Here is a 57,671-nt window from a genome sequence, read left to right as displayed (position 1 = left end):
TGTATTGTCACCTAATTGAAGGGAATCAGGTTCTATTGGGATACTGAATGTTTTCCAGTCTGTAAGCCAATCTTGATCCATCATGTATAGAATCTCATCACCCATTGTTACAGCATTTTTGAAATAGGTGTTCAAGCCATTTACCTCATATGCAAAATAGGCAACTCGATCAAGAGAATGATAGATTCCATCCACTTGTTCTTTTCCATCGATGTACATGTTCACATCATCCGGTGAATCTGCTTGTGATGTTCCTTTAAGGATAACCTCTCCATTTACGATTTCGTCATCTTCCACATTTAAACGTAGGCTTGATTGATCGAGATCATTCGTAATTGAAATTTCGAATGTTTCACTTTTTACTTCATTCACTCCATCTGTTACGACAAAATAATACGTTAATTGTTCATTCCCTATGATTTCAGGAGAATAGATTGTATGATGATAGAACCCATCATTTTCATCTTGTTGTAACACGACATTATTGTACTCATTTTGCTTATTTGTCTTATAAAACAAGCGAACACTTCGTACTTCATTATTGTCCGTTACATCTGCAGCGATATGAATATCACTCTGTTCATCCGCTTCGGTAACCTCTGTTATATTTTCGACTGTTGGATCAACTGTATCATTTTCAACCTGAACGGCCTGCTCTGGAACTTGGAATGATTCAACTGCACCTGGAGTAGCATCTTCCAAGCCAGCACTTACCTTCATAGATTCAAGGGAACCGTCCTCTGGATATTTATAAATAATACCCTTATTTGGCAATGTGTCATCAACACCTGCTTCATCATTATAGTAGGAAACGGTTATTTCTTTTCCTGCATTGGTCTTGACGACAAGTCCGCGTCCACCGCTATTTGCCATGCCGCCACTATAAATTTTTACAATATCTTCCTCTTCTACTAAGTCTGTACCGTAATGTGCATTAAAATCCGCAGTGGTTGCATTTCCATTCTTTGCATTAATGATCCAGAATACTAGCGTTTCCCCAGCAGGGATGACGACATCTTCTGGTACTGATGGCCAAACCACATCTCTAGATGGATCTTTATCATATCTGTAGTTCAATTTATAGTCTTTAAAGTTCATTGCTTGATCACTATTGTTATAGATTTCAATAAACTCATATCCATCTGCCCCGTCAATATTTGATGTATCAGGCACGACCTCTGTTACAAGAAACGGAGGAATCGCTGCAAAATCAACATTGACTTTTTCGACAGCAATGGTATATTCCTCTGTTTGTTCGCTAGTTATACCATCTGTTGCTTCGATATAGTAGACAATATCTGTTACAACATGCTTGCTTGGAATTTCTGCAGCATAGATTGATGGCTCTTCTGCATTCGCATGCATGGATAAGGATGTAAAGTTATCAGCACCTGCTTCTTTATAATAAAGGGTTGCAAGTGGAACCGCCGCATTATCCGTTATCGTTGCTTCGACTTGTATTGGTGAAAAAGAACTACTTTCCGTTATTGGCGTATGATCAATGATTGGTGCTTCTTCATCCTCTACTACATCTGGTAATGTTACAGGTGTTGCAGGAACTTGATTTGCCTCAATCGTACCAGGAGTAGGAATCGCTGCTCCTTGTTGTTTGACCATTTCTGTACTAGCTATTGGATATGTATAGTGAATATCTGCACCTGTGTTATCATTATCTTCTCCAAGATAACTTGCAGAAACAATTTCATTTCCTTCATTATCCTTAATAACAATGGCACGGTTTCCGCCATTAGCGAACCCAGGGAATACAGATGTAAACTCAACAACCTGTTCACTTCCTAAATCAACGCCAAAATTTGCATTAAAATCAGCTAACGTATTCCCACCATTATTAAACCAAAGCACCATTGTTTCTTGCGGCTCGATGGTAACAGCTGGAACTTGGAATATTGTTTCATTCCCTGTATCTGTATAACGGTATGTAAATGAGTAATTTGTTAATGCTAAAGGTTGATTCGTATTATTATAGACTTCAAAAAACTCGTAGTAATCTGTTCCCCCACCTTGCGAGTTTGGAGAAATCTCAGTAATTAATAATTGTGGATTAGCATCGAAATCTTCTTCCGTGTTTGGTGCTGTTGATACGGGATCAACCAAGTCTGTCTCATTGTCATTTTGTTCTTCTTCACTTAATTCCGTTGCTTTCGTCTCCATACTATCCGATTCTTCAGCAAAGACAAGATCACTTGGTAGAACCATCGCAAAATCGAGAAGCAATACGGTTAAGATTAATAGAATCGATAACGTCCTATTCACCAGTTTTCTCATATATTTCATAGAATTCCCCTTTGTAATTTTTTATTATACAATTGTAATCATAATGATAAATTATTAATTAACTGTTAAAATAGGATGTAGTTTTGTAAAATATTGCAAAAATCTGCAAATACAGACTTTTATTTCACTAATTTGGTGGGACAGAGGGACAGGTCCCATGAAATTAATTTTGCATGGTGACATTTAAAAACAAGAAAAGCTGTTAGATCAAATTGTGATATAAATACACATGATCTAACAGCTCCACTAATCCTATTAATTTAAAAATCTCACTTTTGGGGTCACCTCATTCCTGTTCCCATGCCCCCCCTACACACTATGCTTATAGCCTGTATTTGCTTTCACCTTCACCTCTGCATATCTCTTCATATCCGATTTTCCTTTAGATAAAACGGTTCCTAGGTAACCACCAAGGAAACCTAAGGGTACGGATATGATTGCTGGATTAGTAAATGGAAATAGTGGTTCTCCCACAAATAACGCTGCACCTTCAACAGGCGAGAAAACACTTGGGCTTATGGATACAAGAATTAATGCTGAAAATAATCCAGTTAGCATCGCTGTAACTGCTCCAGCAGTGTTGAATCGCTTCCAATAGACGGTATAAAGGATAACTGGTAAATTGGCGCTTGCAGCAATACAGAAAGCCAGTGAAACAAGGAAGGCTACATTCAGATACTGGGCAAATAATGCTAGTACAATAGCTAGCACCGATACTCCCAGGGAAGCATAACGTGCTGCCAGCATTTGTTGCTTATCGGTAGCCTTTCCCTTTTTAATAATCTGACCGTACAAGTCATGAGCAAATGCGGATGCACCTGATAAAACAAGTCCCGCAACAACGGCTAATATCGTGGCAAATGCAACTGCTGATATAAAGGCAAATAGGAAATCTCCTCCTATTGCTTGTGCTAATAACGGCGCAGCCATATTTCCACCTGGATTTGCGGCAATAATGGTATCATACCCAACAAATGCTGCGGCACCGAAACCAAGAAACAATGTAAGAATATAGAAAATACCGATTATCCATGTCGCTGTGATAACAGAGCTTCTTGCTGTTTTAGCATCCTTCACAGTGAAAAATCGCATGAGAATATGTGGTAATCCAGCGGTTCCTAGTACTAATGCAAGCATTAGCGAGAGTGTCCCGATTGGTTGTGTATACTGTAATCCTGGTTTCAAGTAATCAGCACCATGGCTTGTAGCTGATTTCACTTCCAGGAACATCTGTCCAATGTTAAAGTCAAATTTTAATAATACAAGAAAGGACATAATGATCATCCCAATCATAAGGAGGACAGCTTTTACAATTTGTACCCAGCTCGTAGCAATCATTCCGCCAAATAATACGTAAATGGTCATCATGACACCAACAATTAGCACTGCCAGCCAATAGTCCATCCCGAATAATAACTGGATAAGTGCACCCGCACCTACAAGTTGTGCGATCATATAAAACGTCACAATTGTAATTGTACTAAGTGCAGCTGCTCCCCTAACTTTCTTCGCATCGAAACGAGAATTAATCATATCAGCAAGCGTATATTTGCCGAGATTCCGTAATGGTTCAGCAACTAAATATAGAACGACTAAATAAGCTATTAAAAATCCAATACTATAAAAGAACCCATCAAATCCAAAAAGTGCGATGGCACCAGCGATTCCAAGAAACGAAGCTGCAGACAAATAGTCACCTGCTATTGCTATTCCATTTTGAACACCTGTTAATCCCCCGCCAGCAGTGTAAAAATCACCGGTTGTTTGGGTCTGCTTAGCTGCGAAATACGTTATGACAAGTGTTAGAAGAACAATAGCTAGAAAAAGGATAATTACAGTTGAACTCATTTGCTGTCACCTCCTTTTTCTATTTCGGCAATAATTTGCTCTGCCTGTCTATCAAAGGAAGCTGCTTTTTTAACATAAATGGTACATAATATCCATGTCATTGCAAATTGTGAAAAAGCAAAAAGCCATACCCATGATATTTCTCCAATTGCCGGTGTATTAAGAAAGGTCGTGTAAGACGTTAAAATAGGCAGTAGGAAATAAAACACCAGGAAAAAAATCGTTAATGGAACAATAAATCTCTTTCGATCATGCATGAGCTTTTTAAAGGCGTTACTATTTACTACCTTCACATAATCAACCTCTATCTCTTCACTCCGTTCACGTTTATACTCGTTCTCTACAGCCATATACATCCTCCTCGATTTTTCACTCTAGGATTTCCAATCATCCAGCGGTTACTAGTATCTATTCTTCCATCGTCGATAAATCACCCGTCGGAAGTCCAAGATCCCACGCTTTCAATACACGGCGCATGATTTTTCCACTTCTTGTTTTTGGTAAAGCGTCACGGATTTCAATTTCCCGTGGTGCCACATGTGCTGAAAGACCATCCTTTACAAATAAGCGGAGTTCTTCTAGTAATTCATCCGTTTTCACATAGCCATCCCTCAGGGAAACAAATGCTTTTATAATTTCACCACGTACAGGATCTGGCTTTCCAATAACAGCTGCTTCAGCAACTGCCGGATGTTCCACCAGTTTACTTTCCACTTCAAATGGTCCGACGCGTTCACCAGATGTTTGGATAACATCATCATCCCGCCCTTCGAACCAGAAGTAACCATCTTCATCCTTCGAAGCTAAGTCCCCTGATTCAAACCAGCCATCAAAAGGAAAATAGGTATCGAATCTCTTCTCATTTTTCCAAACGGTCCGCAGCATGGATGGCCAACCAGCTTTTACACATAATTTCCCCATTTTGCCTGGAGGAAGTTCATTCCCTTGTTCATCTAAGATGGCTGCTTCAATACCTGGAAATGGTCTCCCCATCGAACCGGGTTTCATTTTCATGGATGGATAATTGGCAATAATAATACCACCCGTTTCTGTCATCCACCAATGATCATGAATACGTAATTGATATACTTTCATTCCCCAATGAACCACTTCCGCATTCAAAGGCTCTCCGACACTTAATATATGGCGTAAAGAACGTAGATCATATTCTGTTGTAACATGATCGCCAACAGCCATTAGCCTACGAAAGGCCGTTGGTGCACTTAACCATACATTCACACCGTACTTTTCAATCGTTTGATACCAATCTTCTGGACTGAAGCGACCACCACGAACCAGATTAGATGCTCCATTCAGCCATGGACCGAATATCCCATAGGATGTACCTGTCACCCATCCGGGATCAGCAGTACACCAATAAATATCGTCTTCTTGCAAATCCAATACCCATTTAGCAGTTTGATAATGTTGAATCATCGCATTGTGAACATGCAGGATTCCTTTTGGTTTCCCTGTTGAACCAGATGTATAATGAAGAATCATACCATCTTCACGATCAACCCATTCTATTTCAAGGTCACGTGAAGCCTTTTTCATTTCTTCTTCATAGTTGTAAAAGGTAACATCCGCCGTATCCATATCTTTATCTGGCCCATCCCCAACTAAAATAATCTGATTTAAATGAGGAAGTTCTTTATAGGGTACACGTGGCAACAGTTCCTTTGTTGTAATTAACGTAGACGCTTCACTATTTTCCAAACGGTCACGAACCGCTTGCTCCATAAATGCTTCAAATAACGGCCCAGCAATCGACCCATTTTTTAATATCCCAAGCAAGCTTATATATAGTTCAGGTGATCTTGGCAGGAATAAAAAAACACGTTCCCCTTTTTCAATTCCCATGGTGCGTAATACATTCCCAAATTGATTGGATAAAAACTTCAGATCCTGAAACGTATACTTTTCATCCCGTTCTTGGTCACTGTAATAGAGCGCTACTTTGTTCTTTCTCCATGTGTCTGCATGACGATCAATTGCTTCATATGCCATATTTACGTTGCCGGTCTCGTCCCATGAAAAGCTTTTTTCTACATCTTCCCACTTAAAATTAGCATATGCCTGATCATAATCAGCCATATTTGCCCGTTCCTTTACTGGCAAAATCGTTTCACTCATGTGTCATTTCCTCCCCTAAAATATATTATTGCCCTATATTGAAAGCGCTTACTAATTAGTATATAGTTTTATAATTTATAAGTGGGGAAATTCGTTTCAATGGTTACTATCCGCGCTTGAATGGTCTTTATTAAAACACTAGTGGTTAATTTTCAAATAAATCAAGAAGATGTTTTCTTGCTGCTCGACTTACAGGTATTGTAGTCTGTTTCTTATCTTTAAGTGTCACATTACTTGTCCCATTGAACCACGGCGTAATCTCCTGAACATGATTTAAATTAACGAGATAGCTGCGATGTGTTCGAAAGAAGGAAAATCCTTGGACTTTCTTTTCCAACTCCTGTAATGTCATTCGACTAACGATTACCTTGTCTTCTGTATGAATTTCCAACATCCGCTTAAATGGCACAGCATAATAAATCGAATCTGGAGACAGGACAACCATTCGATCATTGTCATCAATAAGTAATTTTGAGGTAGTAGGAAATCCTTGATTTGGTATACTGCTCTCTCCTTTTACTTCCAGTTGCAGCAATCGTTTGCGAACTCGATCCATTGCTGTTTGAAAACGTACCAAATCATAAGGTTTTAACATATAATCAATTGCTTCTATTTCAAATGCCTCCACCGCATAATCATCATATGCTGTCGTGAAGATGAATAATGGCGGTTGTATGTATGCAAGCTCGGTTATTTTTTTCGCAGCCTCCACGCCATGCATGCCTGGCATATGAACATCAAGGAAGATCACATCTGGTTCCTGCTCTATGTATAAATCGATTAGTTGCTCCCCTGTCTCTGCACTTGAACAGAGGACGACATCCTTTTCCTTTTCCAGTAAATAGATTAACTCTTCACGTGCTAATTGTTCATCCTCTGCAATCATCGTATGGATTTTCATATAAAAACCAACCTCTCTCATTGATCCACAGATGGGATCTGAAAATATACTTCACTTCCACGATTAGGTAAATTACGAACATGCAAACCTGCCCCTTCACCAAGTAAATTAATTAAACGTTGATTGACATTATATAGCCCTGTTCCTCCATTTTGATTTCCTGCCAACAAAACATGACCAGCCTGTTTTAAAATATCCTCCGGAAAACCCCGACCATTATCACGAACACTTACCCTAACATGATCAGCAAATCTTTCAATACGTACTTCCACCCTTCCACTTTCTGTAACATTCTCTAGACCATGCTGGACGCTATTTTCAACGAGTGGTTGAATCGATGAGGGCGGAATTAGCAGAAGTCCGAGTTCCTCTGTATATGAAAAATCTATTTGTAAACGACTCGTAAATCGTGTCTGAATAATATCGATATATGCCTGTACATGCTCACATTCCTTTTCTAATGGAACAAGCTGCATCGAGACCAATTTAATATTAAATCGCATAAAATGCGCTAATTGTACTGTAATATGCCGTGCCTTTTCAGGATCTTTTCGAAATAACGCTGCAATCATGTGAAGTGTATTAAAAAGGAAGTGAGGGTTGATTTGTGCCTGAAGGTTTCGCAGTTCTACATCACGACTATGCAGTTCCAGCCTTTCCCCTTTAATTGTTTTTAGCTGGTTGGATATTAATGTCCCTAACCCTTCCGCTAGCATACGTTCCACCGGACGGATATGCTGTGCTTTTCGAAAATATAATTTAATCAGTCCAATTGCTTGATCTGCTTCCAAAATCGGAATGATAATGACGGCTTCTAATGGACATTTCTTATTTTCACATTGGATTTCTGCTTGCGACGAACCAACAAGCATCTGCCTGCTGGCAATTGCCCGCTTTGATAGAGAAGTAGTAATATGATTACCTACTAGATGATGATCAGCCCCTAACCCTTTATGCGCCATTATCTCCTTTTCACTTGTCACCGTTACAGCTGCTAATTTCAAACGATCATAAAGCAGATTTACAATCCCTTCCGCACAATCCTTAAACGAATCTTTCTTCAAAAAGGGAAGTGCTTCTTCTGCAATGGTCAATGCCTGCTTTGCTGCTAATGCGGCCTCATTTTCCTGCTCACTAAGGACAATTGCGATCATTGCCGTAAAAATCGCGATCGCAATACTATTTGATAATACAATTGGCAAACCAACTGTATTCACCATCGAGATCATTTCACTATTTTGCGAATCAAAGATAAGCAATAAATAGATGAGTAAAATTGGCGGGAAGATCCCGATGAACAATGCCTTGATGGGAGATATAACCCGCTCTTGTGAAAAAAAGCGGGCAGTAAATCCTGCTAATAAGCCTGTAATTGGATTAACGAGACTATTTGCAAGAAAGCCTACACCCCCGAGAAAAAATAAATGTATCCCAGCGATTAATCCCGCACCAAACCCAACCATTGGCCCACCTAATAGCCCAGCAATTACAATTGCAACAAGACTAGAGCTAACGATCAGTTGATCATCCTGAACAGACCATACAAAATCATGAATAACTGTGAAATCATTCTCGATAATAACACCTGTTATCGTCCCAGCAATCCCAAATAAACCAAACACACATGCATGGATCACGGACATTTTAAAACTAAATTCACGATAAAGTATGGATCTGAATCCAGGGATGCGTGTAAGCACGAAGGCAATTACCAACAATAAACCTAAGCGTTCAAATAAAGTAATTGTCAAATCCGTCACGAGACATCTCTCCTCGTATCTATCCCAGTCTGAGCTCGAATATAGAATGCATGAAACTCCGCGCTGCTTTCCTGTCTTTTTCCCGACATGATGGTTCCAAGATAAGCACCTAAAAAGCCGATAGGAATGGCAATTATTCCAGGATTATAGAGCGGGATCAGGGCTTCCCTGGCAATCCACCCTCCATCAGGATTCATAATATGAGGTCCAATGAATAAAAGCACTAAGGAAGCTGTCAACCCAGAGACCATTCCAGTGAGTGCACCTGCTTGATTAAAACGTTTCCAATAAATCGTCAATAACAGAACTGGTAGATTACTAGAAGCAGCAACGATGAATGTTAACGAGACGAGGAACGTCACATTCATATTTTTTAACCCAAGCGCAAACAAGGTGGAAATAAGTCCAATGACAAATGCTGTCCATTTTGCCACACGCACCTGTTTCCTTTCTGTGGTGTTTCCCTTTTTGATCATATGATAATAAATATCATGTGAGAAGGCAGTTGTAGCCGAGATTACTAATCCAGCAACGACAGCGACAATGGTTGTAAATGCGATTGCAGAAATGAATGCCATTAGAAAGTCACCACCCAATTCCTCTGCTAATAATGGGGCAGCTAAATTTCCTGTTGGATCGATCGTCACTAATTCCTGATAACCAACAAGCGCAACTGTACCAAGGCCTAGAATTAATGCGATCATATAAAACAAACCAATAATCCAGCTAGCGGTTAACACAGATTTCCGCACTTCTACCACGTTACGAACGGTAAAAAAGCGAATCAGGATATGTGGTAAACCAGCTGTACCAAGTATTAATGCAAGCTGAAGAGATATTGTTTCCAGAGGATTATTAAATAAATTACCAGGCAGGGAAAATTGATCTCCTAAAGGTGTACCAAGTTTAACCTGTTCGAGTAAATTGGTTATACTCCAATTGAAGCGGGAAAAGACAATGAGTGAGAGAAGGAATGTGCCAGAGATAAGTAACACTGTTTTGACAATTTGTACCCAAGATGTAGCAAACATTCCACCAAACACCACATAAATGGTCATTAAGCTTCCAATAATAAGCACAGATATGGAGTAATCAATATTCAGCAATAAACGAATTAAAAGACCCGCAGCAACTAATTGTGGGATCATATAAAGAATGGAAATGACCAATGTACTAATAGCCATTAGACCACGCATTTTATAGCTTGGAAAGCGTGAGCAAATAACATCCCCTAGTGAATACGTACCTAAATGATGAACAGGCTCAGCTATAAAAAACAAAACAATTATATAGGAAACTAAAAAACCAACAGCATACAAAAAACCATCAAATCCATTGATCGCAATGGTACCGATTATCCCTAAAAATGAAGCAGCACTAATATAGTCCCCAGCGATTGCCATTCCATTTTGGATACCTGTTAAACTACCAGCTGCAATATAAAATTGATTCGTTGTTTTACTTTGTCTTGCAGCCCAATATGTAATAATTAACGTACAAACGATAATACACAGAAAAAACAGGAAATAGGTAATATTCATGAATTCACCTTCCACTGGATATAAGGACAGGTTTCCTGTCTCAGGAATCAATAAGTGTATGATATAAAATTCAATATTTTCTTTCTATTATTAAATAGTAAACGAAGAAGAATGATAAGTAAAGGGACGAGCGGGACGCGGGGATAGTAAACTGTCACTATTCTCCCTTTGATTTCATATGGAAATGGGACATGGCCCGTAGAAAGATTTATTCTTACATCACCCTACGAATCTCATTGTCATGTTTCATAGGTCAGGGCATTCTAGTAGTTGTACCTTCACGTCTGTCGTTTACAACATCATAGGTACATGGGGACAGGTTTTCTTGTCCCCCTAAAATTAATTTTGCATGGTGAAATTTAAAAACAAGAAAAGCTGTTAGATCAAATTGTGATATAAATACACATGATCTAACAGCTCCACTATCCTATTAATTTAAGAATCTCACTGGATCAAGGTTCCTGTTTCCATGTCCCCAGAAAAATTGGAAGCACAAGAACCGTCCCCATGCTTCCATCGAGTGATTGTTTTGGAGCTTAATTTTGATTCGACAAAATTTAGGAAGTGAAACCTATTTATTTTCCACAAGCGAAACTGGATGTATACCCTTCTTCACAGCACCTACATACTCATCTACTGTCTGTTTACCAATGGTCGAGTCTGGTGCAATTGCTTCAAATCCGTGAAAAACTCCAGGGTAGAGATGAAACTCTACATCAACACCAGCCTGGCAGAGCCGAGTTACATAGTCTAATGTTTCATCACGAAATGGATCTAATTGTCCAACACAAATATATGTTCTTGGGAGGCCTGATAAATTAGTTGCCCGCGCAGGTGCCGCATATTCAGAAACATTTTCTGTTCCGTCTTTTCCATTTAAATACATGGACCAACCCTTCTTATTTAAATCATGATTCCAGACAAAGTTTCCCGTTACTTCAAAACTTGATGGGGTATTATTATTATCATTAATCATTGGATATAAAGGCATTTGAAAACATATTTCGGGCCCTTTTCTATCTCTAGTAAGTAAAGCAAGTGCGGCTGTTATTCCGCCACCAGCACTTTGGCCTGCTACCCCTATTCTAGTTGCATCTACACCTAGTTCACCTGCATTCTCATACACCCACTGAAGTGCTGCATAACAATCCTCTAACGCAGCTGGATAAGGGAATTCTGGTGCCAAACGATAATCCACAGAAACAACCATGCAATTTGCTTCCGTAACAAAACGCTGGCACAAAATATCCCCTTCCTCCGGTGAACCTAATACATAACCTCCACCATGAATCCACAACAATACGGGTAGTGCTTCACCACTTTTTTCCTTTTTTTCATAAATCCGTACCCTGACGGAAGATTGATCATAAGAATTTGGTATCATCTCGTCATTAATAGAAACAGATTCATCTAAGGGAATCTCCATAGCTTGGAGACCATCCTGGGCCGCTTGTCTTGTAGCTTTATAATTATCCAAATCTAATGGTGGAAATGCCTCAATTATTTCTCTCAATTCTGGGTTAACTCTATTTTTCATATGCTATCACTCCATTTATTTATATTTTGTTTAAATAATAATCATTTCATATATACGACCATCATCTCTATCGTTAAGACCATTCCAGTGATTTAGAACTAGATGCTAAAGAAAAACCTGCATATTCTTTTTTCGCTACCTCATCACATATATCCCGATAAGGACCATATCCTCCTACATAAATTTGAAAACCTCGAGCCTTGTCGGCAATATTGGCTCCGTTATACCAAGACTCAACCTTTGTATAAAGCGTTTTGTCGGCCAGCTTTCGGCAGTGCTTGCTCCAAGCAATTTCATCTTCCGAATTGGCTTCAATTGTTTCAATATCATGCTTACGAAGGTATTCCATACAATCTGCAATCCACTCCACATGCTGCTCCACTGCTACAGGTACATTCCCTAAAACGGAAGGACTTTCTGGGCCTGTAATCATGAACATATTTGGAAATCCAGCAGTGGAAATACCCAGATAGGTGTGGACATCTGATCCATTTTCCCACTTATCTTTCAGAGATATGCCGTCCTTTCCTCTAATATCCATATTAAATAGTGACCCGGTCATTCCGTCATATCCAGTCGCAAAAACGATAGCATCCAGGTCATACGCTTCATTGGTTGTCCTTATTCCAGTTTTAGTAATTTCCTCAATCGGAGCTTGTTTCACATCTACAAGACTTACATTTTTTCGATTATATGTTTCAAAGTAATCCGTATCAAGGATAGCCCGCTTCGCTCCATAATAATAAGATGGCGTTAATTTCCTAGCAATCTCTGAATCTTTTACCGTTTCCTGTATTTTTTCCCGGATGAACTGGGAAACCGTTTCGTTCGCTTCCTCATCAGCTAGCAGGTCATTATAGGAAAACAATAAATATGCCCCACCTTTTTCCCAAGCATCTTCATATTTTTTATGGCGGGCTTCCGGAGTGTCTTCTAATGCAGATAGCTCCCCTGGCTGGATTGGAAGTCCCCCCATTGATGACCGTATTTTCCGCTTGATTTCATGAAAGTTTTCTTTCGCCTGCTGAACGGTTTCCGCCTTGTAAGGATGGTTCTTTGCCGGCACACTATATTGCGGTGTCCGCTGAAAAACTGTCAGATGTGCTGCTTCTTTCGCAATCTCAGGAATGGTCTGGACGCCACTTGATCCGGTACCAATAACTCCTACTCTTTTACCATGGAAATTAACCTTCTCATGGGGCCAGTGGCCTGTATGGTACCATTCACCATCATAATTCTCTAATCCCTTAAAATTAGGAATGTTGGCGGTAGATATGCAGCCAACCCCTGTAATAAAGTATTTAGCTGATATCACTTGGTTGTCATTTGTATGGATAATCCATTTATTTGCCGCTTCATCATACTGAGCAGAATGAATGCGTGTACGAAATTCGATATCTTTCCTGAGCTCAAACTTATCTGCAACAAAATTAAGATAACGGAGTATTTCCGGTTGTCCGGGAAATCTAGATGTCCATGTCCATTCGTTATAAAGATCTTCTGAAAAAGTATAGTTATAATAAATACTTTCTGAATCACAGCGTGCACCAGGATATCGATTCCAATACCACACGCCGCCAACATCGGCAGCAGCCTCATAGACAATCGTACTGAATCCAACCTGACGTAATTGATGAAGCATATACAATCCTGAAAAACCAGCTCCAACAACTACTGCATCTAATTCGGTTACATCATTCTTCCTCGTTGTAGATGTCATATTTATCATCCTCCTAAAACATTATTGTAAGCGGATTCATAATAGTTTCCATGAAAAACTAACTATCCCTACAATTCTACTCTTTACTCGGATCATTAATCTTTCTTTTTTATGACAAGGCTACTACCATTGATTGACAACACTTAATCCTGGTGTTTTAAATTCTTCCATATTAACGATGATATCAGCAGCTTCTTCAAGGCTTACCTTTCTAGTAATCATTTTCTCAGGCTGTAGTACACCACTTTCTATCATATTCAACATAGCGGAGAATCTAGATACAGGCATATTAGATGAACCAATAAACTCCAATTCTTTTACTACAATCAAATCCACTGGTAATTCAACTTTCCCTTGCTCATCAGCTGATGTAAGTCCTAATTGTAAGTGTCTTCCGCGCTTCCTCAAACTATTAATTGCATTCTGGCAAGTTGCAGTTATTCCCAATGCATCCACCGCAACATGAGCACCTCCGCCCGTAATCTCTACGATTCTCTGTACAGCATCCTCTTTACTGCCATTAATCGTAAATTCAGCGCCGAATTCTTTCGCAAGTTCTAAGGCTTCATCATTAATATCAACGGTTATGACTCTTGCACCGATCGCACTGGCAACATGTGACACACATAAACCAAGACCACCACTTCCATGAACAGCAACCCATTCTCCTGGTTTTACTTTCACTTGGTCTACCAGCCCATGAAATGCTGTCATAAAGCGGCACCCTAGTGCAGCACCTGCTTCAAACGAAATCGAATCGGGTAATTGCACAACATTCCGGTCTGCATCGTGAACATGAACATACTCCCCAAAACCACCCCAATAAGAAATGCCAGCAACACTTCCGTGATCACAAATATTGGAATGACCTGTCATACAATACTCACAAGATCCTTCCCCATGTGCATGTGGAACAACAACCCTGTCACCTTCTTTGAATTTAGTAACATCACGACCTACTTTATCTACTACTCCTGAAAATTCATGACCTAAAACATGAGGTAATTCCAATTGCATGCCAATCCAGCTCAAATCACCTTTCATAAGATGATAATCGCTTCTGCAAATCCCGTTAGCCTTTACGCGAATAACCACCCCATTGTCTTCTAAAGTTGGTTCCGGAACCTCCTTTACCTCCATCTTTTTGTTAAATTCAGTTAGGACAAGTGCCTTCATAACAATTCCTCCTCATAGTTTTTTGGTTAATTTTATAGAAATAAGTTAAACACCTGATAATAGTGGGGATTTTTCAGCCATTGAATGTAAAAATTTAATCCCTTTCTATTGGAGTAAACATGGGAATAGTGATTCTTTCGGACCAATCTTGGAAGGTGACTTCTACTTCTTGGCCGACATTCACATCTCTTGGATTACACCCAACTATATTACTCATCAGACATGGACCTTCACGTAATTCAATAATTGCAACCACATAGGGTGCTTCTTTTGAATAAGCCTTTGATATCGCCCGATGGATAATTGTATACGTCTTCACTTTCCCTTTGCCAGTTGCTTTAACCCAGTGAACATTTCTACTCATACAGTCTGTACACATCATACGAGGATAGAACTGAGATTTCCCACATTGATTACATTGCTGAATTAATAATTCACGGTTTCGGCAACCTTCCCAATATGCTTCTGTCTCAATGGTTGGTTCTGGAAAGTTCTTTCCCGCATGTTCCATGGCTACACCTCCTTGCCCAGAATAAGTGTTGTATGACTAGACATGATGCCACCCTGTCCGTGTACAAGCGCAACCTCAGCATCCGTTACTTGTCTCCTGCCTGCTTCGTTTCTTAATTGCACAACAGCTTCCGTTAAAGCAAACATGGACCCCGGATTACCCGGATGGCAATGGGAGAGTAATCCACCATGTGTGTTGACCGGGAGAGATCCTCCAAGCTCAATGGCACCACTTTCCACAAATGCCCCACCCTCTCCTTTGTTACAAAAACCTAGATCCTCTAATTCAATCAAAACAGTAGGAGTGAAACAATCATAAAGTTCCGCAAAATCGATATCATTTGGACCAAGACCAGCCATTTCATATGCGCGTTCCCCGGAATCGACAGCAGCAGAAGTGGTAAGACTTTGTGCCTGGCTGATATGCTCATGTCGGTGACCTTCACCTACACCGAGTAGATATACCGGTTGCTTCGAGTAGTTTTTTGCCTTTTCCCTGGAGGTAAGAATAACTGCTGAGCCACCATCAGATATAAGTGAACAATCATATAAATGAAGCGGATCTGCAATCATGCGAGAGTTCACTACATCCTCCACTGTGATTAATTCACGCATTTGTGCTGCTGGGTTTAGATGAGCATGTTTTCGAGCGGTAACAGATACAGCAGCTAATTGTTCTGCCGTGGTACCAAACTCAGCCATATGCGCTCTCGCAATCAACGCATACAAAGAAGGTACAGAGGGTCCATAGGGTGATTCAAATTGCGGATGGCCAGTAGAAGCCTGTGTTTTCATCGCCTTTTCTTTAGAAATCCCACTTCTTAGGCTATCCGCCATGGTGATAAGCACCGTATCACAAATACCTGTCGCAATTGCGGAAGCAGCATGATGCAAAAGAGAAAATGTTGTACCACCTCCAGTACCAACACTGATACAATACTTAGGTTCTATTTGCAGATATTCAGAGATTGCCTCCGCATGATATAAAAACGGCTCTGCCCAAGAGTCGCAAGAAACGATCCCGTCAATCTCATCTTTTGTAATGCCAGCATCTTCCATTGCTTTTAGAGCCGCATCCACACAAAGTTGTGTAGCTGACATATGAGGAACAACCCCAACATCTGAATCTGCTGCACCAATGATTGCAGTTTTGCCTCGTAATGATTCCAATGGATTTCCTACTTTCTGTTTATAATCATGCATTACCGGACTACTTTATATTCTGCCGCCTCCCTATCCCAAGTCTCATTTGTGATTCCCTCTTTACGAAGCTTATATTTTTCAATTCGTTGAGAAGGTGTTCTCGGAAATTCATGAATAAAACGAACATATCGAGGAACAGCAAAATATGGCAGCCTTTCTTGGCAAAAGTCCAGCAGCTCTTCCGGATCTAGTTCAAGACCATCTCGTATCTTTACAACTGCGAGTACCTCTTCCTCCGTTAATTCTGAAGGAACACCAATGATCGCTGAATCCTGAACAAATGGATGTTTATTGATGACATTTTCAACTTCATAGGATGATATATTTTCACCTCTACGCCTTACAACATCTTTCTTCCGGTCAACAAAGTAAAAATACCCATCCACATCTACTTGCCCCCGGTCTCCGGTATGAAACCACAAGTTTTCCCATGATTTAATGGTAGCTTCCGGCATTCCGTAATATCCAGAAAACATAATGGAAGGTTCCTTAGGACGTACAACCATTTCACCAGCTGTATTTGGTGGACAGGGGTCACCAAACTCATCCTGTATTTGAATTTCAAAAATGGAAAGTGCTTTTCCACAGGAGCCTTTTCTAAATGACTCTGCCCGATTTACGGTTGCCAACCCAATCTCCGTCGAACCATAAGCCTCCGTAATCTTTACATTAAATCGTTCTTGAAATGATTCATATATTTCAGCTGGACACGGAGCACCTTGAATTTGCCTGACGGTATGAGTAGCATCGTTTGGGCGTTCTGGTTGTTTCATTAAAATCGTTAAAAGGGATCCCATATAATTGAATGTTGTGATTTGCTCTCTTCTGCAAATATCCCAGAATTTAGATGCTGAGAAGCGATTATGCATAACAACATCACTTCCGGATAATAATGCTGCAAGAATCGTTGCATATCTAGCGTTAACGTGGTAAAGAGGAAACATGGTAAACAACCGATCAATAGGAGTATAGTTCATCAGGTCACAGCAGGACCTAGCCAAGGCAAAATTCGCCCGATGGCTAAGTATTGCTCCCTTCGAAGGTCCGGTTGTACCTGAAGTAAAGAGAATTAAAGCGTGATCTTTCGGTTTAATTTGGATTTCTATATTTTCATCCTTAGCATTATCTATTAATCGTTGATAGGAATGAATGGAAATATGTTCGATGATTAAGTTCGGATCGTCTTCCCCAACAACAATGACATGTTTTAGGCAGTCTAATTGATCACTTATTCTTTGAATTCGATCGACCCACTCAGACTGGATAACGATTACTTTACATTCCGCTTGATTAAGAATAAATGCTAAGAGGTCTCCACGAAGTCCCGTATTAATAGGAACTTCCATAACACCAATCCTTGTTAGTCCTAGCCAGGTAGTTAAGAAATCCGGGCAATTCGGGAGCATAACCGCACAGGTATCCCCCTTGGATAAATCTAAAGAAGAAAATGCATTTGCTGCCTTGTTTCCACCAAGATGAAATTGATTATATGTGAGATCCTCACTTTCAAAACGTACAAACCGTTTATCGGGACTTTCTCTTGCTCGGAATGCTGCAATTGCCCCAAATGTCTCTGTACCGGTATACATATTCATCTCCCCAATTTTCATAGAAAGTAAAATTAACGTTGCACCTGATAACCCGCTAATTCACGATCCCAAGTATCCTCCGTAATTCCTTCCTTGCGAAGTTTATATTTTTCAACCCTTTGTGACGGTGTCCGTGGTAATTCTTTTAGAAATCGGACAAAACGCGGAACCGCAAAATATGCCATTCTTTTTTGACAGAAGTTCAATAATTCCTCAGTCCCAAGCTGTTCTCCAGTTTTCAAAACTACGATGACAAGTACCTCATCTTCTGTCAGTTCGGATGGGACACCAACAACAGCAGATTCATAGATTTTTGGATGGCTGTTGATAATGCTTTCCACTTCATAAGAAGAAATATTTTCCCCTTTTCTGCGAATAACATCTTTTTTCCTATCAACAAAGTACAGATATCCATCATCATCCATTCTTCCTGTATCTCCTGTATGAAACCATAAGTCTTCCCAGGCTTTAACTGTAGCTTCTGGACTTCCATAATATTCCGCAAACATAATTCCGGCTTTTTTTGGTCGTACTACAATTTCCCCACTCTCCCCGACCGGACAGGGGAAACCCTCTTCATCTTGTATTTCACATTCATAAATCGGTACTATTTTTCCGCAAGCGCCTTTTCGAAAGTCTGATGCAGGATTCGCCGCTACTGTTCCTAGTTCTGTCGATCCGTACACCTCTGAAATTTCAATTTCAAACCTCGTCTGAAAGTCTTCATAAATTTCAACTGGCGTGGGGGCACCATATGCTTTCTTCACAGGGTTGTCAGCATCGTCCACCTTTTCCTGTTGCTTCATTAGAATGGATAGCATGGATCCCATAAAGTTAAAGGCGGTAACATGCTCACTAAGGCAAATTTCCCAAAACCTCGAGGCTGAGAAACGATTATGCATCACGACATCACAACCTGTCAGTAAAGCCACCAAGACCGTTGTATATCTTGCATTCACATGGAACAATGGGAAAACCGTAAATAATCGGTCTTCCTGATCATAGTTCATTAAATCGCATGCTGTTTTTGCCACACTAAAATTAGCACGATGACTCAACACGACACCTTTCGAAGGCCCCGTTGTACCCGATGTAAAAAGGATGACAGAGGGATCCGATGGCGTTAAAGCAACATCAATAGGTGTAGTGTCTGACTTCTCCATTAAAGTAGTAAATGAATGCCACCTGAAAGAACTCGCAGGCTTTTCATCTTGATTTCCTACTACAATAATGTGTTCCAGATAATTTAATTCTTCCTGAATGGCAATTATCCGCTCTACCCACTCCACCGATAGAAAGATTGTTTTGCATTCCGCCTTATTGAGTATATATGCCAATAAGTCTCCCTTCAATGCAGTATTAATAGGCACCTCAATGACGCCTAATTTCGAAAGACCTAACCAAGCAGACATAAATTCCGGACCATTTGGAAGCATGACCGCACATGTATCACCCAATTCATGGCCTAATCGCTGTATCATATTTGCTGCTTTATTGCCAGCTTCATTAAATTCACGATATGTTAAATGTCTATTCTCAAATTTTATAAAACGCTCCTCGGGTTTTTCATTTGCCCGTGCCTCTACAATTGCGCTAAAAGTCTCTAGCCCGTTATACATCAAATCACCTCTTATTTATGGCAATAGTATGATTAGAGGGATGAACGCTTAGAAACAAATTCTGATTTATTCTAAGCGTCCTTACTACACAACGATTAATTAAGATCCACCCACACATTTTTGACTTCTGTATATGCATCAATGGAAGCAGCACCATTTTCTCGACCCAAGCCACTCTGTTTGTAGCCACCAAATGGAGAATTAGGTTCCGTTATGTTATACGTATTAATCCACACGTTACCTGTTTTCATAGCATGTGCCACTTTATGCGCTTTCTTCAGATTCGTTGTACAAATCCCACCACCTAAACCATATTCTGTTTGATTCGCTAAGCGAATGACTTCCTCTTCACTATCAAATGGTATGGCGGAAACAACCGGTCCAAATATCTCCTCCCTTGCAATGGTCATATCACTATTCACATTTGCCATAACAGTAGGTTTTACAAAGTACCCATTTTGTAATTCACTTTCTAATGCCTTTCCGCCGGTAAGCATTTCTGCCCCTTCCCTCTGACCAATATCCATATAATGTAAAACACGTTCCTGTTGTTTGGCAGAAATTAATGGCCCAATCACAGTTGTCTCATCAAATCCATTTCCAAGTTTATATTTACTTGCATATTCAGCCAAATCACTCACAAAATTATCATAAATTCCTCTTTCAACAAATAATCTTGAGCCTGCAAAACAGACTTGTCCAGAGTTCCAGAAAACAGCATTTGCTGCATTTTTTAATGCTGTTTCATAATCTGCATCTGAAAAGATAACATGTGCTGATTTTCCACCTAATTCCAGCGTGACTTTTTTAATATTTACTGCACTGTTTTCAATAATTTTTCTACCAACAGCTGTTGAACCAGTAAATGCGATTTTATCTACATCTGGATGTGAAGCCAACGCATCACCTGCTGTTGGGCCGTCACCTGTAACGATATTAACCACGCCATCTGGAAATCCAGCTTCTTGAATCAGTTCTCCTAAGCGCAATAGACTGATAGGGGTTTCCTCGGATGGCTTGATCACCACTGTATTTCCTACTGCAAGCGGTGCAGATATCTTCATCACAGCATTCATTAACGGAGCATTCCAAGGGACAATCCCTCCACATACTCCAAGAGGTTCTCTTCTTGTATAATTGAAAATTTCACCGGGTACGGATGAAGTATGAGTCTCTCCTGTAATTTTCGTTGCCCATCCGGCATAATAGCGGAAGTTATCAGCTGCAGCTGCAGCAAAATTTGACGTAAGTGTTAACGGTTGACCATAATCAAGTGTATCCAAATGCGCAAATTCCTCAGCATTTTCTTCGATTAAATCGGCCAACTTCAGAATAAGTTTTGCACGTTCATTCGGTTTCACCTTTGACCAGGAGCCCTCAAATGCTTTACGAGCTTGAATAACTGCCTGATTAACATCTTCTCTGCCCGCATCAGGAGCGGTTGTAATTACGGTTCCATCTGCTGGATTCCTTATTTCCCTTCTTTTTCCGGAAATAGCATCCACCCATTGTCCACCTATCAGCATTTTTAAAGATTTAGAAGTAAATTGAGCAGCTTTCGGATTCAAAGAAACTAACGTTGGCATTATACATCTCTCCCTACATTTGTAAAATTCTTAATATATGGTAAACTTAGAATACACTTATAACATACCCTCAATTGAAATCGCTTTCAATCATTAATTTTTAAGAGAATGTTCATTAATAAACAGTAAAACTGAATTTGTTCATTAATTTAAAATAAAAGAGGTTTTTATATGAATAAATCCAATGATAAAAGAGTTAATAGAACGAAGAAGGCATTGAAAAATGCACTTCTGTCTCTTATGGAGAAAAAGAAATACGAAGACATTACGATAACTGAAATTGTTAAACAAGCTGAATACAATCGTGGTACTTTTTATCTTCATTTTGAACAGAAAGAGGATTTATTAGCTGAAATGATGGAAGATATATTAAATGAACTTGCTTCCGCTTTTCGAAAACCTTATAAAGATTTAAAAGAGGAAGTAAATATTGTTGAACTTTCTACCATTTCAATTTTTGACCATTTTATTGAGAACAAAGATTTTTACAAAATTATGCTGGGCCCTAACGTGAAGATTAACTTTCAAGAAAAAATGATCCTATCATTGCAAAGTCACTTTAACGAAGACGTTAATTTTATCATTAATGATTGTGATTCCGAGATAGACTTAAAACTCCTTTATCATTACCGAGTATACGGAACAATAGGATTAATCTTAGAATGGATAAAAAGCGATTATCACTATTCCAGGCAGTTTATGGCTGATCAAGTTGTAAAAATAGCCACATTTCATACTGAAAAAGTTTTTATTAAAATGCAATAATAATCTCAGGGATTAATAGGGACTATTTCAGACCCTTACTTTTAACAATATACAGGTTTCCTGTCTCAGGAATCAATAAGGGTATGATATTAAATTCAATATTCTGCCTTATAACACCATAATATTTATAAGTGTTTGCGTAAGCTCTAAACAGGAACTGAGTCTTCCAGAATGTGATATGCCCACAAATTCCCGCTAAACTATAATCTTGTGAGAACCTGTATTCCCTATCCTATTGCGATATTTGGTTAGGTCAACTCTAGTAAATTGTTTTTTAAAATTTATAGTGAAAAGTCGTTTTTCTTGAGATTCCAATAAATAGATGCTAGCGTAAAGGTATAGAACATTCTATATGTTTTAAAAAATAAATGAAAGCGTAAACATATATAAGCGTTCTAATTAAAAATAAGGGGAGATAGTTAATCATGATCTATGCAAATCCGAATACAGCAGGGGCAATTATAAATTTTAAGGACAAGTATAATAACTTCATTGGGGGCAAATGGGTTCCACCAGTAAAAGGGGAATATTTCGAGGTTACAACGCCAATCACTGGCGAAACATTCACAAGTGCAGCCAGGTCTTCAGCTGAAGATATTGAACTAGCTTTAGATGCTGCACATGCTGCGAAAGATGCTTGGGGCAAAACATCGACGACAGAACGTGCCAATATATTAAATAAAATTGCAGACCGCTTGGAAGAAAATTTAGAAATTCTTGCAGTTGCTGATTCCTGGGATAATGGAAAAGCCGTTCGTGAAACATTGAATGCGGATATCCCATTAGCAATTGACCATTATCGTTACTTTGCAAGCGTAATCCGTGCGCAAGAAGGACGGACAACGCAATTAGATAACGATACGGTTGCCTATCATTTCCAAGAACCGCTTGGTGTGGTTGGACAAATCATTCCATGGAATTTCCCGATACTTATGGCTACATGGAAACTTGCTCCAGCATTAGCTGCGGGGAACTGTATTGTCTTAAAGCCAGCTGAACAAACTCCTGCATCTATCATGGTATTGACTGAGCTAATTGAAGACTTGCTCCCAGCAGGTGTACTTAATATTGTAAATGGTTATGGCGTAGAAGTAGGGAAACCACTTGCAACGAACCCAAGAATTGCAAAAATTGCATTTACTGGCTCAACCGCCGTTGGTCGTCAAATTATGCAATATGCAACTGAAAATATTATCCCGGTAACGCTCGAGCTCGGTGGAAAATCACCAAACATTTTCTTTGAGGATGTTATGGACCAGGATGATGAATTCTTGGATAAGGCAATTGAAGGTTTAGTTATGTTTGCCTTAAACTCTGGTGAAGTTTGTTCCGCTCCGACACGGGCAATTATTCAAGAATCCATTTACGATAAATTTATGGAAAAAGCGATTGAAAGAGTAAAAGCAATCAAAGTTGGAAATCCACTTGATACAGATGTGATGATGGGTGCACAAGCCTCTAATCAACAGCAAGAAAAAATTCTTTCTTACATCGCTTTAGGTAAAGAAGAAGGCGCCGAAATGTTAATTGGCGGAGAAGTAAATCAAGTTGGCGATGAATTTAACAATGGATACTACGTTGAACCTACTATTTTTAAAGGTAATAATGAAATGCGCATTTTCCAAGAGGAAATCTTTGGACCTGTACTTGCAGTGACGACATTCAAAGATTATGATGAAGCAATCGAAATCGCAAATGATACGATGTATGGTTTAGGTGCTGGCGTATGGTCACGTAGTGGAGATATTGCTTATCGTGCTGGTCGTGCGATTCAAGCTGGGCGTGTTTGGACAAATACGTATCACAAATATCCTGCAGGCGCCGCATTCGGTGGATATAAAATGTCAGGTATTGGACGTGAAAACCACGGTATGATGCTAGATAACTACCAACAAACAAAAGCTTTACTCGTAAGCTATGATAGAAAAGCTCAAGGTTTCTTTTAAATAGAAAGGATGAGTACAACGATGGTAGATCGTGTTGTCGCAACCGAAGAAGCTCTTAAATTGATAGATAAAATAAAATCAAGACAAGGAGCAATTATGCTTTACCAATCCGGTGGTTGTTGTGATGGAACCGCACCGATGTGCTATTATGAGGGTGACTTTTTACTTGGGGATGCAGACCTCCATTTAGGAACCATTGGCAGTGTCCCTTTTTACATGCATAAAAGTCAATATGACTATTCAAAGCATACCAAACTCATAATCGACGCGATTGATGGGCGTGGTCCTGAATTTTCACTCGATAGTCTGGAAAGCAAGCATTTCATCACACGATCCCATGTCTTTACTGAGGAAGAGTATACGAAAGTAAAGGAAATTATCTAATTAAAAATCCTGTAGAGATATTTTTCTCTATAGGATTTTTTATTACACATTGAACGCAAAAGAATGCAATCCCTAATTTACTAGGAATTGCATTCTTTATAAATGTTGGAAACCGCTTCGTCTCCCTCTGTTACCTTTCAGTTAAGGAATTATACCTATTTCCCACTCTCAAAAACATCTACTGCTGCCTGCGCTACTTGAATATCATGTTCTACAGCACTTCCACTCGCACCTACAGCACCGATGACTTTATCATTTTCTACTAATGGGATACCTCCTCCGAAGAGAACTAATCGCCCATTGTTTGTTGTGTTTAAACCATATAGTTCAGCGTGAGGAACGGTAGCCTCCGCTAAGTTTGATGTTGGCATTTTTAACGCTACAGAAGTCCAAGCTTTATTCTGCGCGATATCAACGCTAGCTAACCATGCATCATCCATGCGATGTACTGCAATTAAATTTCCACCTTCATCTACAACGGATATAACCATGGATATCCCAAGATCTGTTCCCTTTTTCTCGGCACCTTCAATAAGTTGTTTCGCTAGTTCAAGATTCATTTTGCTCATGTTTTCAATTCCTCCTCATTTATATTCTTTCAAAATTATCGTAATACCATATGGATCAATAACGAATTTCACAATAATTCGCATCTATTAGTATTATAAGAGTTATCTGTCATTTAGTAAAATAAATAATACGGATATTCTCCATCTCTAAAACTGATAAAGTTATTTTAATTGGGTCTTCATACTTAGAAAGAGTGTCATAACTAGCTTTTTTGCTATCCGATATTAAGGGATGCTTACTAAAAATGTAGTTAAATTCCCCACCAAAAGTTACAATAATACTATATCAACCCACCAAGGAGAAGATTATGCTATTATTCCTAAACTTTTTAAAGAAGAAAAAAAACGAGCCCAAACCAAAACAAGCAAATGCAACCTCATCCAAGCCAAAAAGAACGAATGAACATGTTGCTACGAGAAAAGGTGAAATAGGAGAATACAAGATTGATATTCAACTGGATCAGCTACCAAAGGATTGTCGCTATTTAAGCGATCTCCTTGTAAAAAACCCCAAAGCAAGGTCAGGATATTCACAAATCGATCATGTCGTTTTAACTCCATACGGTATCTTTGCCATTGAAACTAAAAACTATCAAGGAACCATCTATGGCGGGAAAGATCGAAAAACATGGTTGGTAAATGGGAAGTTTAAAATGATGAACCCTTTTGTACAAAACTATGGGCATATAAAAGCATTAACATCATTTATTGATGAAAAATACCATGATTTATTTATCTCCATGGTATCTTTTACAAAACGTTGCACATTTAAAGTAGACTTAGATTACCGTAAAATAGCTTCCAATGAAATTATCGTGTATGACATCGAGTTGTCAGAGTTTATCCATCGGAAGGTCTCGGTATTGAAAATTCATCACAAAGAACCTCTTTTAACTGAAAGCGACATCTCAATTATCTACAATGCTTTTGCAAAGGCTAATATTACTGATCCAAAGGTTAGAGAAGAACATAAACTTGTACTTCAAACAAATGCATCAGTTGAAAAAACTAGCTCTCGTTCAACTTGTACCGTTTGTAATAAGCCTGTTTCAGATAAAGTTAAAACGTATTGTTTATCGAATAAAAAATTCAAGGGTAAAACCTATTGTTACGAGCATCAGAAGACAGTTCAATAGAATAAGGAAAATCCACCCAGTAGCTGTATAATTCTTATACGCTCACTCAGTGGATTTTTTTCTTTGTCATGATGTTGAATGGATAAATTACACAAAATTTGGATTAGCACTGGGGATTCTCCCGAAGCAGCATATCCTTCGTCATGTTTACAGCAGTTCAGTCAAAATAATAAAATATTAGAAAACATCCCAAATTCACTAAATTCTTTTAAAGTTCATGGTATAATTTACCTAAAGAGAATAACAAAGAGGTGGGTGTATGTACTGTTCAAATTGCGGAAAAGAACGCATGGAAAATTCAAGATATTGCCAGCACTGTGGAAATAAACAGAAGAGAAATTATCACTTTTTATGGATTTTTATTAGTCTTGTTTTTATAGGAAGTATTGGCTATTATTTTTTTAACAGCGATTCTGAAATAGCTGACGCCAACTTTACATCATCGGAAAATTCAACTGCCGAAGTTAGTACCAGCCAGAATAAGGAAAATCTTGAAATAGCCGTCACTGAGAAGAAGGTTCTGGAGCCGGTTCAAGAACGGGAATTAACAGATATTATTGCTTCCGCACAAGAAACTGTCTACACCGTATTCACAGACTACAGCCAGGGATCAGGATTTTTATATAACAATAATGGGACAGTAGTGACGAATGCTCACGTCGTTGAAGGCGCAACCGATGTTTACATAAAAACGATAAGCGGACAGGAGTTTCTCGGAAAAGTCATCGGATATTCAAATAGTATTGATGTAGCTGTCGTTCATGTGCCTGATTTGGTTGGTCGGGAACCTATTGCTTTAGAAGTATCAGAGCCAAATTTAGTTGGAGAAGAAGTCATTGCATTAGGAAGTCCTCTTGGTCTTGAGAACACAGCGACAATGGGATACATCACCGGGCAAGATCGAAATTTTTACATTGGTTCCTATACGTATGAAAATTTATATCAGGTTTCCGCTCCTATCTCGCCTGGCAGCAGTGGAGGACCTTTAATCTCAAAATCCAGTGAAAAAATCATCGCTATCAATTCAGCCGAAAGCACAGCAGATTCAGCCATAGGATTTAGTATCCCGCTATACACTGTAAATCAACTTATAACGTCCTGGATTGAACAACCGATGAGCGAAGAGGCTGTTTTGGCGCAATTCTACGATACAAACGGTAATTTATACTATGAGGATTTATGGAGTTATAGCGATGGATATTTTGATGGTGGTTATTATTCAGAGGATAATTCCTACTACGATTACTGGGAATATGACTATGAAGATTGGGAAGAAAATTATGAGTATGATGACTATTATTCTGAATATGAAGATGAGTATTCCGAGTATGAGGACGATTATTCAGAGTATGAAGATGAGTATTCGGAGTTTGAGGACGATTATTCAGAGTATGAAGATGAGTATTCCGAGTATGAGGACGATTATTCAGAGTATGAAGATGAGTATTCCGAGTATGAGGACGATTATTCAGAGTATGAAGATGAGTATTCCGAGTATGATGAAAGCGATGAGGGTGAATACGAAGATGAGATTGAGGATGAAGAATGGGTAGAAGAAGACGTTGAAGAAATTACCAATGAATTTGAGAATGAAGCAGTTTACTTTGATTCTCCCTTGGAGGAAAATTGGCATTATGACGAGCAATATAACGAGTGGTATTATTACGATGAGCAAGAAGATACCTGGTATTTTTATGAAGAATCAGAAGGTCTTTTTTATGAAGCAGAAGGATTTGAAATAAATTAATCTATCGAGGGTTTGTCAAAATAACGTGTGTAAGTTAAAACTTACTCCAAGTATTTTAACACCGTATCTTTTAGCTTGTCGTGGATAAGAAGTTGGTTCATCACCATTGACCAGTTTTGGACATGGCCACCTTTCCACTTAGTTTCGAATTCTTTCATACGTAAAAATAATACTTTCAAAAGGGCGTTCTCGTTGGAGAATGCTCTTTTGAAAGTTACCTTTCTGAAGTTGGAATGGATGCTCTCAATTACATTCATGGTGTACATGACTCTATGGATAGCCCTTTTATAATCATAGATTTGCTCGCCATGACTAAAATTCTTCGTCCAAAAAAACAGCTCTCCTAGTCACTCCCATACCCTACTCTTTAACCACACCATTCAAAAATCGTTCCATAACCATGTTCGTCCTCCCACCGGAAACTCCTGTACTTGGGCACTTTTCACTTTGACCTGTCAATTCAGCCACGATCGTTTCTACAAGAGGTTGATGCACATGCTGTGGCATGTCAAAGTCGAATTCCTTTGTTCCATCTATCGTAGTTAAAACGACCGGCTCATTTCCTGTAGTGGAGAAAGTTATCTTTCCTTTGCTGCCAATAATTTCATTTACATCTACATTGTCATAAGCAGTAAAACACCAATTTCCCATACCATGGACACCAGATTCAAATAAATAGGCACCCGTTACAATATCTTCCGCTTGATACTTACCTGCTTGGTTTGAAGTAAAACCTTTCACTTCTTTAATCGGTCCAAGAAGAAAGTCTAGGATATCTAACGTATGACTACCCATATCAACAAACAGCCCTCCGCCGGATATTTCAGGTTGAACCCTCCATGAATCCTCAACGTTTTCCGATGCTTTTTGATACTGTGTCGTTGATACAAAGCGAACATCTCCGATTGCTTGGTTATCCAATAGCTCTTTGATCTTCCTAAATCGAGGCATTGCCCGGCGGTAGTATGCAACATATAGTGGAACCCCTGCTTCTTTACACGCAGCAATCATTTCATTACATTCATTTATATTGAGTGCCATCGGCTTTTCTACATAAATAGGTTTTCCTGCTCTTGCCACTTTAATTGTATATTCTTTATGAGAACTGGGTGGAGTTGCAATATAGACAGCATCTACTTCCGAATCATTAATTAATGCATCGGCATCATCGTACCATTTCGGCACACCATGCCTTTCTGCATAATCCTTTGCTAGTTGGCCATTTCTACGCATCACGGCGACTAGCTCTGAATTTTTGCTTTTTTGAAATGCTGGCCCACTCTTTACTTCTGTCACATTACCACAGCCAATAACTCCCCAACGAACTTTCTCAAATTTCATTTTTTGTTTTTCCCTTCTATATAATGATTTGTTTTCCCTGGCGTAAGATGTATTTTTTTAATCATCTATTTTAAAGATTACCTGCATCGCATCAATTAAATCCTGCCTATTCCCTTTAACCTATTATTCGTTAAAAAGAGTGAATATCCTTCTTTTGACAACCATTTGGAAGTGATTGGTAATAGGGCGTCGTGTGAATGACTGTCCCCCCAGAACCTCCACTCACCTTGTACATCTAAAAAGCTTTGCTTTTTAGATACCTTCATTACTACAATCGAAATGACATTGTATTTGGTGGCAAATATATAAAAAATAGCCCCTCTTTCCATCTCATTTCGATTGTAGTTATAGAAATCATTACTACACCCGATTCTAATCAAAACAACCCCATTTTCCAGTCACCCAACCCCGATAATCCAGGCGCTCCCTCCTTTGCATTTCTCTACTGGGAACTCATGCACATTATCGTTGTCGGGAATCTAATATTCTTCTAATTGAAGCTTTTTAGACCAAGTCCCCTATCCCCGTGGTCCAATATAAAAACAGAAGCTGCAAGATTCAATGGGATTAACTCTCATCATCGATTCTTACAGCTTCAAAATATTATACTTTACCGCTTTAAAGCGGTAGGCCAGGTACGTATAAGGTCCCATTTATTGCATTCTATAGATATACGCATCTTCAATATAATAATTATTTATTGTATTTCTTGAAAATCTTATACCTGCAATACTTTCAGCACCAGTATGAATAGCAGTACCAATATTTTTTATTAATACGTGAAAAGGACTAACTACTGAAATATTATCTAATGTAATAGTAAAGTTTTCTTCTTTCTCCTTTAGTTTATTAATAACCTTGTATATACCCTCATAGGCTTTCTTTGGACCTGAATGATCGACTTTCTCAGATGCAATCATCAATCTCCAACTGTCTCTTTCTGTATCAAATAGCCACAATGCGGAGTGGACCGCAAAATTTGCATTGTCCAATGCCAAGATCAGATTTCCACCGTTTCTAAAATCGCTTTCTACCAATGTTCTTTTATCCATTGAAGAACCCCCTCACTTGGATCATTGACTGCTTCAAAAATATTTTCTGCTTCTTCATTCGTGTGTCTCGTATAGCGATCCCTTTCAGACCAATCCTTGACAACTGACCAGTTAACTTCAATCTGTTCAGGACGACTCACCCCAATTACTCCTAGAAGTTTTGTTAAATCATGTGTGTAAATTTTATCGACTATTTTTTTATCTGGAAAATCATGTTCTCTTGTGTTCTTTGCAATCCAAGCTTTTAGTGCGCATTCAATTACATACCCCGATAAATAATATGCTCCATCATAACATTTGTTTTCCAATAATACTTTTGCTTCCTTTAATCTAATTTCTGCAATATCTTGAAATTCTTTTCTGTTCATAATACCCTCCCCTTAATATTACTATAACTTCCTGAGCTTTCCCAACTACACGAACATCTTTTGCCTCCGCAAACACCCGATAATTCTCTTTCTCTGGTACGGAAAAAGAAGTTAATATCTTCTTTTGTGTCACATGCGGGTTACCTTCCCCCTGTCACATAGGCACGGTAACTGCTCCAACGATAGTCTTCAGGGCAGCTCACCATCTCCGCTTCGACTGGGTTCAAATGCATTTACCTGCTCACTTCCAGTTGATAGTCTTTTGTTTCGATGAGCTCTGCTCCGTATTTTCTGTTCGACGAGATGATGGCGTTTATCGAAAAGAAGTGCATATCTTGAGTTCAACATTTATATGATTTGTGGTGGTTTCTAGTTGAAGATGGAATGATTTTTCATGAGGCAGTAGGCATGAAGATGAAAAAGATGATAGAAACGGGTCTCTTCCAGTAATTCCAACTTGGCTTTTCGGTCAATTTCATCATAGAAAAGTGCAGATTTTCGGTTGCCACGGCTAGTAATATGATACATGGTATCCGGGTGCCATACAGGTTGTTTCCTCGACATATTATTTCACCATTCCTTTCTGTTCTTTCCCTGTTGGAATGCGTCTCATCGTTACCATTCGTTATTGCTTTATCCTCTTAAATCAGAGATTGTTCTTACCCTTCCATTCCTTTTAAACCGATGCTAGTTACTACAGTTGCCATCTTTTCACACTCTTTCATCGAAATATAATTATGAGTTAAGTAAAAGGTAAGCTATTTTCATTAGTTAGTCAAGAACATTTGTTCGTTAACACAATTGTTAAAAATACCATTGTAGTACAATGCAAACTAAAAAATTGTGATTTAGATGTGTTGTGAAATATCAAAGTAGGAATATAAACGATTAAATAAATAGCAAATTTTAAATATGGCAAAACAGAAAAATTATAAAAATATGTTAAGTTATTTATGTCTTATTAACTAAATAGCTTCGTGATACTATTATTCAACGTTGCCCATACCCCTTTTCCGCATTACATAAATCCCTTTGACTGCTTAGCCTCGTGTCCCTTTTTATAAATATTTTAATAAAGACTATCTTTTTTTCTGTTATGTGTTATACTAAGGTTAACTTATTGATGTTCGGTTTAGCAAAACAAGATATTTGTAAAACTTACTAGTGATTATCATCGTCTTGAATTATGATCTTGAACCAAAAAGTAATAAACGTGCTATAAAGCACATACAGAGGAGTTTTTTTATGAGTAACGGTACAGTAAAATGGTTTAACGCAGACAAAGGTTTCGGTTTTATCGAGGTTGAAGGTGGAGAAGACGTATTCGTACATTTCTCAGCAATTCAAGGCGACGGTTTCAAATCATTAGATGAAGGCCAAGCAGTTTCTTTTGAAATTGAAGAAGGCAACCGCGGACCACAAGCAGCAAACGTTGAAAAAGCGTAATTAACATGATAAAAGCTCTTCTCTTATGAGAAGAGCTTTTTTATTTTTAATTTGTTTAGATGAAACGATTGTCTTTCGTTTCACTTAATACGGAATACCCCTGTAGAATGATTGATTTAAATAATTGGTAAAAAAATAATTTTATATGTCTTGAAGCTGCAATAATCAATGGGATTAGCTCTCATCGGTTCTAACAGCTTCTAGAGAATTTACTTTAGCGCTTTAAATCGGTGGGGGTCAGGCACCTGCTTTTCCACAGAACCACCGCTCACCTTGCCCATCTAAAAAGCTTTGCTTTTTAGATACAATCGAAATGACATTATATTTAGTGGCAAAAATATAATAATAAATCCACTTAAAAAACATCCCTTCCTTCAATCTCATTTCGATTGTAATTATAGAAATCATTTCTACACCAGTTTCTAAACAAAACAAAACCACCATCCAACCCGATAATCCAGGTGCATTTTCTTCTACTAGTGGGAACACACATTAGCACATTATCGTGGTGAAGGGATCCATCGATGGGTCTTATAGAAGCTTTCTGGACCAAGTTTCCTGTCCCCGTGGTCCTCAACTTTATATTTTTTTAAAAAAGTGGTATCTTTTTTGTCCTAATGTGTTATACTAACATTAACTTATTGATGTTCGGTTTAGCAAAACAAGATATTTGTAAAACTTACGAGTGATTATCATCATCTTGAATTATGATCTTGAACCAAAAAGTAATAAACGCTATAAAGCACAGAGGAGTTTTTTTATGAGTAACGGTACAGTAAAATGGTTTAACGCAGACAAAGGTTTCGGTTTTATCGAGGTTGAAGGTGGAGAAGACGTATTCGTACATTTCTCAGCAATTCAAGGCGACGGTTTCAAATCATTAGATGAAGGCCAAGCAGTTTCTTTTGAAATTGAAGAAGGCAACCGTGGACCACAAGCAGCAAACGTTGAAAAAGCGTAATTAACATAAAAAAAGCTCTTCTCTTATGAGAAGAGCTTTTTTTATTTGTAGTTTGTTAAGGTGAAACGATTCCCTTTTTGTTTGCGTTAATTGGTCAACCGTCTATCCGCAATACACGAGTTACTACGATTATAATTATGGCAATATTCTTAAACAATATCTATGAATTTAAGATGGACCATAACTAATGAACCTTCTATTCTTCAAAATTGTGTTCTTTAGCATATTAACGTAGTGGGGCTAGACCTACCGGTATCCGGACGCCCAACAATACTCCCCACCCGGTAGTAATTGCACCTACACATATACTCGAGTATCCCTCTATTCCTTTCAACCTAATACTAGATACAATCGTCACCATTGTCCCCACCCCCATCATTTCTTTTACCTTAAAATCGAAACCTAATGCTTTTGTCAAAATGCCAAAATCTAAAAATAGAATGGAATTAGATGAGCAATTTTATATAGGTTGAAATTGCAGTTTAGAGCCGGTCAATTACGCTATAATTCATTTTTGATATTTTTTAAGTAAAAAATACTGAGTTTCCCTAACACTCGTCTGACCCATGGAAATATTCTGGGACGTGGCTGCCCCCGTGTCCCTCGACAAATTAGAGGAAATAGAGTTTTTTTATGAGCTAATAAAGCATTTTTTTGCTTTATTTGTCAGATAATTTTGTAAATTAAATTTCAGTATGTTACAATAATTGTAGTTACATAGATGGTAGATTTTGGTATAAATGTAATTATCTTGTAACTAAACATACTAGGAGGGATTAACAAAATGAAAGGGACACGTTTAACATTAGCAGTTTTGCTTTCAGTTCTTTTTATGTTCGGTACAGCTCCATCGGTCTTTGCCAATGACAATCTGAACTGCCCGGATTTTGACACACAACCAGAAGCACAGGCGCATTACGATAACGATACAAGTGATCCGGATGGTTTGGATAGAGATAAAGATGGGATTGCTTGTGAGAGTCTTCCAGGTGGAGATTCTACTGCTTCAAGCAATGACGATGCATCCGAAGAAAATACGAATGAATCTGAAGAAGCTACATCATCCGATGGTGCTGCAACTGCAACGTCAGATGAATCAACTTCATCTGACGAACAGGGCGGCGAGCTACCAGATACTGCAACAGCGTTACCGCTTGGTATCCTGGGCGGCTTAGGTGCCATGGCACTTGGTGCACTTGGTTTGCGCAAGCGTCAGTAAAACTTAGGCAGGCGATCCAATCGTCTGCCTTTCTCTTATGTTTAAGGAGGAAAGACCAATGATCCCTAAATTATCGATACTCTTGTTTGTAATTGGATTCATTGTTGTTACTTATAACGGTTGGAATTATTTTCAGGCGACACAGTCGGTTCAGAAAATACCGGAGAAGGTAGAAGCGGCAGCCGTTGATATAACGGAAAAGAAGATACCAGAGGCAAATAAAGTGACCGTCAATCCACTAACCCCCAATTTTGATATAAAAACAGGCACAGAGGTAGCAGCCCTAGATATTCCGGCCATGGATAAGCGTTTTACAACGTATTGGGGAGCGGATGAAACTACCCTCGAGCAAGGCGTTGGGATGTATGTGAGTGAATGGACAACGGTTCCAAATCGCGAAAGTGGTCATACCGTTCTCTCCGGTCATCGGGATACCGTCTTTACCGGTCTAGATGAGTTAGGTCAAGGTGATACAATAGAAGTCCATTACAAGGGTGAAACCTTTGAATATGAAATCAATGAGACTTGGATTACCGATGCAGATGATCGGACGGTTATTGTCGAAAAAGAGGAGCCAACATTGACGCTGACGACATGTTATCCATTTGACTATTTCGGGTATGCACCAGATCGTTATATTGTGCAGGCTACTTTGGTTGAGTAAGTGGATGGTTAAATCTATTTTACTATAGCTATTGGTAGTGTAAGATTAAAACTTATCATGTATAAGCAAAAAGCCAAACGTGATGGAGTTCTGCCCCATTGCCTTGCATCAATGAATCCAAAGTCCAAAAAAACAATCAGTTTAGTATTGAAATTAAAAAGTGGGAACGGGGTCTTATATAGACCCTGTTCCCACTTTTCTATTTTTAATGGGACAGAGGGACAGGTTAACTGGTCCACAACTATTTTAATAGCAAACGTATCAAGCAAAAATTGGTGGGAATGGGCCCGGTTCAATACCGCATTAACACCAGCCCATTAGCTGCTTAATATAAACTATAACGTTTTGTGGCCACATCATGTTCCTGTCCCTGTGGCCCTCTTATTATTTCCAACAACAATAAGCTTGTTGGACCAGTGTTCCTGCCCCCGTGGTCCTCCTCTCCCCATGGTCCTCGTCCTCCATACCTTGTCCCACTTTTAAAGACTCGGCTTTAAATCCTCATCGATTTGCCCATCATCATAATCTTCCCCAAAAATCTTTTTCATCCGTTCGTGTGCTTGTCCTTTTACCTCATCATCTATATGTGAAATCACTTTATATACTGCATAAATTATTATTGCAAGGTCATCCCCAAACCCTATAACTGGAATAAAATCAGGGATTACATCAACAGGTAAAATCAAATACCCAAGCGCACCTGCAATTGTTGCTTTAGATTTTTTAGGTGTCTTAGGACTTTTAAATGCATAGAATAATAATAAGCTATAATAAGAAATCTTAACACCCATTTTCTTTGCGAACTTTTGAAGCTTCTCCATGTACTGTCCTTCTGAAAAATGCTTTTGATTTTCCTGAGTTTCTTTTTCGGGGTCTAGGTTCTCTAATTCATCCTTGTAGTTATCTTTATCTGAATTTTCCTCTTGGTTCTCTTGATTTCTTCCCTTAAAATGAAACATATTAAATTTGCTTTTTATCTTTGACATTTTAACTCCTCCAATTTTTTTAATATTAAGCGGTGTGGCTCTGACACCTGGTTTCCCCCATTTACCGGATCCCTTAAATTCAAGATCCATTCTAATACAGACTTGAAAAGGATTCATGTTTAATTTTTATTGATAACATAGGTTTGGCAAATCAAATCATGTAAACCTTGTTTCTTCCCGTTGAATGCCACCATAATAAATCCAAGGAAAAGTATTATTCCCGATAGAAAATAGGCAAAAAAACGACCAACAGAGTGACCGAAACTAATTTGGTTTCCATGTTTATCTGTAACTTTTGCACCGATTAAAACCTTTCCAATTGTACCTTGAATAGAAGATGAAGTAAGTGTAGTGTAGTATATCGCTCCGATTAAAAATGTGGGCCAAAATCCCTCCATTGAAAATATGTAAAAGAATAGTGATAGTAAAATACTATCTACAATATAAGCAAATGTCCTTCTCCAAAAACCAACAAATTGTTGAGATTCTAATCGAACTGTCTGACCAACTTTATCCATATTATATGATTGCGCATGTACATACTCTTGAGAAATATCTTTACCATGGTATTTATCCTGCCATTCTTTTAATCTAGGATTTACTTCTTTTGACATAGAACCATCCCCAAACCACTTATTTTCTAAATTGTACCATAATAATCGGGTGAAAAGTTGGAGATTTGGGATGGGTGAATAGGTATAGAAGAACAGGCACACGGGCCCAAATACATCCTTTTCTAACGTTGACGGGATCCTCTAGGCATTGATCATAATTAGGTTGCCTTTTCCTCCACCGAAGTTGCGCAATAAAGCCCGAGTGTCGCGCAGTCCTCCGCCGAAGTTGTGCAATAAAGCCCGAGTGTCGCGCGATCCTCCCCCAAAGTTGCGCAATAAAGCCCAAATGTCGCGCAATACTCTCCCGAAGTTGCGCAATAAATACCGAAAGTCGCGCGGTCCTCCGCCGAAGTTGAGCAATAATTAATGTTATAAATCCCAAATTGGTGGTGTCAGGCAGCTACATTGATACGTCCCCGTTTTATGTAAGTAATTGTCGTACGATTCTCTATAAAAGTAGATTCTAATTTTGATATAATCATTCTAAACACATGATATATAACGTACTTATAAATGAGAATGAAACCATAACCAATGGAGTTGAAAAGATGCCCAAACTGTCTGTTCCTTTTTTACTTTGCTTTTCCTTTCTTTTATCCCACCAGCCCTATCAACATCCATTTACAGAAGAGATACAGACAGCTATTACACCGGACCTGCTTAAAGGGCATAATTTTGCGGATATCGATTTTTCTGCAATTGTTGATGAGGTAACCAATTATGAAAATACGGTTACGATCAGTGCCGCAGGAGATGTCACGATCGGTAGTGATGATCGTTTTGGATACCATGGTACATTTCATCATGAAGTGGATCAATCCGGCCTTGATCATTTCGGAAAAAATGTTGCCCCCATCTTTGAAGACGATGACTTGACGATTGTTAATCTAGAAACCACGTTAACTCCCAGCCAAAATAAAGCGGAGAAAACGTTTCGGTTCGCCGGGAAACCTTCCTATACCGAAATTTTAAATTTATCGGGTGTAGAAGCAGTCAATCTCGCTAACAATCACACGTTTGATTACTTGGAAAAGGGATACCAAGACACGATTATAAATCTTGATACATACCATATCGATTCGTTCGGATATGACAGGCTTTTGTTGAAAGAAATAAATGGCATAACCATTGGTGCTTTTGGAAATAAGGGGTGGAATGATACAAGTGAAGTACGTCAGCAAATTGAAAAAGATATCGCCTTACTTAAAGAACAAGGGGCACAAATCGTCATTGCTAACTTTCACTGGGGAGAGGAGCGGCATTATCATCCAAATGCTACACAGCAATCGCTAGGAAGGTTTGCCATTGATGCTGGTGCTGATTTAGTACTTGGTCACCATCCACACGTAGTACAAGGGATTGAGGAATATAAATCAAAATATATTGTTTATAGTCTGGGAAACTTTATGTTTGGCGGAAACCGAAACCCGGATGACAAGGATACATTTATTTTTCAGCAATCCTTTCACTTTGCCTTTGATGAGCTAACAGATCAGAAGGATATCACGATTATCCCAACAAGTATTTCTTCCGTTACAGATCGAAATAACTACCAACCGACTCCATTGGAAGGTAAAGAGGCTGAACGTGTGTTGAATAAAATCGTAACGCTAAGTAATGAAATACTAGAGAATGATTTTGCTTATAAAGAACCTATGGTAGACGAAAGAAACGCTGTACTTTCCAGTTCGGGTACGTTTGTTAAATAAAAGGGGTCAACTAAATTAAAATACCTTTATGCCATGAAAGCTTTTAAAGAAGATCATAAACCTAAAACCTAATTCCTCGCTTGTAGGGATTAGGCTTTTTTATTTTTCAAAATCCTTTATTTAATCGTAAACTACTCAATACCCAAGTGCTTCCTAATCGTCTCCGACTGCTTTACCCGCTCTTCTTCAGGCACAATGTAATAATAAACCCCCTCTTCTTCCCTGCCTTTCCCGTTTATTTGGATTTGCTCCATATTGTGTCGAGTTTCCGAATAGTTTGCTCGTATTTCCTTCATATCATCAAACGTTAAATTGGTTTTGACATTATCGCCAATGACATCTAAGATGCTTCCATAGTTTGTGAGCGTTTCGATATGTACCGCTTCTTTGATAAATCCCTGAATGATTTTACGCTGGCGTTCTTGTCGACCAAAGTCACCCTTTGGGTCTAAAGAGCGCATACGCGAATACAACAGAGCCTCTTCCCCGTTCAATTTCAGCTCACCGATAGGGAAGTCTGTCCCTTTATAGGAAAAGTCCAAGGTGTTATCCACAGTCACACCGTCAACCGCATCGATCAGATCTTTAAAACCATTCATATCCACTTCCACGTAGTAGTCAATCGGGACATCTAGGAAGTTCTCAATGGTTTTAATCGTGATGTCTACTCCTCCGTATGTATACGAATGATTGATCTTATCCTTTGTTTCTTTGCCGATTATGTCGGTGTATGTATCACGAGGGATACTTACCATTTTAATCGATTGATCTTTTGGATTTGCCGTTAATAAAATAAGTGAATCCGGGCGTCCGCGGTCTCCTTCACGTTGGTCCACTCCAAGCAATAAAATGGAGATGGGATCCCCCTCTGATAAATCAATCACACGTTGCTCTGCTTCTGTACGTTTCAGTGGTTCATGTGTTTTTTCGAGCGTACCGGTAACAGAGTTATATACGGAAAATCCGTACGCGCCTGCACCTAATATAAGAAGAAATATAATTCCAATTGTAATTTTAAAGCCTAGCTTTCTTTTTTTCGGGGACGGGGATGTGTGTTTCTCTTTCATTCAAACACTTCCTTTGCAGTAATCTCTCTATATTTTAGCATCTAAAAAAATATAAGGATATTAGACAAAATGCCTAGAGATTCGACAAAATATTTATTTTCCCCGCCATCGGTATCATGGGTCTGGTCAGAAGGTATCCCTTTCGTGACGATATACTACTTCTTTATGAAGATTTGTAAAAAAAACATGAAGAATCGTTCATTTATTTTCGAATTTCCCTCGTTAAGTAATAAAAAGAGGACCCCCAAAGAGGATATTGAACTAGAAAACGATCTTATTAGGTAATTATGCGGAGGACAACCCTCGGAAGGTGGATAGAATAGCTCATTGTTTCATTGGAACCCACTTGTTACACTTTAATAGGAAAGATTTGGATAACCTACGTCGTTTGATATCTACGGTTTTTTTCAACTAGAAAACGACATAATTCATTGTGAAATATGTACAAAGTATTTTACTTCATTAGTGAGTAGGTAGATTCTTCTCGTTTGTGCTTTTGTAAAAATAAAAATATGAGGTAGATAACAACATGAAAAAGCGAATGTTCCGCAGAGGTAGTAAAAAAACAAATTTGTACCCTGAACCCGTTCAAAAGGATTTTATTTTTAAAAATGTATCTGGGAAACGATGGAATCTCTTGATTGTTTCATCCGTTGTTCTCGCTGTTCTATTCGCTCTCGTTATTGTTTTTTTGGGTTTAGGTCTTTATGCGAATCCGCAACTTCCTAACTTGGAAACAAACGAAACAGATGAATTTGCACAGATCAGTCCATCCGAAAGCCTGACTTCCAATCAGGATGAATTAGCAACCACTGCTACGGATGAGGAATTTCTCCAGCAAGCAGTTCCCTACCAGGATGATGTTTACGCATTCTATGTGAATTGGGACAGCAACAGTGAACAATCGCTCAGGGAAAATATTGAAGCAATCGATGTTTTGATTCCGCAATGGTTAAGCTTGAATTCTGAATTGGAGATTGAAAGCGATATTCAAACGGAAATCGTAGAGCTTGCAAAAAAAAATGATGTGGAGATCGTACCGTTAATTCATAACATAGAGAATGAAATGTGGAATCAGGAGACCGTTCATAACCTTTTAAATTCTCCTGAAGAACAAGCGGAATTAATTAAAAAACTGTATGAACTCATAAAACAGCATGACTTTGACGGGATCAATATTGACTTTGAGAATCTAAACAAGAACGACCGGGATTTATTGACTCAGTTTATAAAGGATTTGTACATGACTTTTCATGAGGATGGTCTCTCCGTTTCCATCGCTGTACCGGCTGCCAATGAGGCGTTTGATTACGAGGAATTAGAAAAGTATGTGGATCAGATGATGGTGATGGCATACGATGAGAATGTGGACAACCCTGGCACGATTGCTTCTTCATCGTGGTTTACAGAAATTCTCTCCAAATTACCTAAAGAAAAGCTGATTGTTGCAATTGGGAATTATGGGTATGACTGGGAATGGGAAAGTCAAGAACCGGGAGAACCCGTATCCTTTGATGACGTCACAAGATTGGCCGAAAAAGCTGAGTTGGACATTCAATGGGATGATATGAGCCAAACGCCATACCTGAAATATATGGAGAACAACAAACTACATGAAATATGGTTCCAGGACAGTGCAACCTTCTACAACCAATTGAAAATATCCATGGAGGCTGGCGCGCAAGGAATTGCACTCTGGAGGCTTGGATCGGAGGACCCATCTGTTTGGGATGTTCTGAAAGGGAAAAAATTAGAAGAATTACTTACGGTTAAGAATGGCGGAAATATCTACAGCACAGGGGAAGGGAATATCTTCCGGGCGACAGAGAGTAGGAAAGAAGGGAAACGCAGCCTTCAGTTTGATGACGCCGGCTTTATTACGGGTGAAACGTATGTTGCCAACCCAGTAGCCTCCGAGTTTGAACGATTAAGCCAACCGGGAGATAAAGAAATTGTCCTAACGTTTGACGATGGACCCGACCCCCAATATACGGAAAACATATTAGATATCCTGAACCAATACCAGGTGAAGGCTTCCTTCTTTATGATTGGTAATAAGGCAATCGATAATCAAGATATTGTTAAAAAAGTCCATCTGGAAGGCCATGAGATTGGCAACCATACGTTTTCCCATCCAAACACAAATGAAATGTCCGAGGAACAGTTAAAGCTTGAGCTAAATGGTGCGCAACGTGTCATTCAAGGTATTACTGGACATACCACTTCCTTGTACCGGTCCCCGTATGGAGATGAAGAGGCGAAGTATATGCCTTCACATTTTCAAAAATTGGAGAACGTGACAGAAATGGGCTATGTCACCGTCAATTATGATATCGATTCAAAAGACTGGAAGCTACGTGACAGCGAGGCGATTGTAGACAATGTCTTGAACCAGGCATCCAGCGGCGCTATTATTTTACTTCACGATGGCGGTGGAGATAGGCAGGCAACGCTAGAGGCACTGCCGGAAATTATCGAACAGTTACAGAATCAGGGATATACATTTGTAACCGCCGGCGAACTAATGGATCAAAGCAAGAATAATATTATGGCTCCTGTTACAGAGGTGGAAAGTCCGATAACAAATAGCTACAAAATGGTGCTTTTCAATCTAGCAAACGTTAAAGAAGGTATTACCGTTTTGCTTATCAGTGTCATTTCCATTTTAATTCTGCGCATTTTGATTCTAGGAATTTTAGGTCTTATACATAAAAAACGTGCCCGTCATCCGGTGGAGCAGTCTACGCCGTTTGTTAGTGTCATTATCCCAGCTTACAATGAAGAAAATGTTATAGGTAAAACCATCGAATCGATCCTGAAAAGCAATTATCCAAATCTCGAAGTCATTGTGATCGATGATGGTTCCAAAGACCAGACTTCCTTGGCTGTATCGCGTAAGTACGATGCTAATAAAAAGGTATCTCTTTTCCAAAAGAAAAATGGAGGAAAAGCTTTAGCCATTAATCTGGGAATCAGGAAGGCAAAGGGAGATATCTTTGTTGCGATCGATGCGGACACTACTGTTTCTCCTGATTCGATTGCTGCCCTTACCAGGCACTTCGCGGATGAAAACATTGCAGCTGTCTCTGGAAACGTGCGGGTTGGGAATAAGAAAAACTTGTTAACTTCCTGGCAGCATATTGAGTATGTAACTGGATTTAACTTGGAGAAGCGCGCGTTTGCCACGCTTAAATGTGTTCCTGTTGTCCCGGGAGCATTCGGGGCATGGCGCAAACAGGTGGTTGAAGAGTTAGGCTATTTTACCGATGATACGCTTGCAGAAGATACAGACATGACATTAAAAGTCATCCGTCAAGGCTATAAAGTTGTAGTTGATGAAAAATCCTATGCCTATACGGAGGCACCAGAAACGATTAGAGATTTCCTAAAACAACGGTTCAGATGGACGTATGGAACGTTACAATGTTTTTGGAAGCACAAGAAAGCGGTTGGGGGAAGAAAGCATAAATCACTCGGGTTCATTGCCCTCCCGAATATGCTGCTATTTCAATTTATTGTTCCTTTTTTCGCACCGCTTATAGATGTATTATTTATTTTAGGAATCCTGACAGGCGCTGGCCAAAAGTCATTAGCGATTTTTGCGAGTTACTTTTTAATTGATTTGCTTGTTTGCTTCGTTGCATTCCGTATGGAGAAGTTAAGCTTTAAACCACTCATTTCCTTGATCCTGCAACGTATTTTCTACCGCTACTTATTACTATGGGTAACATGGAAATCCTTCTTTGCTGCACTAAAAGGTACCCGAGTTGGCTGGGGGAAATTAAAACGGTCAGGCGATCAAAAAGTAGAATCGGGATTGAAGGACGAACGGATCGGCTAGATTTCTTGGGGACAGATGGGACAGAGGGATAGGCATGGGACAGAGGGACAGGAACACTGGACCAACAAAATAAGCTTGTTGGTGGTCCAATAAACCTGTTCCCGTGGGCCTTTGCATCCTTCATTAGCTTAATCTCTCAGCAAACCTTCCTTCTCACCCAGCAACTCTCTCAATATCGTTTCCACTTCTTTCCCTATTTCTTCATTCTTTAATGCAAACTCTATCGTTGTTCGAATAAATCCTAGCTTGTCCCCAACATCATATCTTTTGCCATCAAAGGCATAGGCATATACATTCTGAATCTCATTTAAATGATGAATCGCATCCGTTAGCTGGATTTCCCCTCCTAAACCCATTTCTTGCTTATCAAGAAATCGGAAAATCTCTGGAGTTAAAATGTAACGTCCAATAATCGCTAAATTCGATGGTGCGGTCCCTTGCTCTGGTTTTTCAACAAAACCGTTCACTTGATAACGACTACCCTCGATTACCTTGGGATCGATAATTCCATAACGATGGGTTTCTGCGTCAGGAACTTGTTGTACACCAATCACAGATGAATGTGTTTCATCATATTGGTCGATTAACTGTTTTAGACAAGGCTTTTCTGCTTGGACGATGTCATCACCTAATAATACTGCAAAGGGTTCATCACCGATAAACTTCCTTGCACACCAAACCGCATGCCCAAGTCCTTTCGGTTCTTTCTGGCGTATGTAGTGTATTTCTACTTCTGAGGAGGGTCTAATTTTTTCTAGTAACTCAAACTTTTCTTTTCGAGCAAGATTTTCCTCCAATTCAAAGTTAATATCAAAATGGTCTTCAATCGCTCGTTTCCCTTTACCCGTTACAATTATGATATCTTCTATCCCTGATGCGATCGCCTCTTCCACAATGTACTCAATCGTAGGTCTATCGACGATTGGCAGCATTTCTTTTGGCATTGCCTTAGTTGCAGGAAGAAATCGAGTTCCTAGTCCTGCTGCTGGGATAATAGCCTTTCTAATCTTCTGCATGGAAACACCTCCAGTAAAAGCATTACTACGATAATACGGGGACGATTTAATGCATACTTCCGTTTACTTTCCCTGTGGACTTGTATTCATGGTTATTTCAGTAATTAAAGATTGTATGACTTCTTTTGCTGAATGCATTGTGTTGTTCTCTGTCTCTTCAATAACTCTTTTCAACATTTTTTGTAGTTTATCTTTTTCACTCATCAATTGCTCGCCTCTGACTCTCTTTATCTATTTTGTTCTATTGTACAATACCACAAAAGACAGTCAACTTTTGTCGAAGACTGTCACTTTACAATAATAAAATAATTTACTGACTAAATTTAAGCTTAAGTAGGGATGATATAAATTAGAAATGTAGAATATAGAAGGCATCAAGCGAAGGAATACACATTATTATATCTCTCCACCTAACTTGCCCATACTCTTATCACATTACATAAATCCCTTCTCAACAAAATCACTTTAACGCTTTAAAGCGGCGGGGGTCAGGCACCTGATTATTAGCTTGTTGGCGGTTGGTCCAGTAAACCTGTCCCCGCGGTCCTCTTGGTAACTATCCCCTTACCCCTTAAATTGTCATTGAATTCTGTAAGGAAACTGTTTATAATAATCCTTATGTTTTTAATATAAATGTCGAAATTTGCAGAAAGAAGGTATGATAAATGTCTCAAATGTTAGCTCTACTATTATTAACTGCTATTTTATTTATAGGAGATGCAGTGTCGATACGTACGAAAGCTTGGATACCATCTGTATTTGTTAGTGCAGTTCTTTTCATCATTGGGTATTGGACGTTCTTCCCGAAAGATATTGTGGAAATTGCTGGTATTCCATCTGTAGTGGTGACCATGGCGATTTTCTTGCTCATTACAAATATGGGTACAATGCTTTCACTGAAAGAATTAAAAAAACAATGGAAAACCATTATAATTGCACTGGCCGGTATTAGTGGAGCAGCTGTATTATTACTTACTATAGGAACAATGATATTTGGTAATGAAGCAATGATTGTCGCCGTTCCTCCTTTGGTAGGTGGTATTGTATCGGCACTCATTATGTCTGAGGGAGCTCAGGTAGCAGGACTTACCAGTTTATCTGTTTTTGCAATTGTTATTTATGTTGTGCAAGGGTTCGTTGGTTACCCTTTAACCTCTATCATGTTAAAAAGAGAAGGGAAAAATTACCTGAAGAAATATCGTAATGGTGAAATAACAGTTGAAGCGTCAACCGAGGAACCTGAAGCTGCCAAGGAACGTGAACTAAAATTATTTAAGAAATTACCTGAAAAATACAACACTAATTTCTTTAAGTTTTTTAGATTATCCGTCGTTGCCTATTTGGCTTATCTCGCTTCCGTGTTAGTGGAACCAATGGTAACGATTCATCCATACGTGCTTTGTTTACTATTTGGTGTTATTGCTGCAAGTATTGGCTTTTTAGAACCGCGCGTTCTTGAAAAGGCCAATGGATTTGGCTTTACGATAATGGTTTTATTGCTATTTATTTTTGATGGGTTAAAAGATGCTACCCCAAATATGCTGCTTGAAATTCTAGGTTTATTGATAGGTACGATCATTATAGGTATGATAGGAATGTATATTTTCTCCTGGATTATGGGAAAGGTCTTAAAAGTTAGTAAAGAAATGGCATATGCTGTATCCCTAACCGCTTTATATGGATTCCCAGCCGATTATATTATTACGAATGAAGTGGTAGAATCGATGACAAGTGATGAAAAAGAGAGAGCAGCACTGCTAGGTCATATGCTGCCACCAATGTTAGTCGGTGGATTTATTACCGTAACCATTGTATCTGTTATCCTTGCTGGGACCTTTGTCACATTCTTGCAGTAAGGATAGATTAGAATTAAGATCTGCTCTGCGGATTTAGGGATCAATCGGGTAAGTACACTTACTCGATTTTTTCCATTTTCCAAAGCCCGGGTATAAGCTTTTTAATATAGAGGAGGCGTGATTGAGTTGGCAAATAAAGAGAGAATCAAACATCATTTTAAAACATTTAGTAAGTTTACCGCAACACCAGATATGGGAATGACTCGATTTTCCTATAGTCCCGAAGACGTGAAAACCCGTACGTATATTAAAGAAAAAATGGAACAATACGGTTTAACAGTAAGAGAGGATGGCCTTGGTAATATTTTCGGAAAGTTGGAAGGAACGCGAGAATTTGCTCCTAGTGTTCTGGTTGGTTCTCATTTTGACAGCGTCCCACATGGTGGCAATTTTGACGGTCCTGCAGGTGTGATCGCAGGGCTTGAAGTTGCAGCTTTATTTCATGAACAGCAAATCAAACCGGTATATCCATTAGAAGTGGTCGCGATGATCGAGGAAGAAGGTTCCCGTTTTGATGGAGGTTTGATGGGTTCCCGTGGGATGAATGGATTGATTGATGAGGAAGATTTCCATACCATTCGTGATAGTGATGGAATCTCTGTTGTAGAAGCCATGCATCAGGCAGGATTAGATCCAACACTTCCTAAACATCGTGAGCAAGAAACGATGAAGGCATTTTTAGAATTACACATTGAACAAGGGCCGATTTTGGAAGAAGCGAATATTTCAATTGGCGTTGTCGACACTATTGTCGGATTGACCCAATTAGAAGTGATAGTAGAAGGAAAAGCAGGCCATGCGGGTACAACACCGATGGATCGCCGTTCAGACGCATTAATTACAGCGTCAAGCCTTGTTTCCGAGCTGCCAAAACTTGTACAAGATGAACAGAATGGTACCGTCATTACAACTGGTAAGTTTGCTGTATATCCGAATGGTGCCAATGTTATTCCACAAAAAGTCATCTTTACGATTGATCTTCGCTCCGGTGAAGAAGCATCTATTCAAGGAGTCATAAAAAAAGTAAAAGCGCTCATTGCAGCACATCAAAAGAATGATATGAACATTTCTATCCAGCAGCAAATGTATGTACAACCGAAAGAATTAAGTAAAGCGGTCCGTTCTTCACTAAAAGAATCCACTGAAAAATTAGGGATTTCCTATATTCCGATGCAAAGCGGAGCTGGTCATGATGCGATGGTCTTTTCGGATTTTACGGAAGCGGGACTTATCTTTATTCCAAGTAAAGATGGATTGAGCCATTGTCCAGAGGAATGGTCTGATCTAGAACATTTAGCTCAAGGGGTAGACATCTTATTTGAAACAGCAAAAAAATTAACGGAGGACGATCTTGATGATTAACGAAGCAATCAAAGCATATATCACGGAACATGAAGAAGAATTAATCGCTACACGCAGAAAATTACACAGTGAACCAGAACTATCGTGGGAAGAAGAAAATACGACTGCATTTATTTGTGAACAGTTAGACCAACTAGGTATCGATTACCGAAGAACAGATCCTACCGGCGTGATCGCAGAAATTAAGGGGGGGCAACCAGGAGGAACGGTTGCACTTCGCGGGGATATGGACGCACTATTTGTTCAGGAAATGAATCAAGATTTAGCCTACACTTCTAAATTCGAAGGGAAAATGCATGCGTGTGGACATGATGCACACACCTCCATGCTTCTATTTGCAGCAAAGGCATTGCATCAAGTGAAAGATGAAATCCCTGGAACGGTCAGGCTTATATTTCAACCAGCTGAAGAAGTAGCACAAGGTGCCAAAGAAATGGTTAAACAAGGTGCAATGGACGGGGTTGATAATGTATTCGGTATTCATATATGGTCACAAACCCCAACAAATAAGATCGTGTGTAATCCAGGTCCAGCATTCGCAGCAGCAGATATTTTCAAGATAGAATTTACTGGAAGAGGTGGCCATGGTGCAATACCACAAGATACGATTGATGCAGCAGTCGTTGCTTCTTCCTTCGTCGTGAATGTGCAATCCGTTGTATCTAGAACCATTGATCCTCTTGAACCAGCAGTGCTGACGATTGGAAAAATGGAAGTTGGGACAAGATTTAATGTGATTGCAGAAAATGCGATCATTGATGGAACAGTCCGTACCTTTGACAGTAAAACGAGAGATCATGTGGAAAGAGAGTTAGAGCACTATGCGAAGACAGTGGCGAGTCTTTATGGCGCAAATGCAAAAGTAACCTACAATCGAGGAACCGATGCAGTAATTAATGAAACAAAAAGTGCTCACCTCGTTCAGCAGATTGCCACAGAAGCCTTTGGTGAAGACGTCGTCTATGATCAAAAGCCAACTATGGGAGCAGAAGATTTTAGTTTCTTCTTAGAACAAGCACCTGGAAGCTTTGCATTAGTCGGTAGTGGAAATCCAGAAAAAGATACAGAATGGGCACACCATCATGGGAAATTCAATATTGACGAAGACGCCCTACTAACAGGAGCTGAATTATACGCACAATACGCATGGGCTTATTTGAATAAGTAAGATAGTGGGACAAGGGCACAACCTTGTCCCAAATACATCTACACGAATTGGCTTGGCAGGTCTTCCATCTATCCTATCAGGTAGAAAGGAAATTCTCCCTTCGTCAATTAACTCGCTGAAAAACACTCCTTAGATATTCCTGTTATCCCTAATTACTGTCTATAGCGACACACCTTTCATTCCTAATAGTTTTGCTAATATAACATTTTAGCGCAGCGGGGGCAGGTGGCAGAAACTGGTATTCCGTATACAGGTGATCGGACAGATGTTGTGAAAGTAGTTTATTAGGCAATAATGCAATGACATTGTATAAATGCTATAGTTCACTTTTGTATTTTTAGGGTAAAAAAAGACCAAGTGTGTCGAACACTCAGTCTTATCCACGGAAATATTTCGGGACGCGGTGCCTTTAAACTGCACCCTTTGTCCCCCCCTGCACTCTACAAGGCTCTTTAAAACAATTAAATTACTCTATCACCATACCCACTTCAGCTTCTTCCTGATTCGATGATACTTGCAAGGTGATTTCACCCGGTGCAAGTGCAATCAGCTCTTCTGTAGCAGGGTTAAATACAGCATCATATTTATTCGGATTTTTGGCTCGTTCAAGTTCCTCGCCCGTGCCGATAAATACGTTATCACTGCCTTTCCATATGACAGCTGCTGGATAGTACAATGGGAAGTTCAGGTTTCCTGCCTGGTGTCCAGTGGCAGAAATATTGACTGTTTCACCGGATTTAACGGTTTCTGGGGCATCAACCGAGATTGATTCCAAGATTGGACGAATCTCTGATTGAATCCATTCAGTCTTACTTACATCGCTCTGTGCAGCTGCTTTCTCTGGACCAAATGCTTTTTCTGGAACTGGTGTAGGGTCAACACCAAACATTGTCCAAGCATAGAATCCACCATTATCTGGTGTTCCGTATGGTGCTTTACCAGCTGAACCTGTCACCATATATGGCACGCCTTCAACACGTTCAAGTTGAACCATGTGGGCATGACCACTAATGTACATGACACCTTTTCCTTTCGAATCATCACGGAAATCTGTCAACCAATTTTCAATTAACTTTGCTTCCTTTTGATCAGCAAGTTGGCTGTTTTTCGTTGGCAGCGGATCTCTCGTAGGATGATGCCCAATAACAACGACATTGTTAATGGATGGATCCGAAGTCGCGTCATTTAATGATTCTTTAAACTCAATTAATTGGTCAAAATCACTTGCTCTAAAGCTTCCTTTTGAAGAATCTAACAAGACAAATCGTGTTCCATTGTGATCGAAGCTATAGCGGTTTTCTCCAAAAGCATCCTTAAAATTATCTAATGTTCCAGGCCCTGCAATTTCATGGTTACCAGGAATATAATAGATTGGGAATGCATCTCCAACTTCTTCTTCCAATACTTGTTTTGCAAATGCAAAATCTTCTTCCCATGCCGTATCCACAAGATCCCCATTGATAACTAGAAATTCTGGATCTTCCGCAACAATCTGCTGTAATGATTCTCTCGCCATTTGTGCTTGCCGGCTATTTGGTGAACTTGCAACAAACTGAGTGTCTGACAGTACAGCAAACTTCCATCGATCTTCTCCAATCGAATCATTTTGAATAATTAATGGATCAGTTGTATTAGACTTCCCTTGTTCAGGAAAATCAACAGTTGGTGGTACATCAACAACTAAATTATCATAAACCAATTGACCAGTGTACTGCTCATTCCTGCTTGTCTCAATGGCCCCAATTGTTCGTAACTCAAGTGGATATTGCACACCTTCAGGGATTGGCATTTCAACATATTCCCATCCTGTCCAATTAACATATGGACCATAAAGATAATAGTACGATCCGGCTGCATCACGTAATGTAAACGACATCCATTCACCGTTTCCTTCACCTTTTACAGACATCCCAATTTTTTTCGGCTCACCCGGGAGTAGCGTTGTTGAAACGGGATGGGCATTTGCTGTCCGTGTTCCCGTTGACATTGTGAAATCATAATTCACTTGTAATCCATTTCCTTCAAGTCCGGCTGCTGTTCCTAGACTTCCTGCTCCACGTGCAGAAGAAAATCGCCATTTACTAGTTTCTTCAAAATCGGAAACCAGCATCCTTTCCAATCCAATGGTTACAGGTAGTGCGACCGTTTTATCTAGGACATTAACCGATATAACTGCTGATTTCCCGTCCTGTTTGGGTACAACTGTAAACGTACCATTCTGATTTTCCTCTACGGAAATAACTGATTCATCATAGCTTATTTCCATATCACGTGCTTCAATGGGCGCAGCGTAGCCGTTTTTATCATAACCAATAACTGAAAAACTGCCATTCTTACCCATTTCAAGACCAAGGTAAGATTCGGACGTTTCAATTCTGTCCAGTTCCCCTAGCACCGTAATCTCCTTCGTTCCTTTTGCCGATCTAATTTGTGCTTCGGCTACGGCAGACCCTGATTTTTTCGCATAAAAAACTCCATTACCATCAAAGGAACCAACATCTGCAGGAAGTGCCTGCCAGCTTACCCCTTCTACATCTACAGGAGAATAATTTTCATCGTGTCCAAGACCTACAAAGCTTCTGCTTAATTTAGGAAATACGCGAAAGCTATTTTCATTATCCACGACCGTATCAACTGCAAAATTAGTTAATTGTCCGCTTCCAGCTTCAGCAAAAATTCCAATTCCATTCGGTACATAGCGCTCCGTCCCATCCGATGGTTGATTGACCACTTTTGCATCCGCTTCACCTGGCATCCGAGCAACCATTGTAGAAGACCCGCCGCCATCAATATTTAACGCTTGATATGCACCATATTCCTTCATTAATTCTCCCAACTCTTGGTAAGTCATTCCCCGACTATTTATTTGCCGCCCATCGACGAGCGCGAGAATCATCGTTTTCCCATCTTCTGAAAGACCAACTGCTGTCCTGGGCGCCGTCAGACTATCATCTAAATTTGCTGGGACTTTTCCTTTTTCAACTAACTTGATATTACCACCTATGGCAAAATTCATTAAAGAATCCCCATCTACTTTTGGAGCATATTCGACAAGAACTTCATCACCAACAGATAGCTCTTCCAATTTATCTGCGCCTGTTTCACGTCCAACGAGAACAAACGTATCTTCAGCAATTACCCCTTGTCCAATCTGATTTGAAACCTCAGCCACTTTTCCGCCACGGATAAGAACTTCATATACACGACTTCCACTATTTGCTCGCTGCGCATCTCCCCATACGGAAGTATAAAGACCTATGCCACCCGCTGGTATGCTTGATTGGTTCAATGCACCAAGCGCAATTTGACCCGTTGGAAGTTGCACTGTGCCTTCCAATAAAATATTTGTTATCATACCGAAACCATCTTGATTAACTCCAGCAGTTAAAGTATGTGACCCTTGTGGTCCTTTTAACAATTTGCCGCTTTGAATCATCGAGCCTGAAGGAGCTTTGGTATTATTAATATCAAAAAAGTCCCCATTCACACCGGCTACCGCTCCAGTTTCCTTTGCCATTTCAGATACCGGTTTGGCATCACTAATAACTCCTGGAAAAAGAAGATCAGTTGAAACAGCTTCATTTGATAAATCAATCGTCATGACTTCCCCATTTAGCCATCCACGGGCATCAAACCGTTCAAATTGAGCCAGTTCAATTCCGGGCCCAATCGAAGTTGTCTCCTCTTCGGATAAAAGTGTCTTTCCGTTTGGTCCTACTGTGATAATCGGCTCTGTTTTATTCGATGATGCAGAACGATTATCCCCTATTGGATTAGTCTCAGCATTTACTGCTGGAATAAAGGTTGAAATGACAATTAACAACACTAACAAACTACTTATCCATTTTTTCTTCAAGATGAACCCTCCAAATTATTCTATTTAAACAAGTCCTGTGCTATCTTTGATGGGTAAACGTCATCCTCCTCTCTATATATCTATCTTTAATACTATCAAATATTTGTTAAATAGATTATGGAATTTTATGAATATTTATAGGATAAAAGATTGGGAAATATTTACTATAAGTGGACTTGGTAGTGACTTTTGTACTAGTTACGATGAATTATTCCTTTAGCATTAGAAATGATATATTTATCGCAAAAAAAAGGCACTTCCTCCTACTCTTATAAATACAGCTCCCTTAGGAATAGAGAAGTTTATATTGAAATGTAAAGAATATATTATCAATGTTTCATGGGGTGATGTTGTTATTACGGGGAAAACTGTAGCTTAAGCATGACTCGAAGTTAATGGAGAACTTAGATGATTAGGTTTTAATTATACAATAAATACCAGCTATTTCTTCGTTTTCCGATTGAAGAAATAGCGTGGTATTTATCTACAAGATAGAAGGTTCCTCCCCCTTGTCACTTGCTCATTCATCTTCTACATTTTAACACTAATCCTTTTAAGTAGTTTCTAGCATTTTTGTCCCCTTCTTTATTTAGTTGGCAATTCCTCAACACTGTCTATATCCATATATTCTGGCACGACAAAACCTTGTTGGGCACCTTCCAAATTGGGTCCTAAGTCAACAATCTCATCCTTATATTCTTCATAATAGGAAGCTGCACCTACAGGGAGCCAGGCGATTAACATCCCATCTATTTCACCTACAGAAAGACTTTCAAATGCGATACCCATATCTAGCGCTGTCAATTCAACATTGTAGCCCAATTCTTCAAGAACATGAGCAACTACATTCGTTGATGAAATTTCTGTATCATAATTAGTAAATAAAAAGGCCCATCACCAATTAGTTAATGAGCTGAGTTTCAAACTTATTGAACATTAGTTTTTTCTATTATATAAAGCATCAAGGTAAGTCATTGCTTTAGCCTTATTAATCAATTGATAAATCTTTTGCAAATGAATACAGTATCGGGCTATTACTTGGCGTAGATTTATAGGCTTCTTCTTCATGCATCTTATGAATTATTTCGTCAGTGCTCAAATTACCGACCAGTGAAATTACATCGTCCAATGCTTGAATTTCATCTTCTGTCAATTCTGTAACTTCAAACCCAGGTGAAGGCTTAAACTTATATCCAATTTTTTCGCCATATTGAAGAGTCTCAAACTGAACACCATTTAATAGTACGATTTGTTCGTAGCCTTCCGGAGCAGCCCCCATTGGAAGTGCACTATAGACAAGGCCACTTATTGATTTCTCTTTTCTTTTAAAGAATAAAATATTTGAGTACCAAAGCATTTTCATAAGCTTAACTTTGTGAAGACTATTTACCTTTTCAGAAAGATAATTAATCATCTCAATAACTTTATTTAAATTAAGCTCTAAATTGCCGGTAGTCATCTTATCTTCAAAATCCACATAACTAGCATGAATTGAATCGATAAGATACTGATAAAAATGGCAAAGTTTGACCAACCTATGTCCTTCTTCATATGCTTTAAATTTGGTAATAGGACAATCTCCACGTCGAATAAGATATTAAAAAATGACGGGGATGATACAGCATGACTAGACAGAAAGTATTATTAAAAGAAATTCAAGTTGAAGATTCATATCGTAAAAGTGATTTTGATATGGCTCTAGCCCTAGATATAAAAGCAAATGGATTATTGGTTCCATTAAGGGTCGAAAAGCAAAATAATGGTGCGTTAATCCTTGTTGAAGGGTACAGAAGGTATGCTGCTCTTATTCATATAAATCAACCAACTGCAGAATGTACAATAGATACCGAAACATCTAAGTCCATTCGCATTATAAAAAGATTAAAGTCTGAGTTGCATCATAAGAAACGTACAGGGTATGAACTGCATCAAATGATAAAAGATTTGAAAGAGCAGGAGGTTGAAGTAAAAGAAATTGTACGTTTATGTAACGTAACACCTGCAACTATAAAAAAATATTTAAAAGGATCTAATGTTGACCAGGAATGGTTAAACGAATGCGAGAAAGCAGGTGCAGGAATTCAAGGGGCAATAGATATCGTTAAGATGGGTCACTTAAAAGGTGAAAATTTAGACTACCTTAAAGGTCTCTATACAGATAGGAAAATTACTGGAGAGGATGTCAAAAAAATAAACAAACATACTAAAAACGCAACTTTTAGAAATCTAACTGCAGAAGGTCAACGTGATTCTTTGGATGAGATAATTAATAGTATGAAAGATAATCAAAAATCTAATGAGGTTATTTATGAAAAGAGCCTAAAGGAATCCTATACTCAGTCAGTCCACCAATATGTATATCACTTTGTTGATAAATTATTAGATCGATTGCTTGCCATTTTCATAGGAAATTTCACTAAACACTTGTCAGTAAGGAACAGAAATAACCTTTATAAAAAATTAGTCTTGTTAGTCGAAAGGTTAGGTATGCCTATAAAATGGGCAGAATTCCCACCTGGGTTCTTAAAAAAGGATCAGGATACTGATCGTGATCATTTAAGTCATTAAGAAGTGAGGTTAAATCTTAGATTCACTTTTACATTTTAAACATTTTTCACACCTATTAATGTGCATGTATAAGCCTTATTCCGCATGAAATCTATCAAAAGATTTTCTTGATTTCTCATTAATTGATTCTTCATCGTACTCAATTTTGTAAATTAAATCTTCAATTATTTCTCTTAGCTGTTCAATATTTGTTGAAAGGTAACTATCCATCTGTGCGTTAGTTAAATCATAAATCCTACCCTTTTCAAGCTGATTAAGCTTATTTCTAATTTTCATTAATTCACCGTCATATTTTTTTCTAACATTCACTCTTTTATCCATGGTTTAGCCCTCGTTTATAGTTTTGAATATTATAACTTCTTATATCATGAAGAGAAAAACTCAATGCTTAGAATTGTAAACTAATTTATATGTCCAAAATATTGTAATTGAAAATTTACTAGCTCTCCAACACCTTCACCAACAAACTTGCACTTACCGATTTTAAGCAGCGGGAGTCTAATCCCAGTTTTACTAGGGGATAGAGTACAACACTAACCCAAATACACCTCCAACCAATTCGCTTGGTAGGCCTTCTCATCAGGTTGAAGTAAAATTCCCCCTTCCCGTCAATCAACTCGCTGAATAACACTCTTAGATATTCCTGTTATCCTCGAAAGCTGTCTCAGCGACACACCTTTCATCGCCTTAAGTTTTGTTAATATTTCATTTCTATTTAATTTGTCCATTTGCTGTAGGGTGCTTTTATTTGAAATCCCTAATTGAAATAAAAATTCCCTTACTTCGTTATCCGATTTTCTAACTTTGACTGTATCCCCTAGGCATTGATCATCATTAGGTTGATGTATGTATTCAATATACAATTGAATTGCTTTATTTCTATCTGGTGAAAATAGATCAAGTCCAAAATCAATATCGACCTTATTAACCTGTTGGATATATTCGTTTATACTCGTCCTTTTCTAGGACACGGTACCTAGTATCCCCGTGTCCCTTCAAAGACATCCCATTTTTAATCAGGAACCAAATAAATCCTCATCTCTCGATACTAATTCCCCAATCCCTTCTCTCATCAGCTTCTTCCTAACTTCCCTCCCCCAGCTCTTCACCGCATCGGTCGTTACCCCTTCCTGTTCGGCAATTTCCTTCAAGGGCATGTCTTCTATAATGAAATATTTCACCCATTTCCATTGATTCTTGGTCAATAACCTTCTCACTTCCTCCCATAAGTCTGCGTCATCCACCAAAGAATCTTCCGCTAAAACCTGCATGTACGGAGAAATAGATTCTCCATTCTTATACGTTTTATTATCTGCATGCTTTGTAGTAAGTTTTTGTATTAACATTTCCTGATTTTCTAACTCTCTTGTTTCATTACGTATCAAATCTATTAAACGGTTGCGGATGATATAGTTGAAGTAGGTTGCGAGTGGTCCTTTGTCTGGTTGGTATGTCTCTTGTAAGCATTCCACATGGCAACTAAACCATTTTGATAAAATTCTTGATGTGGATCTCTTAGCTGCAATTTATTAATGTGGTAATGAATTCTGCGTTCATTCTGCTTGAAAAATTCTTCAAATGTTACTTTGTCCTTTTCCATTGGTTATCCCCCCTTCATCTAAAAAGCATCGCTTTATAGATGAGCTCTTTTTATTTACATATCGTTTGTGGACTTTGCGGGAATAAAAGTTATCATCCCTCAAAAACCCATGCTGCTTTCTTTAATATAGTTAGTAGCAACATAGTAATTATAGAACGTTTGTTCCTATTTGTAAAGTGTGAAAATATAAAAAAAACTGCTAGATTAATGGCTTCATTTAAGAACATAATGCTAACAGCTTTTATAATTCTAATAATTCCATTCAACATAAAACCTCTACAAAAATCTAGGGATTAACACAACAGGCAAGTAAGATCAAGTGCCAATAAGAAACAACTTTCAGAGTTTTAACATTTCAGCATTTTTGACTGGTGAAATTAAAAAGCCGTCCTCTTTACGATAATAATTAACACCATCACAATCCACATAATCATACACAGCACTTATATCATAAATGGCTTCAGGCCTAATACTACCTTCCCCTTGAAGTATCCCTGTTGAAATGGAGTGATTTCCTCCATAAACTCATGCGATACCCATCGGCAACCATACATTTACATTATAATTTTAATCTTGTCTCCATGGGTCATTTGCTCTCCCTTCACCAATTTGGGCAATACAATTAACCAATCGTGAGGCTCTCCATGACCACGGCAAAACTAAATCATGACTTGGATATCATCTATACGTTGTTTTACACTTTTCTCCTTTTTCTTCTTAATTTTTAAAGAACAAATTAACGTCCCCCCCTTCAAATAATGTTTATGAGTTGGGATAGGTGTTTAATGCATAATAAAAGTACAGAGTATTGCAACCAAAATGTTAGAAGGTTGCACAAATAAAAAAGGATTGCCAGCTCTCTCAAAATACCCTACCGTTAATGGTGGAAGAAGTGAAAGGATGCTAGCAACGCCTGAAAGTGCCTGTCACCTTTATTTCCCATTTTATTATTTACTTTCGTTTGTTATCTATTATAGATAAAAAGATTACAATTAGAAGAATTTGATAA

General features: G+C 38.8%; 48 protein-coding genes and 3 pseudogenes (1 of these 51 only partly in view). 16 read left to right on the top strand and 35 right to left on the bottom strand.

Annotated elements, in window-relative coordinates:
- From ACHABU_RS15195 to ACHABU_RS15125, 15 genes are all read right to left on the bottom strand, one after another.
- Positions 1 to 2,295: the beginning of a lamin tail domain-containing protein gene (locus tag ACHABU_RS15195; protein ID WP_435765781.1), read on the bottom strand. It extends 2,517 nt beyond the left edge of the window; the window shows 2,295 of its 4,812 coding nt (coding positions 1-2,295); the start codon lies at positions 2,293 to 2,295; its stop codon lies beyond the left edge, outside the window.
- 309 nt (positions 2,296 to 2,604) lie between these two features.
- Positions 2,605 to 4,143 carry a solute symporter family protein gene (locus ACHABU_RS15190; protein WP_435765780.1) on the bottom strand — a complete coding sequence of 513 codons (1,539 nt, stop codon included), beginning with the start codon at positions 4,141 to 4,143 and terminating at the stop codon, positions 2,605 to 2,607.
- Entirely contained in the window at positions 4,140 to 4,493 is a 354-nt protein-coding gene (locus tag ACHABU_RS15185) for a DUF485 domain-containing protein (protein ID WP_435765779.1), read from the bottom strand. The genes ACHABU_RS15190 and ACHABU_RS15185 overlap by 4 nt, the downstream gene beginning before the upstream one ends.
- 58 nt (positions 4,494 to 4,551) lie before the next feature.
- Complete coding sequence (acsA, locus tag ACHABU_RS15180) at positions 4,552 to 6,279, bottom strand: acetate--CoA ligase (RefSeq protein WP_435765778.1); 1,728 nt, start codon at positions 6,277 to 6,279, stop codon at positions 4,552 to 4,554.
- A 145-nt stretch (positions 6,280 to 6,424) separates the two neighbouring features.
- Complete coding sequence (locus tag ACHABU_RS15175) at positions 6,425 to 7,180, bottom strand: LytR/AlgR family response regulator transcription factor (RefSeq protein WP_435765777.1); 756 nt, start codon at positions 7,178 to 7,180, stop codon at positions 6,425 to 6,427.
- Between the two features lie 17 nt (positions 7,181 to 7,197).
- Positions 7,198 to 8,940 (bottom strand): LytS/YhcK type 5TM receptor domain-containing protein, encoded by a 1,743-nt coding sequence (locus ACHABU_RS15170; RefSeq protein WP_435765776.1) that lies wholly within the window; start codon positions 8,938 to 8,940, stop codon positions 7,198 to 7,200.
- Complete coding sequence (locus ACHABU_RS15165; protein WP_435765775.1) at positions 8,937 to 10,481, bottom strand: solute symporter family protein; 1,545 nt, start codon at positions 10,479 to 10,481, stop codon at positions 8,937 to 8,939. Before ACHABU_RS15165 ends, ACHABU_RS15170 begins: the two co-directional genes overlap by 4 nt.
- A 571-nt stretch (positions 10,482 to 11,052) precedes the next feature.
- Complete coding sequence (locus ACHABU_RS15160; protein ID WP_435765774.1) at positions 11,053 to 12,018, bottom strand: alpha/beta hydrolase; 966 nt, start codon at positions 12,016 to 12,018, stop codon at positions 11,053 to 11,055.
- A 73-nt stretch (positions 12,019 to 12,091) separates the two neighbouring features.
- Entirely contained in the window at positions 12,092 to 13,738 is a 1,647-nt protein-coding gene (locus ACHABU_RS15155; protein WP_435765773.1) for a flavin-containing monooxygenase, read from the bottom strand.
- A gap of 123 nt (positions 13,739 to 13,861) precedes the next feature.
- Complete coding sequence (locus tag ACHABU_RS15150) at positions 13,862 to 14,914, bottom strand: zinc-dependent alcohol dehydrogenase family protein (protein ID WP_435765772.1); 1,053 nt, start codon at positions 14,912 to 14,914, stop codon at positions 13,862 to 13,864.
- Between the two features lie 94 nt (positions 14,915 to 15,008).
- Positions 15,009 to 15,425 carry a Zn-ribbon domain-containing OB-fold protein gene (locus tag ACHABU_RS15145; protein WP_435765771.1) on the bottom strand — a complete coding sequence of 139 codons (417 nt, stop codon included), beginning with the start codon at positions 15,423 to 15,425 and terminating at the stop codon, positions 15,009 to 15,011.
- 2 nt (positions 15,426 to 15,427) lie between these two features.
- Positions 15,428 to 16,627 (bottom strand): acetyl-CoA acetyltransferase, encoded by a 1,200-nt coding sequence (locus tag ACHABU_RS15140; RefSeq protein WP_435765770.1) that lies wholly within the window; start codon positions 16,625 to 16,627, stop codon positions 15,428 to 15,430.
- Entirely contained in the window at positions 16,627 to 18,216 is a 1,590-nt protein-coding gene (locus ACHABU_RS15135; RefSeq protein ID WP_435765769.1) for an AMP-binding protein, read from the bottom strand. Before ACHABU_RS15135 ends, ACHABU_RS15140 begins: the two co-directional genes overlap by 1 nt.
- A gap of 32 nt (positions 18,217 to 18,248) precedes the next feature.
- Positions 18,249 to 19,835: an AMP-binding protein gene (locus tag ACHABU_RS15130; RefSeq protein WP_435765768.1), complete on the bottom strand. Its 1,587-nt coding sequence runs from the start codon at positions 19,833 to 19,835 to the stop codon at positions 18,249 to 18,251.
- Positions 19,836 to 19,930: 95 nt separating this feature from the next.
- Positions 19,931 to 21,424: an aldehyde dehydrogenase family protein gene (locus ACHABU_RS15125; protein WP_435765818.1), complete on the bottom strand. Its 1,494-nt coding sequence runs from the start codon at positions 21,422 to 21,424 to the stop codon at positions 19,931 to 19,933.
- Positions 21,425 to 21,592: 168 nt separating this feature from the next.
- Here ACHABU_RS15125 and ACHABU_RS15120 point away from each other — a divergent pair, with 168 nt between their 5' ends.
- From ACHABU_RS15120 to ACHABU_RS15110, 3 genes are all read left to right on the top strand, one after another.
- Entirely contained in the window at positions 21,593 to 22,186 is a 594-nt protein-coding gene (locus tag ACHABU_RS15120; RefSeq protein WP_435765767.1) for a TetR/AcrR family transcriptional regulator, read from the top strand.
- Positions 22,187 to 22,611: 425 nt separating this feature from the next.
- On the top strand, positions 22,612 to 24,132 hold the full coding sequence (gene exaC / locus ACHABU_RS15115; protein WP_435765766.1) for an acetaldehyde dehydrogenase ExaC: 1,521 nt from the start codon (positions 22,612 to 22,614) through the stop codon (positions 24,130 to 24,132).
- 21 nt (positions 24,133 to 24,153) lie between these two features.
- On the top strand, positions 24,154 to 24,516 hold the full coding sequence (locus ACHABU_RS15110; RefSeq protein ID WP_435765765.1) for a DUF779 domain-containing protein: 363 nt from the start codon (positions 24,154 to 24,156) through the stop codon (positions 24,514 to 24,516).
- Positions 24,517 to 24,671: 155 nt separating this feature from the next.
- Here the strand turns inward: ACHABU_RS15110 and ACHABU_RS15105 are convergent, their stop codons facing one another.
- Positions 24,672 to 25,085: a GlcG/HbpS family heme-binding protein gene (locus ACHABU_RS15105; RefSeq protein ID WP_435765764.1), complete on the bottom strand. Its 414-nt coding sequence runs from the start codon at positions 25,083 to 25,085 to the stop codon at positions 24,672 to 24,674.
- A 308-nt stretch (positions 25,086 to 25,393) separates the two neighbouring features.
- Between ACHABU_RS15105 and ACHABU_RS15100 the strand changes: the two genes are divergently transcribed.
- Positions 25,394 to 26,221, top strand: a complete 828-nt coding sequence (locus ACHABU_RS15100; RefSeq protein WP_435765763.1) for a nuclease-related domain-containing protein — start codon at positions 25,394 to 25,396, stop codon at positions 26,219 to 26,221.
- Positions 26,222 to 26,480: 259 nt separating this feature from the next.
- Positions 26,481 to 27,968, top strand: a complete 1,488-nt coding sequence (locus ACHABU_RS15095; protein ID WP_435765762.1) for a trypsin-like peptidase domain-containing protein — start codon at positions 26,481 to 26,483, stop codon at positions 27,966 to 27,968.
- Between the two features lie 41 nt (positions 27,969 to 28,009).
- Here the strand turns inward: ACHABU_RS15095 and ACHABU_RS15090 are convergent.
- From ACHABU_RS15090 to ACHABU_RS15065, 6 genes and pseudogenes are all read right to left on the bottom strand, one after another.
- Positions 28,010 to 28,312: pseudogene (locus ACHABU_RS15090) on the bottom strand (transposase); the annotation flags it as partial.
- A gap of 16 nt (positions 28,313 to 28,328) precedes the next feature.
- Positions 28,329 to 29,309 carry a Gfo/Idh/MocA family protein gene (locus tag ACHABU_RS15085; protein WP_435765761.1) on the bottom strand — a complete coding sequence of 327 codons (981 nt, stop codon included), beginning with the start codon at positions 29,307 to 29,309 and terminating at the stop codon, positions 28,329 to 28,331.
- Positions 29,310 to 29,404: 95 nt separating this feature from the next.
- Complete coding sequence (locus ACHABU_RS15080; RefSeq protein ID WP_435765760.1) at positions 29,405 to 29,689, bottom strand: hypothetical protein; 285 nt, start codon at positions 29,687 to 29,689, stop codon at positions 29,405 to 29,407.
- A gap of 273 nt (positions 29,690 to 29,962) precedes the next feature.
- Positions 29,963 to 30,361, bottom strand: coding sequence for a hypothetical protein (locus ACHABU_RS15075; RefSeq protein WP_435765759.1), 399 nt, complete (start codon positions 30,359 to 30,361; stop codon positions 29,963 to 29,965).
- Complete coding sequence (locus tag ACHABU_RS15070) at positions 30,340 to 30,729, bottom strand: HEPN domain-containing protein (RefSeq protein ID WP_435765758.1); 390 nt, start codon at positions 30,727 to 30,729, stop codon at positions 30,340 to 30,342. The genes ACHABU_RS15075 and ACHABU_RS15070 overlap by 22 nt, the downstream gene beginning before the upstream one ends.
- 369 nt (positions 30,730 to 31,098) lie before the next feature.
- Entirely contained in the window at positions 31,099 to 31,293 is a 195-nt protein-coding gene (locus ACHABU_RS15065) for a hypothetical protein (protein ID WP_435765757.1), read from the bottom strand.
- Positions 31,294 to 31,974: 681 nt separating this feature from the next.
- Here ACHABU_RS15065 and cspD (ACHABU_RS15060) point away from each other — a divergent pair.
- Positions 31,975 to 32,175 carry a cold-shock protein CspD gene (cspD, locus tag ACHABU_RS15060; protein WP_379497752.1) on the top strand — a complete coding sequence of 67 codons (201 nt, stop codon included), beginning with the start codon at positions 31,975 to 31,977 and terminating at the stop codon, positions 32,173 to 32,175.
- A 237-nt stretch (positions 32,176 to 32,412) separates the two neighbouring features.
- Here cspD (ACHABU_RS15060) and ACHABU_RS15055 read toward each other — a convergent pair whose 3' ends face one another.
- A complete protein-coding gene (locus ACHABU_RS15055; protein WP_435765756.1) occupies positions 32,413 to 32,664 on the bottom strand; it encodes a hypothetical protein in 252 nt (83 codons plus the stop codon).
- A 271-nt stretch (positions 32,665 to 32,935) separates the two neighbouring features.
- Here ACHABU_RS15055 and cspD (ACHABU_RS15050) point away from each other — a divergent pair, with 271 nt between their 5' ends.
- From cspD (ACHABU_RS15050) to ACHABU_RS15035, 4 genes are all read left to right on the top strand, one after another.
- Positions 32,936 to 33,136, top strand: coding sequence for a cold-shock protein CspD (gene cspD / locus ACHABU_RS15050; RefSeq protein ID WP_379497752.1), 201 nt, complete (start codon positions 32,936 to 32,938; stop codon positions 33,134 to 33,136).
- 784 nt (positions 33,137 to 33,920) lie between these two features.
- Positions 33,921 to 34,355, top strand: a complete 435-nt coding sequence (locus ACHABU_RS15045; RefSeq protein WP_435765755.1) for an excalibur calcium-binding domain-containing protein — start codon at positions 33,921 to 33,923, stop codon at positions 34,353 to 34,355.
- Between the two features lie 58 nt (positions 34,356 to 34,413).
- Positions 34,414 to 35,019 carry a class D sortase gene (locus ACHABU_RS15040; RefSeq protein WP_435765754.1) on the top strand — a complete coding sequence of 202 codons (606 nt, stop codon included), beginning with the start codon at positions 34,414 to 34,416 and terminating at the stop codon, positions 35,017 to 35,019.
- A gap of 230 nt (positions 35,020 to 35,249) precedes the next feature.
- Positions 35,250 to 35,348: an IS3 family transposase gene (locus ACHABU_RS15035; RefSeq protein WP_435765817.1), complete on the top strand. Its 99-nt coding sequence runs from the start codon at positions 35,250 to 35,252 to the stop codon at positions 35,346 to 35,348.
- A gap of 150 nt (positions 35,349 to 35,498) precedes the next feature.
- Here the strand turns inward: ACHABU_RS15035 and ACHABU_RS15030 are convergent, their stop codons facing one another.
- Together ACHABU_RS15030 and ACHABU_RS15025 are read right to left on the bottom strand one after the other, a co-directional pair.
- Positions 35,499 to 36,005 carry a YkvA family protein gene (locus ACHABU_RS15030; RefSeq protein ID WP_435765753.1) on the bottom strand — a complete coding sequence of 169 codons (507 nt, stop codon included), beginning with the start codon at positions 36,003 to 36,005 and terminating at the stop codon, positions 35,499 to 35,501.
- 119 nt (positions 36,006 to 36,124) lie between these two features.
- Positions 36,125 to 36,619, bottom strand: coding sequence for an RDD family protein (locus ACHABU_RS15025; protein ID WP_435765752.1), 495 nt, complete (start codon positions 36,617 to 36,619; stop codon positions 36,125 to 36,127).
- Between the two features lie 548 nt (positions 36,620 to 37,167).
- Here ACHABU_RS15025 and ACHABU_RS15020 point away from each other — a divergent pair.
- Positions 37,168 to 38,328 (top strand): CapA family protein, encoded by a 1,161-nt coding sequence (locus ACHABU_RS15020; RefSeq protein WP_435765751.1) that lies wholly within the window; start codon positions 37,168 to 37,170, stop codon positions 38,326 to 38,328.
- A gap of 131 nt (positions 38,329 to 38,459) precedes the next feature.
- Here the strand turns inward: ACHABU_RS15020 and ACHABU_RS15015 are convergent, their stop codons facing one another.
- Positions 38,460 to 39,395 carry an LCP family glycopolymer transferase gene (locus tag ACHABU_RS15015; protein WP_435765750.1) on the bottom strand — a complete coding sequence of 312 codons (936 nt, stop codon included), beginning with the start codon at positions 39,393 to 39,395 and terminating at the stop codon, positions 38,460 to 38,462.
- Positions 39,396 to 39,924: 529 nt separating this feature from the next.
- On the opposite strand from ACHABU_RS15015, the gene ACHABU_RS15010 reads away from it, so the two are divergent.
- A complete protein-coding gene (locus ACHABU_RS15010) occupies positions 39,925 to 43,236 on the top strand; it encodes a glycosyltransferase (RefSeq protein ID WP_435765749.1) in 3,312 nt (1,103 codons plus the stop codon).
- A 128-nt stretch (positions 43,237 to 43,364) separates the two neighbouring features.
- Here ACHABU_RS15010 and galU read toward each other — a convergent pair whose 3' ends face one another.
- Complete coding sequence (galU, locus tag ACHABU_RS15005; RefSeq protein WP_435765748.1) at positions 43,365 to 44,252, bottom strand: UTP--glucose-1-phosphate uridylyltransferase GalU; 888 nt, start codon at positions 44,250 to 44,252, stop codon at positions 43,365 to 43,367.
- 63 nt (positions 44,253 to 44,315) lie between these two features.
- Complete coding sequence (locus ACHABU_RS15000) at positions 44,316 to 44,456, bottom strand: hypothetical protein (protein ID WP_435765747.1); 141 nt, start codon at positions 44,454 to 44,456, stop codon at positions 44,316 to 44,318.
- A gap of 461 nt (positions 44,457 to 44,917) precedes the next feature.
- Here ACHABU_RS15000 and ACHABU_RS14995 point away from each other — a divergent pair, with 461 nt between their 5' ends.
- From ACHABU_RS14995 to ACHABU_RS14985, 3 genes are all read left to right on the top strand, one after another.
- Entirely contained in the window at positions 44,918 to 46,108 is a 1,191-nt protein-coding gene (locus tag ACHABU_RS14995; RefSeq protein WP_435765746.1) for a hypothetical protein, read from the top strand.
- A gap of 126 nt (positions 46,109 to 46,234) precedes the next feature.
- Positions 46,235 to 47,470: a Zn-dependent hydrolase gene (locus ACHABU_RS14990; RefSeq protein WP_435765745.1), complete on the top strand. Its 1,236-nt coding sequence runs from the start codon at positions 46,235 to 46,237 to the stop codon at positions 47,468 to 47,470.
- Complete coding sequence (locus tag ACHABU_RS14985; RefSeq protein WP_435765744.1) at positions 47,463 to 48,638, top strand: amidohydrolase; 1,176 nt, start codon at positions 47,463 to 47,465, stop codon at positions 48,636 to 48,638. Before ACHABU_RS14990 ends, ACHABU_RS14985 begins: the two co-directional genes overlap by 8 nt.
- A 466-nt stretch (positions 48,639 to 49,104) precedes the next feature.
- On the opposite strand, the gene ACHABU_RS14980 is transcribed toward ACHABU_RS14985, so the two are convergent.
- The 3 genes and pseudogenes from ACHABU_RS14980 to ACHABU_RS14970 form a co-directional block, all read right to left on the bottom strand.
- Positions 49,105 to 52,494: a phosphodiester glycosidase family protein gene (locus tag ACHABU_RS14980; RefSeq protein WP_435765743.1), complete on the bottom strand. Its 3,390-nt coding sequence runs from the start codon at positions 52,492 to 52,494 to the stop codon at positions 49,105 to 49,107.
- 585 nt (positions 52,495 to 53,079) lie between these two features.
- Positions 53,080 to 53,358: pseudogene (locus tag ACHABU_RS14975) on the bottom strand (glycine betaine ABC transporter substrate-binding protein); the annotation flags it as partial.
- Between the two features lie 124 nt (positions 53,359 to 53,482).
- Entirely contained in the window at positions 53,483 to 54,028 is a 546-nt protein-coding gene (locus tag ACHABU_RS14970) for a Panacea domain-containing protein (protein WP_435765742.1), read from the bottom strand.
- Positions 54,029 to 54,117: 89 nt separating this feature from the next.
- Between ACHABU_RS14970 and ACHABU_RS14965 the strand changes: the two genes are divergently transcribed.
- The gene (locus ACHABU_RS14965; RefSeq protein WP_435765741.1) at positions 54,118 to 55,062 is read left to right on the top strand and encodes a ParB N-terminal domain-containing protein; all 945 of its coding nucleotides are present in this window, start codon (positions 54,118 to 54,120) and stop codon (positions 55,060 to 55,062) included.
- 75 nt (positions 55,063 to 55,137) lie between these two features.
- Here ACHABU_RS14965 and ACHABU_RS14960 read toward each other — a convergent pair whose 3' ends face one another.
- From ACHABU_RS14960 to ACHABU_RS14945, 4 genes and pseudogenes are all read right to left on the bottom strand, one after another.
- Entirely contained in the window at positions 55,138 to 55,383 is a 246-nt protein-coding gene (locus ACHABU_RS14960; protein WP_435765740.1) for a hypothetical protein, read from the bottom strand.
- 695 nt (positions 55,384 to 56,078) lie between these two features.
- Positions 56,079 to 56,408 (bottom strand): hypothetical protein, encoded by a 330-nt coding sequence (locus tag ACHABU_RS14955; protein WP_435765739.1) that lies wholly within the window; start codon positions 56,406 to 56,408, stop codon positions 56,079 to 56,081.
- A 44-nt stretch (positions 56,409 to 56,452) separates the two neighbouring features.
- Positions 56,453 to 56,662, bottom strand: a complete 210-nt coding sequence (locus tag ACHABU_RS14950) for a hypothetical protein (protein WP_435765738.1) — start codon at positions 56,660 to 56,662, stop codon at positions 56,453 to 56,455.
- Positions 56,663 to 57,001: 339 nt separating this feature from the next.
- Positions 57,002 to 57,319, bottom strand: a pseudogene (locus ACHABU_RS14945) (DUF6710 family protein).
- Between the last annotated feature and the right edge of the window lie 352 nt (positions 57,320 to 57,671).

Origin of the sequence: Oceanobacillus sp. CF4.6 (assembly GCF_051262635.1) — a bacterium.
Classification (GTDB): Bacteria; Bacillota; Bacilli; order Bacillales; family Amphibacillaceae; genus Oceanobacillus.
This window is presented reverse-complemented; position numbering and strand designations above follow the sequence as displayed.

Bases quoted from the DNA above. Each gene is read 5' to 3' on its own strand.
- ACHABU_RS15190 (WP_435765780.1), bottom strand. From the start codon at position 4,143: ATGAGTTCAACTGTAATTATCCTTTTTCTAGCTATTGTTCTTCTAACA.
- ACHABU_RS15185 (WP_435765779.1), bottom strand. From the start codon at position 4,493: ATGGCTGTAGAGAACGAGTATAAACGTGAACGGAGTGAAGAGATAGAG.
- acsA (WP_435765778.1), bottom strand. From the start codon at position 6,279: ATGAGTGAAACGATTTTGCCAGTAAAGGAACGGGCAAATATGGCTGAT.
- ACHABU_RS15175 (WP_435765777.1), bottom strand. From the start codon at position 7,180: ATGAAAATCCATACGATGATTGCAGAGGATGAACAATTAGCACGTGAA.
- ACHABU_RS15165 (WP_435765775.1), bottom strand. From the start codon at position 10,481: ATGAATATTACCTATTTCCTGTTTTTTCTGTGTATTATCGTTTGTACG.
- ACHABU_RS15160 (WP_435765774.1), bottom strand. From the start codon at position 12,018: ATGAAAAATAGAGTTAACCCAGAATTGAGAGAAATAATTGAGGCATTT.
- ACHABU_RS15155 (WP_435765773.1), bottom strand. From the start codon at position 13,738: ATGACATCTACAACGAGGAAGAATGATGTAACCGAATTAGATGCAGTA.
- ACHABU_RS15150 (WP_435765772.1), bottom strand. From the start codon at position 14,914: ATGAAGGCACTTGTCCTAACTGAATTTAACAAAAAGATGGAGGTAAAG.
- ACHABU_RS15145 (WP_435765771.1), bottom strand. From the start codon at position 15,425: ATGGAACATGCGGGAAAGAACTTTCCAGAACCAACCATTGAGACAGAA.
- ACHABU_RS15140 (WP_435765770.1), bottom strand. From the start codon at position 16,627: ATGCATGATTATAAACAGAAAGTAGGAAATCCATTGGAATCATTACGA.
- ACHABU_RS15135 (WP_435765769.1), bottom strand. From the start codon at position 18,216: ATGTATACCGGTACAGAGACATTTGGGGCAATTGCAGCATTCCGAGCA.
- ACHABU_RS15130 (WP_435765768.1), bottom strand. From the start codon at position 19,835: ATGTATAACGGGCTAGAGACTTTTAGCGCAATTGTAGAGGCACGGGCA.
- ACHABU_RS15120 (WP_435765767.1), top strand. From the start codon at position 21,593: ATGAATAAATCCAATGATAAAAGAGTTAATAGAACGAAGAAGGCATTG.
- exaC (WP_435765766.1), top strand. From the start codon at position 22,612: ATGATCTATGCAAATCCGAATACAGCAGGGGCAATTATAAATTTTAAG.
- ACHABU_RS15110 (WP_435765765.1), top strand. From the start codon at position 24,154: ATGGTAGATCGTGTTGTCGCAACCGAAGAAGCTCTTAAATTGATAGAT.
- ACHABU_RS15105 (WP_435765764.1), bottom strand. From the start codon at position 25,085: ATGAGCAAAATGAATCTTGAACTAGCGAAACAACTTATTGAAGGTGCC.
- ACHABU_RS15100 (WP_435765763.1), top strand. From the start codon at position 25,394: ATGCTATTATTCCTAAACTTTTTAAAGAAGAAAAAAAACGAGCCCAAA.
- ACHABU_RS15095 (WP_435765762.1), top strand. From the start codon at position 26,481: ATGTACTGTTCAAATTGCGGAAAAGAACGCATGGAAAATTCAAGATAT.
- ACHABU_RS15085 (WP_435765761.1), bottom strand. From the start codon at position 29,309: ATGAAATTTGAGAAAGTTCGTTGGGGAGTTATTGGCTGTGGTAATGTG.
- ACHABU_RS15075 (WP_435765759.1), bottom strand. From the start codon at position 30,361: ATGGATAAAAGAACATTGGTAGAAAGCGATTTTAGAAACGGTGGAAAT.
- ACHABU_RS15070 (WP_435765758.1), bottom strand. From the start codon at position 30,729: ATGAACAGAAAAGAATTTCAAGATATTGCAGAAATTAGATTAAAGGAA.
- ACHABU_RS15065 (WP_435765757.1), bottom strand. From the start codon at position 31,293: ATGTCGAGGAAACAACCTGTATGGCACCCGGATACCATGTATCATATT.
- cspD (WP_379497752.1), top strand. From the start codon at position 31,975: ATGAGTAACGGTACAGTAAAATGGTTTAACGCAGACAAAGGTTTCGGT.
- cspD (WP_379497752.1), top strand. From the start codon at position 32,936: ATGAGTAACGGTACAGTAAAATGGTTTAACGCAGACAAAGGTTTCGGT.
- ACHABU_RS15045 (WP_435765755.1), top strand. From the start codon at position 33,921: ATGAAAGGGACACGTTTAACATTAGCAGTTTTGCTTTCAGTTCTTTTT.
- ACHABU_RS15040 (WP_435765754.1), top strand. From the start codon at position 34,414: ATGATCCCTAAATTATCGATACTCTTGTTTGTAATTGGATTCATTGTT.
- ACHABU_RS15030 (WP_435765753.1), bottom strand. From the start codon at position 36,005: ATGTCAAAGATAAAAAGCAAATTTAATATGTTTCATTTTAAGGGAAGA.
- ACHABU_RS15025 (WP_435765752.1), bottom strand. From the start codon at position 36,619: ATGTCAAAAGAAGTAAATCCTAGATTAAAAGAATGGCAGGATAAATAC.
- ACHABU_RS15020 (WP_435765751.1), top strand. From the start codon at position 37,168: ATGCCCAAACTGTCTGTTCCTTTTTTACTTTGCTTTTCCTTTCTTTTA.
- ACHABU_RS15015 (WP_435765750.1), bottom strand. From the start codon at position 39,395: ATGAAAGAGAAACACACATCCCCGTCCCCGAAAAAAAGAAAGCTAGGC.
- ACHABU_RS15010 (WP_435765749.1), top strand. From the start codon at position 39,925: ATGAAAAAGCGAATGTTCCGCAGAGGTAGTAAAAAAACAAATTTGTAC.
- galU (WP_435765748.1), bottom strand. From the start codon at position 44,252: ATGCAGAAGATTAGAAAGGCTATTATCCCAGCAGCAGGACTAGGAACT.
- ACHABU_RS15000 (WP_435765747.1), bottom strand. From the start codon at position 44,456: ATGAGTGAAAAAGATAAACTACAAAAAATGTTGAAAAGAGTTATTGAA.
- ACHABU_RS14995 (WP_435765746.1), top strand. From the start codon at position 44,918: ATGTCTCAAATGTTAGCTCTACTATTATTAACTGCTATTTTATTTATA.
- ACHABU_RS14985 (WP_435765744.1), top strand. From the start codon at position 47,463: ATGATTAACGAAGCAATCAAAGCATATATCACGGAACATGAAGAAGAA.
- ACHABU_RS14965 (WP_435765741.1), top strand. From the start codon at position 54,118: ATGACTAGACAGAAAGTATTATTAAAAGAAATTCAAGTTGAAGATTCA.
- ACHABU_RS14960 (WP_435765740.1), bottom strand. From the start codon at position 55,383: ATGGATAAAAGAGTGAATGTTAGAAAAAAATATGACGGTGAATTAATG.
- ACHABU_RS14955 (WP_435765739.1), bottom strand. From the start codon at position 56,408: ATGTTAATACAAAAACTTACTACAAAGCATGCAGATAATAAAACGTAT.
- ACHABU_RS14950 (WP_435765738.1), bottom strand. From the start codon at position 56,662: ATGGAAAAGGACAAAGTAACATTTGAAGAATTTTTCAAGCAGAATGAA.